A 57,671-nucleotide genomic window follows, 5' to 3' on the forward strand; every position below is an offset into this window, starting at 1 on the left:
CGTCGATGCCGAAGGGAAGATCCAACGTATGCCGGATTTCTTGAGCGAGCAATCGTAAGGCGTGTCGTCAAATACGTGACTAAAGAGTTCAGGGTGGCCGCGATAGCTCTGCTATCGGGGCGGGCGCAGCCCGCAAGAAGCCGCAATTTCCGCGCTCTGAAACGAGCAGAATCTTGTTGGCGGGGAGAGCTGAAACTGCTGCTTCTTGTGCCTGCGGCACACCGATTGCCGTTGGCAATCGCTGCCACCCGATGGGTTTTCTCCACGAGCAAATATCGTTTGTTGCTCTGAGGAAAAGGCCGGAGTGAGGTGTTTGCGGAGTTGAAGATTTCAACTCACCAAACCTACCGCTCAATTGACAAAGTCAGCATCATGGCTATGCGCAGCTCATACTTGATAGACGCCGGTGCGGAATGGTTCGTCGTTGGCGTGGCGGGTGGCGATTGCTAGTGACTGAATGAGGACCGCTCGCGTGTCGGCCGGTTCGATGATTTCATCCACCCAACCCCGCGCTGCTGCGTAACGGATGTCGGTTTGCTCTTCGTAGGAATCGACGATCTGCTGCCGCAAGCTTTCCATTTCGTCGGCATCGGGGATTTGTCCTTGCCGTTTGAGGGCGGCAATATTGACTTGCAAAATCGTCGAAGCTGCTTGTCCGGCCCCCATCACGGCGTAATGCGCCGTTGGCCAGGCAAAAATAAATCGCGGGTCAAACGCCTTGCCACACAACGCATAATTCCCCGCACCATAACTGCCGCCCAGCACGACGGTTAGCTTGGGAACGCGACTGTTAGAAATGGCGCTGACCAATTTAGCGCCCGCACGGATGATGCCCGCTTGCTCCGAATCGCGGCCCACCATAAACCCATAGACGTCCTGCAAAAAGACAATGGGCAACCAGGTTTGGTTGCAGTCCATCACAAACCGTGCGGCTTTGTCCGCGCTTTCGTGATAAACCACGCCGCCGAATTGTAGACCCGACTTCTCTGTTTTTTCCGGATGATGTTGGTTGGAGACGATCCCGACGTTCTGCCCCCCAATGCGCGCATAACCACATACCATCGTCTTGCCGTACTCGGCTTTGTATTCCTGAAAACTGCCGGCATCGACAATGCAGTCGATCACGTCGCGAATCTCATATTGCCGCTGCGGATCGGGCGTGACGATCTCGGTCAGCTCCGCAGGATCGCGGGCGGGGGGCACCGGGTCTTGCCGCGTGAACTTGTCGCTCACCGCATCGTGTGGGAGCGTCGCCGCTAACGCGCGCAGGCGGGCGAGACAACTTTCATCGTCCGGTTCACGGAAATCGATCGTGCCGCTGATCGCCGCATGCATCTCCGCGCCGCCTAACTCCTCGTGCGAAGCAGCCTGACCGATCGAACTTTGTACGAGCGCCGGACCGGCTAAATATAATCCCGAGCCTTCGGTCATGACCAACTTGTCGCACAGCACCGGCAAGTATCCACCGCCGGCAACACAGTTGCCCATAATGGCGGCCAACTGCGAGATGCCCATGGCGGACAGGACCGCGTTGTTGCGGAAGATGCGGCCGAAGTCGTCTTCGTCAGGGAAAATTTCATCCTGCATCGGCAACAAGACACCGGAGGAGTCGACCAGATAAATCAACGGAAGTCGATTGGTCATCGCGATGCGTTGTGCGCGCAACACTTTTTTTGCCGTCATGGGATAAAAGGCGCCTGCTTTGACGGTGGCGTCGTTGGCAATCACCATAAACGACCGTCCTTCAACGCGTCCCAGTCCGCAAATCACGCTCGCGGCCGGCGCCGGGCCCCACTGTTCATACATACCCCACGCCGCCCAGCGACCGATTTCCAGAAACTCGCTGCCGGGATCAATCAGTCCGGCAATCCGTTCGCGGGCCGTCAGGCGGCCTTTTTCGTGTTGCCGCACAATGGCTGCTTCGCCGCCCCCTTGCGCGATCTCCTCGCGCTGCGCACGATGTTCGCCCAACAATTCCTGCCATGCGTTTGCCGAGGACTCGTCATTCATGGAATTTTGTTTTTTCTGTTTAGATTCGGATTCAAAACCCGGTCGCGCTTGTTTCGGCAAGTTATAGATCAATCTCTGCCGGACGCGGCGGAGCGTTTTGAAACGACCAGTCGCCGGGTCAGCGATGCGAACGTGCTGGTGCGGGTAGCCTGTCCATGGTTCTCGCTGTTAGAATAGTAAATACTATAATCGAAAACGGCGCCTGAAGCGTGTCATACCGTTTGAAATCCCCACTGTAAATCGCGACCGGAAAATCGCGACCGGAGTCGATTGAATGCCCCGCCCGTTGATGTGCCTGCTCTGTCTCCTGATGCTCGGACTATTCGTCGCACCGGTTGTGGCGGTGGAAGAAGACGAAGAGGATGCGGATTATCTGCCCGGACTGTCCGCCGTCTATTCGTCCGGTAAAAAAACAATTCGCCGGATCGATCCAGACATTGAGTTTGTCTGGGGAACCGCCAGCCCCGATCCGCGCTTGCCAGCGGGCCCCTTTCAAGCCAAGTGGCAAGGGCGATTGCTGTTGCAGGAGCCGAGCACTTACCGGTTCTACGCTTACGTCCAAGGTCAAGTGACGATCACGCTGGACGGAAAAGAAGTGCTTTCTGGAAAGCCGCAACAGCCGGGGTGGATCAAAGGTCCGCCGTTGGAATTCGATTTCGGTGAGTTTGAACTGGATGTGCAGTACAAAAAAACGGGAAAGGCCGGTCAGCTCAAACTGTTTTGGTCCGCGGACCGCTTCGACCGCGAACCATTGCCGGCACGGTTTCTGTACCGCAATGACATTGCCGCCGACCTGAAACAAATTGAACGGGGGCAAAGGGCTTTCGCTGCCCACCGCTGCAATCGCTGCCATCGTGGAGAACAGGAACAACTCAGCGCCCCGGCTCCCAGTTTAGTACATGCTGCCGGCGGGTTGTCGCGTGCTTGGATCGTCGATCAATTGTCCGGCGCTGCAGCTGACGATCCGCATGCCAACATGCCGCAATTTGGTTTCGATCGCAAACAAGCTGAGACCATCGCCGCATTTTTACTACAAGGCGATCCGGTCGCCACCACGGATATGCCCGCAGCTAAAGATGAAACCGTCGCGCGTCGGGAAGGCGAAATTCTGTTGCGCTCCGTCGGGTGCCTCGCCTGCCATACTCATGGTGAGTACGGAACGACTTCAGAATATACCGGTGGGGACCTAAGCCAGATTGGCAAAAAGCGAAGCCGCGATTGGATCTACACCTGGTTGGCCCACCCGGAGAAATTGAATCGTGACCACCGCATGCCGGTGGTCAAATTGACGAAAGAAGAACGCGCGCAATTGGCGCTCTATTTAACGCCGACTGAGCAATCGGCTGATCCAGGCAAATCACAACAAGACTCGGCGGAAAAAATCGAAGCCGGTCGCGCATTAGTCCTCACGGCCCGCTGCGCCAACTGTCACCGCATTCCGGGTGTTGATGAAAACCTCGCCAACATTCCGAAGTTGTCCGCCGCGACAATGAAATCGGCGCAGTCTTGTTTGTCCGCACTACCCGCGGACCAACATTCCCGCCCAGTTTATCCGCACGTCGATTCAGCAGACATTGCCGCTTATGTCGCGGCGCATGATGAACTGCTGACTCCCATTGGAGAATTTGAACAGGGGCGGCAACTGTTGGTGCAGCGGAATTGCTTGAACTGCCATGAACGCGACCTGGGCAAAGGAATCGTGGCCATTGCCGGAAAGATGTCGCGGGTCGATGAAACCTTGCAGGGACAAAGCGAAGCACTCATTCCGCCGGCGCTGACAGCGGTTGGCGATAAGTTGAAAGATGACGCGCTGTCCGAGGCCGTCAGCGGTGAACAAAAGAAACCGCGGCTGCCTTGGCTCAAAGTCCGCATGCCGCGATTTCAGCATACCGATGCCGAAAAACAAGCCTTGACGAAATACCTAATCGGCCATGATCGCATCCCGAGTTTTAATACTGACCCGCCCGCCAAAGTCACGGAGACCGAGCGCAGGCAAGCCTTGATTGCCGGACATGAACTTGTCGGTGGCAAAGGGTTTAGTTGCGTTGCTTGCCATGCCTTTGGCAAGTTCGAACCGCGCAACGTCGCACTGGGCACCCGTGGTTCTGATCTGCTGATGTTGGGCCAGCGCATGCGGCGGGAGTATTTCCTGCGGTGGACACGTTCGCCCTTGCGGATTGTGCCGGGTATGGAGATGCCTTCGTTCGACAAACCGGTTCCAAAAATTCTGGCCGGCAATCATGATCGGCAATTGGCGGCGATCTGGGATGGCCTCAACGATCCCAACTTCACCGTGCCGACCAATCCTTCGGTAGTCGAACAATATTTGGTCGTCCGCCCCGATGAACCCCCGCGCATCGTGCGCGACGTGTTCACGAATCACAAAGCAGATGGTGGTTATACGCCGCGCTCATTCGCCGTAGGACTACCGAATCGGCACAATGTGTTTTACGACCTCGATACGTTTTCGCTACGCCAATGGTGGCTGGGCGATTTTGCCCGCCAACGCACGCAAGGCAAAAGTTGGTTTTGGGACGCGGCCGGTGTGACCATTGCCGTGGGAACACCCAACGCCCCCGACATCGCACTCCACGCCGACGGTACCGCAGCCGATGCGTTGTTGATTCCTACCCGCGACCAAGGCACACACGGCCGCTTGGTCGGTTATCATACTGACAGCAACGGTGTGCAGCTTGAATATGTCTTGAATTTCCCCAACGACCGGCAACTGCACGTCACTGAAACGATCGGTCCGGTCATGGACCCGGACCGTCCTCAACTGACAGGTTGGACGCGCCGTATTTCCGTGAGCGGCATCCCGGAGGGATTCCAGGCGGTTTTATTACATCGCACGCCCGAGGTCGCGTTTGGCAATCCCCTGGTCGAAGCCATAGACGAATCGGCCACACCGTGGGAGTCCGTTTCGGCCGATGGCAAAACTCAAGGCAGCGTGATTGACAAAACGGGTGATACGGCCTTGGGAGCATTTCGCTACCTGTGCGAACTGAAACCGGAGGAACTCGGCAAGAATCCCGCAACGCCTTCGAAATTCCCCATCGAAAAAATCACCTCGGTGCCGGGATATGACGGAATCCGTCTGCCATTGTCACGATCGATTATGCCGACAGCGATCGCCTGGACGCATGACGGAAAGATGGTGTTCACCTCCCTCAAAGGGCATGTTTACATCGCCGAGGATACCGATGGCGATGGCATTGAGGATGAATTGAAGCTCTTCGAAGAAGGACTCGCCGCTGCTTACGGTGTGATCGCCGACGGAGCGGATTTGATCGTGGCCCACAAACCGGAATTGCTACGACTGCGCGACACCGACGGCGATGGCCGCGCGGATGTGCGAGAAGTCGTCGCTACTGGCTGGGGTTTCAACGACAATTACCACGACTGGACGACCGGCATCGTGCGGGACTCAGCCGGCAATATGTACGTGGGACTGGGCAGTGACTATGCACAAAAAAAACGGCGGGCCGAACACACACGTTGGCGCGGTAAAGTGCTGCGGATCGATCCGTCGGGCAAGATCGAACCGTTAGGGCACGACCTGCGTTACCCTACCGGGCTGGCGATCGATCAAGAGGATCGTGTCTACATGTCCGATCAACAAGGAGTGCAGAACACCTTCAATGAGATCAACCATCTCGTGCCGGGACGGGGTTACGGCGTGACCAGTCCGCATCGTGACTCACCCGATTCGCCTCCCATGTGGCCGGCAGTGCAACTGCCGCACCCCTGGACGCGGAGCGTGAACGGCATCTTCTTTTTGAACTCTGAACGTGACAATAAAAACCAAGTCTTCGGCCCCTTCGCCGGTCATGGCATTGGCTGTGAATACGACACACGGGCGCTGATTCGCTTCACGACGCAACAAGTCGGTGACGTTCTGCAAGGCGCCGCCTATCGACTCAGCCGCACGGACATCGAAGACGCCACCGCCAATTTCACCGGCGCGCTCAGCGGTGCTGTCAGCCCCGATGGCGACATCTACATCGGCAGCATTCACGATAGCGGATGGTTGGGCGGACACAATCTCGGCGACATCGTGCGGTTGCGACCCAATGGCAAATTGCCGCTCGGCATTCGCGAACTCCGCGCGAATCCGCAAGGCTTCACGTTGACCTTCACTGCCCCGGTGAATCGCGAAGCTGCCGCCGATCCGAAAAACTACACCATCTCCGCCTACACACGCATCTGGGAGGGTGGCTACGCAACTCCCGAATCGGGCCGCCACAAAGTGACCGTCACCGGCGCCCAAGTTTCTGAAGATGGCCGTGAAGTTATCTTGACTGTCGACGCGCTGCAGGAGAAATTTGTCTACGAAGTCAGCTGCGGCCGCATCGGCCCGGACCCCAACCAACCCCTTTGGCCGTCAATCGGCTACTACACCATGACCGTCGTCCCGAAAAAGTAGGGTGCGTCGCGACGCACCTTTCTAGGTAGGACAAATGATCCTCCTCATACATCAATGCGCTGCACACGTTTTGACGCAAGTTTTTTAGCCGCAGAGGATTTCTCAATGGGGCCTCAATTGATTAAGCGACAGCGATAAGTCGAGTTGTAAATTGGGAGTGACCAACCGAACAAGCCAGCGAAGTCGAGTCAATCAAACCGTTCAACCGAAAACACTACAATCAAACAACCGTTCCAGGCCGTTCGCCACTTCAATTCTCTGTGACCTCTGTGTTCTCTGTGGCAAATAATTGCGAGCGCAAACGGTCGGTTTGGGATTTTGAGAGTCCCGCCTGAAAATCCGTGTTTCATCCGTGTTCAATCTGTGGCTAAGAAAATAACGGTCCGATTTGGTTGCGGCTCAGCCGCGCTCAGCGATTTGCAACCTGCCGATATTTTCCGCTGACAGTCGTAACCTTCTTGAACGCTGCGAGCGGCCTTCCTAGAATCCATAGCACGCCCCGCGCTGGCGGCCGCGATATTCCTCCGGGTCATCTACTCCCAACAAGCAGCGATCACTCATGGCAAAAGAACCCCGCGACTTCGGCGAGTTTTTGGAAAAGTTCAAACGTCATCGCGATGTGATGCACGAAGAACTGCATAAAGTGATCATCGGCCAGGACGAGGTCATTGAGCAGATCTTTGCCGCCATCTTCACCGGCGGGCATTGCCTGCTGGTTGGTGTTCCTGGTTTGGCGAAGACGCTCCTCGTCAGCACGATATCGCAAATCCTCGACGTCCGCTTCAAACGGATTCAATTCACACCCGACCTGATGCCCTCGGACATCACCGGGACCAACGTGTTGGACGAACAAGAATCGGGCCGCCGTGACTTTCGCTTTGTCGAAGGTCCGGTCTTTACCAATATTCTGCTGGCGGACGAAATCAACCGGACGCCTCCCAAAACTCAGGCAGCGCTGTTGCAGGCGATGCAGGAACATGAAGTCACCATCGGGCAAACCACCTATCCGCTGCCCGATCCGTTTTTTGTGATCGCCACACAAAACCCGATCGAACAGGAAGGGACGTATCCGCTGCCCGAAGCGCAGTTGGACCGCTTTATGTTCAACATCATCGTCGATTACCCCACCGTCGAAGAAGAAGAACAAATCCTCGACAGCACCACCGGCGCCGAACAACCCGAGATCCGCAAAGTCCTCTCCGCTCGTTCGATTCAATATCTGCAAAAGCAGATCAAGATGATCGAAGTCGCGCCGCTCACGATCAGTTACGTCGCCAAGTTAGTTCGCTCCAGTCGTCCGCAAGATGACTCCGCCCCCAAGTTCGTTCAAGAATTGGTCGATTGGGGAGCCGGTCCGCGTGCGGGGCAAAACTTGATTGCCGGTGGGCGAGCGATGGCCGCTATGGACGGACGCCCGAGCGTCTCGTTGGATGACATCCGCAAAGTGGCTGTCCCCGTCCTGCGACACCGCATTTCGACGAACTTCCAAGCTCAGGCGGAAGGGATGTCCACCGACGACATCATCCGCCGCTTGCTCGCCGAAACCCCTGAACCGACCGTGCCAAAATACGAAAAGGCGTAATCATAGCCCTCTATGTCATCGACTGAAAAATACCTCAAGCCCGAAGTCATCCGCACCGTTTCCCGGTTGGACTTGCGCGCGCGATTCATCGTCGAGGGATTTTTCAACGGGTTGCACGCCAGCCCGTACCACGGATTCAGCGTCGAATTCAGCGAACATCGCCGCTACACACAAGGGGACGACCTCAAGGATATCGACTGGCTGGTCTTCGCGAAGACTGATCGGTACTACGTCAAAAAATATCAGGCTGAAACCAACCTCACCGGTTATCTGGTGATGGATCTCTCGGAAAGTATGGCCTACACCTACCGGCAGGAACTGACCAAGTTCGACTACAGTATCTGTCTGTCAGCGGCGCTGGCGTACTTGATGATCCACCAACAGGATCCGGTGGGCTTAATTACGTTCGACGAAAAAATCCGCCATTCGATTCCCGCCAAAAGCAAACGGACGCAATTGGGCAACATCTTGGCGCTGTTGTCCAAACTACAGCCGACGGGGCAGACGGAGATTTCAAAAAACCTGCAACGGATCGCCGCGATGCTGCGGCATCGCAGTTTGGTGATGATTTTTTCTGATCTGCTGGCCGATTCTGGACCGGTTATCGACGCGCTGCACATGTTGCGACATGCCGGACATGATGTGATTTTGTTTCACATCATGGACGAAGCGGAAGTGAATTTTCCGTTTGACGGGATGGTCGATTTTCGCGATCCGGAAACCGGTGAAACGATGCTGGTCGACGCTGCCGGCATTCGCGGGGATTATCTCGACAGCGTGGGTGCTCTGCGGGAAAACTACCGCAAGGAATGCTTGTCCGCCGGCGTGGATTATGTCGCGCTCGACACCAGTATTCCCTTTGACCGAGCGCTGGTGGAGTACCTGTCCCAGCGCAAAGCCCGGTTTTAGGCCACCGGGGTGCATTGCCCAGTAATAGCCATCTATTAGCATCCGCACTTCCTCGCTCTTATTGGGAGCAGAGGCTCATTGGCAGGGAGAGCTGAAATTGCTGCTTCTTGTGCCTGCGGCACACCGATTGCCTTTGGCAATCGCTGCCACCCTGAGGGGGGTCCCGTGGTGAAATGCTATTTTTTACCGTGGGAGCGGGGAGGATTACGGGGTGGTCGGTAGTGCGACATCCAACTCCGTGGCGGTTTTTACCAATCGTTGCCAGTTGCCGTCGTCGAAGGGAATGCCATCCTGCAGACGTTGTTCGCGGACCTCGCGGCTACGGTCGCCGGGTAAGCGAATTCGCTCGACGTTTACTTGGCGGCGGCTGTTGCGTATCGAAGCGATCAGTTGGTCGGCTTGCGCCAGAAAATGTTCTGTCCCGGCGAATTGTTGTGGCTGCCAGACGATTGCCAACACATTGTTGCAACTATCCGCATCCTCTTGTGGGGGGCAGAATCCGCCCGACAGGCCGCCGATGAGAATATCCAGTATCAGCCCCAAGCCAAATCCCTTATAACCTGCCTGCGCCCCGCCCAGCGGTTGGATTGTGCCAGGGGGATCAGCGCGGCGAACTTCTGGGTCGTTGGTCGGTTCCCCAGCGCCATCCAACAACCAGCCGTCAGGGCAGGGGACCCCTTCGGCGAGGGCCAAACGAATTTTGCCGTTGGCGACGGCTGAGGTGGAAATATCCAACACCAGTGGACCGTCGCTGGTGGGTACGCCAATTGCCAGCGGATTGGTACTGATCTGTGGTTCGGTTCCCCCCGGTGGGGCCACAACCCGCAGCGAGCCGTTGTCATTGACCGCCACCAGCGCTGCGAAACCTGCTTCGGCGGCTAACTCGACCCATTCTCCTAAGCGCCCAATGTGCCCGCACCGCATGAGTGTTCCGCTGGCAATGCCCAGGGAACCTGCTTTGTCCATCAATCGCTGGATCAAACGGCGGGCTTGGACTTGTCCGAAACCAAACTGTGCATCAGCCGCCAACATCGCCGCTGTCTCCGAGTGAACAGCCAACTCGACACCCGGCACCAGTTCGCCGATGCGCAATTGCCGCACATAGTCGCGAATTCGCATCACCCCATGCGAATCATGTCCCCGCAGATTCGCCTCGACGAGGCTAGCAGCCACAATCGCAGCTTCCTCGCTGGGGACACCCGCAGCTTGGAATAGTTGTGTGGCAAATTGTTGTAGTGTGGTCGCGGAATAATTGGGCATGGTCGATGATTTGTTTTAGCTTAAGGAAGCAGCCTCATGGAAAGACGTGCTGGCTCGCTACTTGGGAGTGCAGCTGTTTTGTCTTCCAATTCTGGCGACTTGAAGAGGTATGGTGGATTCATTGGGGGCGAGATCGCTGGTTTGCGAAAACCCTCACCCCGGTCCTCTCCCAGAGGGAGAGGGAGTAAAGATATTCCCCGCCGTACGATGCTTGGCGAGGCCATTGGCTAGACACAGATTTCGACCTCTAGGAATTTGTGGGGATCCTTTTGGTACTGTGCGGCGAGTTGTTTGAGGGTCTCCCAACGGGTGCTGTGACGGGGGGACTCGAATTGCGGGATCTCCTCGGGAAGTTTTTGTAGTAATGCTTTTTTAACAAGCATCGCCCGGATTTTTCGCGTGCGCATGTCACCGGCGCATTCACTGGTTAGGCAGATCAGGTACCGTTCCACCTTCACATCGAGGTGCATATCGCGTTTGAGCGTGCCGGTCGCGAATTTCTCGGCGACCTCGTTGAGTACCGCATTCAAGTAGTACCAATGGTCTTCTTTTTCCAGCGGAATGATGGCGTCCTGCTCGCTGGTGTTTCTTGCTGCGGCATTGATTGTGTCGACGGCGACCGCATTGAGAAAGACATCGGCGCAATTTTTTTCGATCACCGTGCGAATATAAAGCTTGCCGTCATGGATCGTGTTGAGCGACACATTGATGCGGTCGAAGAATTCCTTTTTGGCCCAATCCGCTTTGGCTTTGCGTTTGCCAAAGAACCAACCAACCGCCATAAAGCCGGCGGCTGTTAGGAATTTGATCCAGTGTTCCTGAAATTGCTCAACGACAGCATCGAGAAATTCTTGCATGGCGGATTCCGTCCATCCTCCGGCAGGCTTGTGTTGTTTCCTCACCTAAACAGACAAGAATTCTACCGAAGTTGTTCGCAAAAAACGACGCGGCCGAAGCGTTGCTTCAAATGTCGATTCGCAAATCAATGGAGAAGTTTGCATGCGATTCGTCGCGATCGATCAACTCCATCGGCGTGATGCTGTAGTAGCCTCCCAGTTTGGGGCCGCCGGCATAACTTTCGCGGCGCGGATCCTGATTCACGACCCGACGAAAACCGTACTGTTGTGTCATAAAGTGCGTGAGCCGCAATGGGTTTCCCGTGGTGCCCACAAAAGTGATCCGTCGTAAACGTTGCCGCGTATCGAAATAGTACGTTAGGCTTCCAGCCAGATCCGTGTCATCGATTCCCGTCACTAGCGGCACGCGATAACCTTGCAGATCCAAATGCCGCAGGCTGGCGGAGACTTGTTGCCATTTATTCATCACGTGGTTGGGCGTCAAATCGAAGCGAAAGATCTCGGAAAAATCTTGAACTTGAGGGCCGGAAACTGCGACGACCTCGTCACCAGCTTCCGCCAATGTCTCGCTGACGATTTCGGGGTCGACCAGAATTTCATCGTCAGCGAACAGTCCCGTTATCCCATCCTCACCGGCCGGAGCGGTTTTGTATTGCATGTAGCCGAAACCGGCCGCCGTGAAAATCATTGCTGAAATGAGCAGTCGCATGACCAACTTCCCCCTGCGGGAAATGAGGAGTGCACCGGATGAACAACAGACGTTTTATGGACGGATCTCTCCCCGCCCGGTGCGCAGGGGGCCGCCTTAATTAAATTATCGACCACCGACCGGCCCCAACATCGGATGTCGAATCTGCAAAGGTAGAGGCTACGGGACCACACAAACCGATAGCTGCCGTAGAACATGCAACATCCGCATCGCCGCTGCACCATACGATTGACACGGGCACCTACAAACCTGACAACTAGGATGTCTTAACCCCGATCCTGCCTATCCAGACTGGTGGTGAACCATGCTGAAAATTTTGAATGCAACGGCGATGTTGATCCTGTGGGGTGCTGCCTGCCAACTCTTCGCCGCCGAACAGCGCCCACCCAATGTGATCATTATTCTGGCCGACGACATGGGGTACGGTGATGCGGGATGCTACGGCAGTGAGACGTTAAAAACCCCACACTTGGATCGGTTGGCGGCTGAGGGGATGCGGTTCACGGACTTTCATTCCAGCGGTGCCGTCTGTAGCCCGACCCGCGCCGGTCTCATGACCGGCCGCTATCAACAACGTGCTGGTATTCCCGGCGTTGTGTTTGCCGATCCTAAGCGCAATCGACACCACGGTCTGCAGACCACTGAAATCGTGCTTCCAAAATTACTCCGCCAAGCGGGTTATGCGACCGCTTTGTTCGGAAAGTGGCATCTTGGGTATCGCAAGCAGTTCAATCCCATCCACCACGGCTTCGATCGATTTCGGGGATTTGTGAGCGGCAATGTCGATTATATTTCACACATCGACGGCACGGGCGTTGCCGATTGGTGGCACGACGATCAACTCACACCCGAAGAGGGCTACACAACGCGGCTGATCAATCGCAATGCGGTGGAATTCATTGAGCAACATCGTGATCGGCCGTTCTTTCTATATTTGGCGCACGAGGCAGTGCATTCCCCTTACCAGGCGGCGGATGATGTTCCGGTTCGCGCGGTGGGTCGCAAGCGGATTCCTGGCACAGCTCGCAGGGACATTGCCCGCGCCTATCAACAAATGATGACCGAAATGGACAACGGTATCGGTGAGGTGTTGAACACGCTCCAGCGGTTGGAGTTGGACCGGGAGACGTTGGTCTTCTTTTTCTCCGACAACGGACCGACGAAAAACGGTTCCAACGGAGGCTTACGGGGGTTCAAGGGGAGTCTGTGGGAAGGGGGACATCGCGTGCCCGCCGTGGCGCGCTGGACAGGGCACATTCCACCGGGAACCGTCAACGGCACAACGTGTATCAGCCTCGACCTGATGCCCACGATTTTGGCCATCGCCGATGTTGAGGTACCGGAAGGCCATCATCTCGACGGGGCCGATCTTTCGTCAGTCTTGGCCGGGGAAGAAAACCGTCTCACGCGGCCACTCTTTTGGAGCTATCGCAACAGTTCAGCGATGCGCGACGGGAATTGGAAGCTAATCGTCGACCGGAACAATGCGGATCCGCAGCTTTTCAATCTAGCCGACGACCCCCAAGAAGAGACGAACCTGGCCGACCAGCAACCGGCACGCGTTGAGGCGATGCTCAAATCGCTTGCGGCATGGAAGGCGGATGTCCTCAGCGGAGCCACCAAACAGCCGGAGAGATAGCGGTGTCTGCGTGAAGTTTGCTGATTAGGCAGCCGTTTTGTACTCGTCCGCGCTGACGCGTTTCACCGATTGATAGGCGATGATTAAGCCCAAGGTGAGCGTTAAGACCCCTTGGAGCAGACCAACCGAGGTGAAGCTGTCACTGAGCCCGACGTTGAGTAGTCCATCAATAATGGCAACGCCGGCACTGAGTTGCATGCGAAACATAAGGAGGTTCTCCGTTCGGTGCCCGCGATTGGATCCGCAGGATGTAAGTTGAATTCCAACAATGTTTTGCTGAATTCATCCAGTGGGTGAATTTCCTTCCCGAAAATTATCAGGATTCGCCATCAACGTCAATTTCTCTTCCAGACAGCGGAAGCCCGTACCACGTAACATGCTGTAGTGAAACAGATTACACACATTTGCTTTGCAACCACAGTGAACCTCGGAGTCGAATCTATTGGTCTGTGGTGGTGCAGTTCATTGACGGGCCAGTGTTCGGGAGTTACCGTATTTTTTTATTCCTTTATCACTCAACAGCTTTGGGCGGTTACGGACGTTATTGAATCGTCATCGATGTGCCGACCGATGCTGGTCAAGCCGCTGCTTCAATGGCCCCCAACAGTGATGCCAGGACCCGGTTCCGTCCTGTCATTCTCCTCTATAACGACCAGCATCGTTGCGCTGGAATGCAGGCCATTGCGGGCGAAGTATTGGTTGGATTCAGTCGTCATTCGACGTCATCGCCGATTACGGACATCTTCGCTGTCGTTTTCTATGGATTAACAATTCATTCCTATGTTTGGCAAGCTTGGTAAACTGATCAGCGGCCGATGGAAGACCGTCTTCATCGGGTGGTTGATATTCTTTGCCTTCATCCAATGGGTGTCGCCCCATTGGAAAGAAGTGGCGCTGGATGGCGAATTCGATCATCTGCCCAAAGAAATGGACAGCATCCAAGGAGAAAAACGGTTCGCCGAAGCGTTTCCCGACGATCTGTTGGCCAGCAGCATTGTGGTGATCGTGCGCCGCGAAAACGGCGAATTGAACGACAACGACATGGCCTTCATCGAGGAGGAATTACGAACTCGGCTGGAAACCATTTTGGCCGACATCGATGATGTGGTCATCAACGAACAACTGGCCGTTGCTGAAGCAAATTTAGGCAAAGAAGAATTTGCCCGCCGGAAATCATCGCTGGAAGCCGAACTAGTCCGTCGCCTCGAAATCGGTCCGATTCCAGAGAGCGATATCACACAGATCACGTCGATCCGTTCCCCTACGGATGATTTGATTGGCGAAATGTTGATCAGTGAGGACCGGCAAGCGGCGCTCGTCATTGTGGGGCTGTCCGAGAAATTTCTCGAATATGGCAACCGCGATACGATACAGCGGATTGAGACATTGATCGCCAGACCGGGAGGCGAACTGTTCGAAGAAGAACTGATTCCCGATGGTCTCGACTTGCAACTCAGCGGTACGGCAACGGTCGGACGCGATATGCTCGAAGCGCGTGATGAGAGCGCCGCTGCCACGGAGACATGGACCGTTGGCCTAGTGATCCTGCTGCTGATCTTGATCTATCGCGCGCCGCTCTTGGCGCTGATTCCGCTGATTACGGTGGGGATTGCCAACCAAGTCTCGTTGTCGTTGGCCGCCTTGCTATCGCAATTTAATGCCAATGACGCCAATATTTTGTTTGGCTTTCGCACCTTTGTGGAAATGCACGTCTATATGACGGTCATTCTTTATGGGGCGGGCGTCGATTATTGCCTGTTTTTAATTGCTCGTTACAAAGAAGAACTGGACGCCGGCGCCGATATTGACCAGGCGGTCTCAGAAGCAGTCGGAAAAGTCGGGTCGGCACTGACCGCCAGCGCGCTCACCACGGCGTTCGGCATCGGCATGATGGTGCTGGCCGCCTTCGGTAAATTTCGCGACGCCGGCATCGGCATTGCGCTGAGTCTGATCGTTGTTTTGGTCGCTTCGCTGACCTTGACTCCCACTCTGTTGCGATTGTTTGGCCGATTTGCATTTTGGCCACATATTCGTAGTGAACGGATCACCGCGACCGCCGGATGGATTTCCGGCAGCACGCTGATGTCGATGCTGATCGAACTGAATCCTCTCAGTAATGGCTGGGAAAAGGTCGGACAGGCAGTGCTCAATCATCCGCGGAGGCTGTGGGGTTGGACGATGGCGCTCATGATCCCTTTTGCTGCGGTCGGGGTGCTTTCGTGGAATCATCTTAGCTATGGGCTGATGTCAGAATTGCCGTCGGACGATGCTAGCGTTGTGGGTGCCAAAGCCATACAGGGGCATTTTCCGGAAGGGACGGCGGGACCGCTGACGGTGTTGTTGGCAAACGATCAGATGAATTTCAATAGCAGCGATGCCAAGGAAAAAATCGCTGAGTTGACCGCAATACTGCGAGGAAAAAGCGATGAGTTGAATATCGCCGACGTTCGCAGTCTCTCTTCCCCGTTTGGTAGTCATGAACCGAGTTGGGAGGGACTTTCAGGCATTCCACTTGCTTTAAAACGGCAAGCGGTCAATGAGAAGACCAAGGAGTATTACGTCACGCAAGTTGAGGGCTTGAGCGGCGACACCACGCGATTGGATGTGATCTTCAACGAAGATCCATTTTCCAAAAACAGCATCGCGCGGCTGGATGGCGTGGAAAAAGTCATCCGCGATTTTTTTTCCAAACAAGACGAACCGCTCAAAGCGACCCATATGAATTTCATCGGGTCCACGGCGAACATCCGCGATTTAAAGACGACCACGGACCGCGATCGAATTGTGATCGATGTCGCCGTGTTGTCCGTCGTGTTGGTGATTCTCTGGATTTTGCTCCGCCGGTTCTCGATCTCGTTGTATTTGATTCTGACGGTGTTCTTCAGCTACTTCGTCACCATCGGTTTCACGTATGTGCTGTTTTGGTTCTTGGAGTCGACTGGGGAGTTCGCGGGTCTGGATTGGAAAGTGCCGATCTTCCTGTTCACGTTCCTGATCGCCGTTGGCGAAGACTACAACATCTACTTGATGACGCGTATCGATGAGGAACAACAGCGGCGTGGACCGATTGAGGGGATTCGCGTCGCCTTGCTGCGCACGGGCGGCATCATTTCCAGTTGCGGCATCATCATGGCGGGCACATTTTCGTCGCTCGTGCTGGGCGGAACGCTCAAAGGCATGCAGCAGTTGGGGTTTGCGCTGATGTTCGGCGTGTTGTTGGACACGTTCGTCGTCCGGCCGATCCTCGTCCCCGCCTATCTGGTCATGCTACACCGTGGCGATTTTGGCAAATGGACCTGGCTGCTGGGCGGAGGGACGGTCCCGACTGTCGCTGAGCCGAAATCACCGGCAACGGATCTCGAAACGCCCGTCGACAACCAACTTCAAAACGGCTAGCCCGTTCAGAGGTGAACCGAGTGGTCATGTCGGGCAATGGCCACGATGCGTCAGATCACCGGCAGCATGAGTTCGGCGAGCGCCGCAGACCGCGTTCCTGGCAGAGGTCGGTTTTCTGTCGGGCGGAATGTGAACACCACCGAGAATTTTGATTCGTCCGTCGTGTTGTTTCCCGCTGCATGAAATGTGCGGCTGTGGAAAAAGAGAACGTCGCCTGGTGAAAGTTTTACGTCCACGCGGCGGTCAATCAGTTCTTGGTTTTGCGGCTGGGTTGGATCTAAGAAACAACCCTCGTCGAACCGATCGGGTGCAAACTGCATCGCGTGCGTGCCGGGAATCACGCTCAGGCAGCCGTTTTCCGGCGTCTCATTCCCTAACGCCAACCACAAGCTGACCAGATTGGGCTGCTCGAACGACCAAAAACGGATGTCCTGATGCCAATGCGTCTGACTGCTGTATTGCGGCTGTTTGGTCATGATGCAATTGTGATGGGTCAAGGGCATCACGACGGGAGCGGCCAACAATTGTGACAGCCGCCCGGCAACCCCTGGACTGCAGATCCACTGTGTGAACACCGGATGCCGCGCATGGGCCATCAACAGCCGCCGCACCGTTCGACCTCCCGCAGCAGACCGTGAGGGAGGGGCACCGGGGTAGTGCACATCGGCCTCAAGCTCCACAGGTTCGATGGGTTGTTCCAGATGCGTGCGGGTGACCGACAACATCGTTTCCACAGTCGACGCATGCCCCATTCCCGGGACGATGATAAAGCCGTCACGGTGAAATTGTTCGATTTCGTCCGCCGAAAAACAATCCGGCAGCAATGGCGATGAACGTTTCGAGGGAGATGAGATTTCAGTGGGCATCGTCGGACTGTGAAATTTAGGGAGTGAACTCGGCCAACGGACTTGGATCGCGATCCGCAGCCATCGTGTATGGGGTAATCGTCGTAGCCTTCACCCGAAAGGTCAAGCGGTCCTGGCATTTTTGCGATCAGTGGGGCAAATTGGTATCGCTGCGCGGATTTCCTAACATGAGAACAGGTTTCATTTTGCGAAAACGGAAAGGGTGGGTAATCCCAGTTTGTGAAATCGCGGATGTTGCCGATAGACCTTGGCGGGTCTGCTGTCTATGATTGAATGTGACAATGATCGTGGATCCTCGGTTCGCCGATTTTCCCAAAGCTCGATGTCTGTACAAGTAGTTTCAAAACCCTCGGACGCGTCACGCAAACACTTGTATTATAGATTCCTGAACAGGCGCAACCGGGTTTTGAAACTGGTTCTAGACAATGGGGCGGTTGAGTGGATATGGCGGACGAAAAAAAACCAATGACGCGCGGCTGGCTGCGAGTTGTCATTACGATTGTCTGTTGCATCCTCGCCTTGCTGGGCGGGGGCATGATCTTTCAAGCGCTGGCTAGCCTGAAGGAAAAACCCCAACAAAGCGAAGTCGAGGAAAAGGTCTACAAGGTCGACGTTTTCGAGACGGAGCAAATCCCGCTGGGAGAAGTGATCTCGGGTTTTGGAACGTCGCGGGCTTATCGAGAAGTCGTTCTATCCGCTGAGGTCGGCGGACGGGTCGTTGAGAAGCATCCCTCCTTGAAACCAGGGGCAAACGTCGTTGCCTCGCAGGTCGAGGTCGACAGCCAAGGCCGCACGCGGCCGACTCCCCAGTCGTTGCCGTTGGTCCGTATCGACCCGGAGACCTACAAACAACGCGTGGCGCAGGCATCGGGCCGCATCGCTGAGATCGACGCGGAACTCAAAGTGCTGGCCGAGCAGGAAGCCAATAACGAACGCTTGATCAAAAAAGCCGCTGCCGATGTCGAAGTTTACCAAAGCGAATATCAACGCATTGAGGATCTGGGAAAACGGGGCGTGATCTCCAAAACGGAACTGACGACCGCCCGATTGGAATTGGAGCGGTACAAGCAATCCGTTTTGAATCTGGATAACGAAACCCGGTTGTTTCCCGTCCGTCGACTCCAACTTGAGCGCAAACGGGCGACGGCGGTCTCGGATTTGGAAACAGCGCAGCTCGACCTTGCCCGCACAGAAATCCGGCCACCCTTTAGCGGTGCTCTGAGCGAAGTCATGGTCGAAGTCGGCCAAAACCTGCGTCCCGGCGATCCGTTGGTCAAATTGCTGGACCTGGACGTGATCGAAGTTCCCGTCCCGTTGGCGCTGGGGGACTATGAAAAAGTAGCTGCGTTGTTAAAGGCGGGGGACAACCCCACTGTGAGATTGGCCCGAAATACGACTTCCCCCGCGCAATGGACGGGAATCATCGAACGGGTTTCGCCTCAAGCGGATGAGTCGACGCGAACAGTCGAGGTTTACATTCGCGTGGAAAACGCCGACCAGCCGATCCCCTTGCTTCCCGGCACGTTCGTCAACGCCAGAATCCAGGGACCGGTGATCCCCAGCGCCATCGCCATTCCGCGGGATTGCATCACAGACGGGACGGTCTATGTCGCCGACGACGGCCGCGCTGTGAAACGTCGCATCGAACGCGGCCACACCTTGCAATCGTTAGTATTGATCGACGAAGGGCTGGAAGCGGGCGATCAAGTCATCCTGACCAACCTCGACATCCTCGATGATCGCGCCAAAGTCGACGTCCAACAAGTCCGCAGGTTGGCCGATGAATTGGAATTGATGGAAGTCCCGTTGGTCGTGCCGAAAGTCGCCGAACAAGAACGGGCGTCCGAGGACGGTGCGAGCCAATAGGGGGCGGAGACGCCACGGTTATTTCACCGAGTTGCAGTTCAATCCCAAACCGATGGCTTTGCCGTCGTTCAGGGCGTCCCACGCCTTACGCCTAGCGCCTGGTTTTTGTGTCGCCCTTTCAGGGCTATTTCTCTACACTGGACCACATCCCAGGGCGGCACTGCGTTCGCTCCGCTCACGCGAGCTTGCCCTGGGCTAACATGTTTATGCCCCGTTGGGGCAAACCAACGGCCCCAAAGGCTCGAACGGCCCCGTTGGGGCCAGTGTTTAGCCCCGACAGGGGCGATAACATGTCAGCCCAGGGCAAAGCGCAGCGCCGCCCTGGGTTACAGAATGCCCGCAACACAAAACAGCCCTGAAAGGGCGGCACAATCGCTCGAGGTCGCCATGCCCCAATCCCTGGTCAAGAACCTCATTCACCTCGTCTATAGCACGAAACATCGTCGACCGTGGATACATGAAAACATACGCGACCGTTTGTTCGCCTACCAAGCGGGAATATTCCTGCATTGGGAAAGCCCTGCGATCGTGATTGGGGGTGCCGACGATCATGTGCATGCATTGTTCGCACTGTCAAAAAATCACCCGCTTAAAAAAATCGTCGAAGAGGTTAAGAAAGGGAGTTCGAAATGGATGAAGGGTGAGGGCGTGACGGATTTCTATTGGCAGAATGGCTACGCAGGTTTTTCGGTGAGTGAATCGAACGTTGCGGATGTCAAGAAATACATTGAAAACCAAGCAGAGCATCATCGCCGAATGACATTTCAGGACGAATTGAAGTTGTTATTGCAGCGACATCGAATCGAATTTGATGAACGGTATCTTTGGGATTGAGACTTGTGTCGCCCTTTCAGGGCGAACTCTCTACACTGGACCGCATCCCAGGGCGGCACTGCGTTCGCTGCGCTCACGCGAGCTTGCCCTGGGCTAAATTGTTTATGCCCCTGTCGGGGCAAACCAACGACCCGAACGACCCCAACGGCCGGACGACCCAAACGGGCCCCAACGGGGCCTTCACATGTCAGCCCAGGGCAAGCGCAGCGCCGCCCTGGGTTACGTGTATGCCCGCACCACAATTAGCCCTGAAAGGGCGGCACAACTCACCCCCCGGGAGACTCGACGTTGAGTGTTCTTGATCGCAAATTGAGCCGCGATCTGTATGCGGTCAAGGGGCTGTTGATTGCCATCGTGGCGATTCTCACCGTGGGGATTGCCGGGTTCGTTTTGTACCTGTCGCTGTACTACAACCTGGAACTCTCGCGCCGCAGTTATTACGCACAAAGCCGGATGGCCGATTTTTGGATTGACATCGAAAAAATCCCCCAGCTCGAATTACAGCGCCTGCGGGAAATCCGTGGCATCTCCGATTTTCGACCGCGGATTAACTTCAGCGTCTCGGTCGATCTGGAGGGAGTGGATCGGCCGCTGTCGGGGGAGGTGATTTCCCTGCCCGCTGAGCCGACACCGGTGATCAATAATATTGTGATTCGCAGCGGGGGATACTTCACCAATCTCCGCAGCGAAGAGGTCATCGTCAGCGACGCCTTTGCTCGAGCGCGGGGAATCAAACCGGGCGATACGATTCACCTGTTACTCAACAACCGCCGTCAAGAATTGTTCGTCGTCGGAACGGCTGTAAGTCCCGAGTACGTCTATACGATGTCGCAAGGGGGAATTTTTCCCGATGCGAATAACTACGGCATTTTCTTTGTCAAGCATTCGTTTGCAGAAGAGGTGTTCGATTTCCAAGGAGCGGCCAATCAAGTGGTTGGCCTGCTGGCTCCCGAAGTCCGAGAGCGACCGCAGCGCGTGCTCGATCAAATCGAAACGGTGCTGGCGCCCTATGGGAAACCAACAGCGACGGCGCTGGCCAAACAATCCTCGAACCAGATGGTGGTCGACCAACTGGAGAAGATCAAAATTGAGTCGATGATTTTGCCGCCGATTTTTATGGTGGTCGCCATCTCGATTCTCAACGTGTTGATGATGCGGATTGCCGAGCAACAACGGACGATCGTGGGCACGCTGAAAGCGATCGGTGTCAGTAACTGGACCATCTTCGGTCATTACCTAAATTTTGGTGTGATTATTGGACTGATCGGTGGGATCCTCGGCGTGGGATTGGGTTATTGGTTGGCCGGCATCGTCACAGAAATGCAGGCTCAGTTTTTTGAATTCCCGCGACTGATCAATCGTCCCTATCCGTACATCTTGGGTGTCGGTTTGTTGTTGAGCGTTTTGTTCTCGGTCTTGGGGACGCTCCGAGGCGTGCGGGCGGTGATGCGGCTCAAGCCGGCTGAGGCGATGCGACCCAAGCCGCCGGTCGTGGGACGACGGACGTTTTTAGAACGTGGAAGTTTTTTCTGGCGGCGGCTCGATTTCCGCTGGCAGCTCGTGATCCGCAGCATCTTCCGCCAGCGCGTACGTACTGCCACGGGACTATTCGCTGCGATGACGGGGGCCTCCCTGGTGTTTGTCACCATGCACATGATGGACTCGTTCCAGGAGATCATCACGTTTCAGTTCGATAAAATGATGCTCAGCGATTACGAAATCTCACTGAAAGGGGAGCACGATTTTAGTGTGGTTTATGAGGCACAACGGTTGTCCGGTGTGGATCTTGTCGAACCAGTGTTTGGAGTTGGCTGCACATTTCACAACGGCCTGCACAAGAAAAAAGGGGGCATCACAGGAATCGTCCCGACCGCACGACTGACGGTTCCCCGCGACGCAGAGGGAATCCCCGTTCCCATTCCCCAGACCGGTGTGATGCTGAATCGCCAACTGGCAAACATGCTGCATGTCTCCGCCGGCGATCAATTGACCATTGTTCCGCTCAAAGGGGAGACACGAGAAATCACGATCCCGGTGACGCGTGTTTATGAATCGCTGATGGGCATCTCCGCGTTCGCCAATCTCGAATACTTAAACCATCTCGTGGGAGAAGAGACGTCGGTGACGTCACTCCAATTGAAAGTCCAGCCGGGGGAAGAGGCGCGGCAGCAGTTGTTCCGGGAATTGAAACAGTTCCCCGCTTTGCAGGGCGTCGGCTCGGCGCGCGAGCAAAAGATGTTGTTGGAAGAATTGATCTTGGGTCCCACGATCGCCGTAGTAGCCATCATGGTTCTGTTCGCAGGTTTGATTTTTTGTGGCAGCGTATTGACTGCTTCGCTAATATCCTTAGCCGAACGGCAGCAGGAGATCGCTACGCTGCGGGTGTTGGGATATACGCCGCACGAAGTGGGGGCGATCTTCTTTCGCGAAAGTTTTTTGATCAACATGCTGGGAACAGCCATCGGGTTGCCGTTGGGCTATTGGCTCAGCTACGTGATCGACGAAGCCTCGAGTACTGAAATGTTGCGGATGCCGTTTGTCATCGAGCCGCGTAGTTTTTGGATCACTATTGTCACCGGTGTGGTCTTCACGTTCATCGCGCACTTCCCGGTCCAATGGGCGGTCCGTAAAATGGATTGGCAACGGGCATTGAACGTGAAGGAATGAGACGTCAGTGGCCGGTGGCCGGTGGCCAGATAGAATGTGGAGGGGCGTTACAGGTAGAAATGGTGATTAGTGTTTCTTATCCACTATCGATATACATCAGCCAACCCTCAAGCCTGTCCCCTCAAGCCCCAAGCCTAACCAAAGGAAAACCATGTTACGTTGGATCTGGGTTGTGCTCATCCTGGGAGTTGTTGCCGGGGGTGTGGTGTTTTTCCGCTCGCCGTTGGAAGTTCCGGTCGATGTGGCGATAGCTCACAAGGGGGACATTCGTGTTTACGTCGAGGAGCGGGCGAAAACGCGTGTGCCGGAGACGTATCGTATTTCCATGCCGCTCGCCGGGCGGGTGTTGCCGATTTCGCTTAAAGCGGGGGACCGTGTTACTAAAGGAGAGGTCGTTGCCAGGCTCGATCCGGCGGATCTGGATCGCGATGTCTCGCAAGAATCGATTCGTGTGCTCGGTTTTGATCGCATGATTGAAACGCTGGGGAATAGTATCAAAAGTTCGCAGCAGCAGTTGCTGGCCCGCGAGGCGAAGCTCAAGTATGCCGAAGAGGAACACCGGCGGATCTCACAATTGTTCGAACGCAAGGCGGTTCCCGAGGCTGAAAAGAGCGAAGCGGAATTATTAGAGATTGAAAGCCGTGCGGAACTACGCAAAGACGAGTTGACGCATCTGAACTACAAAATTGCGCTAGCGCTCACGCAGTTGTTTCGGCAGGACCAAATTGAAACGCAAGCCGCAACGCAGCGTGATCGCAAGCGGGCGGAGATTCATAGTCCCGTTGACGGCGTGGTATTGGAAAAAATGGAATCCAACGAACGCGTACTCCCGTCGGGCGAAGTACTGTTGGAAATCGGCCAACCTGAAAAATTGGAGGTCGAAGCGGAAATCTTGGCCCAGGATGCGGTGACCATTCAGGTCGGCTTTCCGGTGGAAATCAGCGGCGCCGCCATTGGCCCCGAACCAATCACCGGCAAGGTGACGCGGATTTATCCGCGCGGTTTCACCAAGGTCTCGTCGCTGGGCGTGGAACAACAACGGGTACAGGTCGTGATCGCGTTTGATCCAGCGGGGCTTGAGCAACTCAAAAAAGCGGGGCGGAAATTGGGTATCGATTATCGTGTCCGCGTCAAGATCTTCACGCAGCAAAAACAAGACGCGCTGATCATTCCCCGCTCAGCGATCTTTCGCAGCACCGCTGGGAATTGGCAAGCGATGGTGGTTCGCGATGGGAAGGCGCAGTTGGTGGACCTCATGATTGGACTGGCCAACGACTTCGAGGTCGAGGTCCTCTCGGGCGCCAACGAAAACGAACCGGTGATCCTCGCCCCCGACTCGTCTCTCGTCGACGGCCAACCGGTCGAAGCGATACTCCCGACCGAGTCAGAATGAGCTGGTCGTCTGCCAGTCGCACGTTTCCACAAAAAAACCGCCGAACAGGGTGACCCATTCGGCGGTTCTTGTTTGAATTCAAAACTTGGAAGTCACGATTTCTTGTCCGCTTTTTTCTGTTTGTTCTTTTTGCGTTTCTCGACAATTTGCGGGACCTTCTTGGCGAACTTTTTGGGATTCGCTTCAAAGGCCGCCGGGCACTTCGGACAACAGAAGTAGACGTTTAATCCTCTGAACGAGACTTTTTGGTCAGCCACAATCGGTGCGCCGGAGACAGGGCAGGTGGTTTGCAGTGTGAAACCTTTGTCGAAATCAGCAAAGACCAATGCGATCGCATCGTCGCCCGCCTTTTCGGCTTTGGCTTGGCAATTGCCGCAGCAGAAACCAACTTTGGTTCCAGCGATATCGACGGTCTTTTCTTCATTGATCGGTTTGCCGGTCAGCGGACAAGCGACCTCGGTGATTTGTTTGGTGTATAGCAACTGGTGGTTGGCTTTGGCCAGGAATTTGTCCGGATCGGCCTTATAAGCTTTCGGGCAATTCTCACAGCAGAAGAAAAGCTTCTTGCCGCGATAGTCCACGAAGGAGGCCTCTTTAGCCGGAGCGCCGGAGACGATGCATTTGGCGTCGAATTTTTTCTCGGCGGTCTTTTCTTCTTCAGCACTATTGGCGCTGATGGTGAATCCGAGTGCGACACAGGCGCAGACTACGGTGAGGAAGCGTTTGGACATGCGGTTGCCCTTTCGTGAGATGGTGCGATTGTCGGATCGTCAGCAGAAAACGTAGTTCTATGATCCGTGATATCTGTCGTGGAAAATGTAATCTAGCACACACTTGTGGTGCGAATTCAGACATATTACCAATATGGCAATCGCTTAGCCTACCATCAATTCGCAGGTTTCCTCAACTGCAATTCCCGCATTCGTACCACGTTTCAGTGAGGAATCCAGAGATCAATCACCACGGCGTGGGCGGACGGGCCCCTCAAGATTTCACGATTGCGATGGCGGCGTCTCGTTAAAACCGTCGAAGCGGAACATCTCCATGTCGCCTTTGCCTTTGACGGTAATCGCTCCCAGCGGCGTGCCGTGGCTGTCGTTTTCGATACGGCTCCAGGCTTCACGGCTGAGGACGACTGAGCCTTTGATGCCGTGACTTTCCATGCGTGCGGCGGTGTTCACCGTGTCGCCCCACAGGTCAAACAGGTATTGCCGGCGACCGAGCACACCGCCGACGACCGACCCGGTGTGGATGCCGATGCGGACGTTCCAGCCAATGGGCAAATCAAGCGTGGCTTGGATCATTTCCAATCCACAGCGGACACAGTTCAGCACCGGTTCGTCACTGTCCCCAAACAGCCCGCAGGCCGCCATAAACGCATCGCCGATGGTTTTGACTTTTTGCACGCCGTGCCGTAGGGCAATTTCTTCCCAGATGACGACGAGTTTTTGCAAATTGGAAACAACATCTTCGGGGGAGTGCTGATCACAATAGGGAGTAAAATTGACGATATCGGCGAATAAGACGGCGACATTATCGTAGCGGCGGGGCACAACCTCGTTGGTGGTCTTGAGTTCCGAAACGATATCGGCCGGCAGAATCACGTGCAGCAACTCGTCGGCACGCTGTTTTTCTTGCTCGATGCGATTCAGGTAGGAGATTTCGCGTTGCCGGAACCGCCGTTTTTCTAAACAGGCGCCGACCCGTGCTTTGAGAACGACGGGGTTAAAGGGTTTGGGGAGATAGTCTTCGGCACCCAATTCGATACAGCGGGCGACGATTTCCATTTCCTCTAGTGCGGAAATCATGATGATCGGTGTTTCTCGTAACCGCGGATCGCTTTTCGTCCGTGCGAGGACTTCGAAACCGTTGATGCCGGGCATGACGATATCCAGGAGCATCAAATCGAAGTCGCCATCGTTGAGCAATTCCAACGCTTCGTTGCCGTCCCGCGCGGTGGCGACCGTGTGTCCTTGGATTTCTAAATGCCGACTGAGAATGTCGCGATTGATGTCGTTATCGTCGACGACCAACACATGTCCCTGTTCCGTGGCGATGGCGGCATCCTTTTTGTAGTCGAAAATCGCGTGCAGGTGATCCAAGTCTCCCAGGTCGGGGGCCACGACGGACGCATCGATATCCCAAGCGGCCAAAATTTTGTCGACCAGTTCGGCCGAACGCAATCCCGCGTTATGAATCAGCCGCAGTTCGGGAATGAAGCCGGACAGAAATTGCTCCTCGGCATCTTCCAGCCACATCTCTGAATAGTTGATGACCGGGTTGAGTTCGTTGAGCATATCGTGCCGCAGTCGCGAACGGACCGACTCGTCATCGACGGTCGGTTCTCCCGGCGCCGCCGGGGCCAGGATTTGATGCACCAAAGCTGTGAGCGACTCGCCGGCGGATTGAATTTTGAGGATGTCCCCGGAGAAGCCGGGCTGATCCATGTCGCGGGCGACTGTGAGAATGTGACCGCTGACGTCGCTGATCACGCGGACCGGTGTCAGCAATTCGTCCCGTTTGGTGGCCAAGAACGCCCGTCGGACGCGGTCGGTCACATGTGTGGTGGTGGTGGCGGGAAGGTCAGGCTGTGCGTCATCGTGACGACGCTGTTGGCCACCCGTCCGAGGCGTGTATGTCATGGGGTGGACCGTTTTTCCAACAGGGTTTGGATGGTTTCGAGCAATTGAGAAAAATTGATCGGCTTGGCTTCGTAGTCGTCGCAACCGGCGGCCAAAGCTTTTTCGCGATCGCCCGCCATGGCATGTGCGGTCAGGCCAATGATGGGGATGTCGCAAGTTTCGGCCGCCTTTTTGATCGTCCGCGTCGCTTCGTAGCCATCCATCACGGGCATCTGCATGTCCATCAAGACCAAGTCGGGCGCTTCGGAGTTGGCCTTTTCGCAGGCATCGACGCCGTTGACAGCGCCCACGACATCAAAACCTCGCTTTTGAAGACGGCGCGTCAGCATGTCGCGATTGTCTTCGGTGTCGTCAACAAGCAAAATCTTCGGCATCCGCCGCGTCCTTTCGAGTTTTGAGGATGTCGTCCGTCATCGCGAATCTTCACCTGTCTCCGCCCCCCAAGACAGAGATCACAAGATCGTACAAAAACCGGACACCGTACGGGCAAAGGTTTCGTGAATCGCGCCAAACTGAGGGCACGAGGTATCGATGAGCGCGATTACAACTATTGTTCCATCTCAAAACCCCGGACGCAACGCGGAATTTTGAATGCGGAAACTTCAATCAGCAGTCACAGCCAGGCCCGCGGCATAGCAACTTGCTTCTCATGGGGCTCCCCAATCGGACTAGGATTACGACTCCTCTTCGGTGCCTGTTTGTCTGATCCCGCTCGCCGAGTGCATCATGGCGCGGACCTCGTTCAGTAAATCGTCTCGCGAACAGTGTCCTTTTTGCAAGATTCGCGTCACACCGCCATTGAGACGCTTGCGGTCTTCGGCGTCAAGTTCTTTGGCAGTCACCACAATCACGGGGATGCTCCGCCATTGCGGCGCCTTGCGAATTTCGGCCAAAAACTCGAACCCGTCCATTTCGGGCATCATCAAATCCAGCAGAATCAGCGAGGGTCGGACTTTAGCAACTTCATCCAATGCGATTCGACCGTTGGCGGCTTCGGCGATCGTCCAATCCGAATTCTGCAACATCCGTCTGAGCAATTCCCGTGTGGCTTCGTCGTCTTCCACAATCAACACCGCGTCCTGAGACGGCGCGCCGTCGCGGTGTTTGTTGACCAACGACATCAGCCGGTCACGGTCGACCGGCTTGGTCAAATAGTCGGTCGCCCCCAACGCGTAACCTAGGTTTTCGTCATCGACCATCGTGATCATGATCACCGGCACGTCGCACAGCTGCGGATCGGATTTGAGGTCGGACAAAACGGCCCAGCCGTCGACCTCGGGCATCATCACGTCGAGGGTAATGAAGGCGGGTTTGGTTTGTCGTGCGATCCGCAAACCTTCATGTCCGCCATCGGCCGTGACGACGTGGAACCCTTCCTTCTCCAAAAAACGTCGCAGCAAATCACGCGATGCCGGGTCGTCGTCGATCACCAACACGTCGGTCGACTCCCCTGGACGCGGTTTGAGGAGGGGCGTTTCGGGCACGACGGGAGTTTCCGGTTCCTCAACAGGGGCCGACGCAACCACCTCAGCTGGAATCCGGACGGTAAACGTTGAGCCTTTCCCGGGGTGGCTTTCTACCGTAACGCCCCCGCCCATCAATTCGCAGAATCTGCGGCTGATCGATAACCCCAGTCCCGTACCGCCGTATTTGCGCGTGGTGGAACTGTCGGCCTGTGTGAATGTCTGAAACAGTTTGCCCAAATGTTCCGGCGTCATGCCGATGCCGGTATCTTTGACCTGAAATTGAATGTACGGCGCGTCCTCTACATCGATCCGCTGTACGTTGAGATCGATCTGTCCGTTTTCGGTGAATTTGCAAGCATTGCTCAGAAGGTTCAATAAAACTTGCCGTACGCGTGTATGATCGGCGTACATCTCGCCAACGTCATCGTTGCTCTGCAGCGCGAGTGTATTGCCGTTCTTTTTGACCAACGGATCGACCGTGTCGACAACGCTCTCCACGAGTTGCTGGATGTTGAACCGCTCCAGGTGCAACTCCATTTTCCCCGCATCGATTTTGGAGAGATCGAGAATATCGTTGATCAACGTGAGCAGATGCCGCCCGGCTTCGATGATTTTATTCAGATCCTCGATCAACGACTGGTTACCATCGTCCTCGGCATCTTCGATCAAAAGTTCGCCATAGCCGATAATCGCATTCAACGGCGTCCGCAGTTCGTGGCTCATTTGCGCAAGAAATGCGCTCTTGGCGCGATTGGCGTCTTCGGCTTCGTCGCGAGCAGTGGAGAGATCAGCGTTGGTTTGTTGTAGCTTCAACGTCCGTTCGCGGACGCGGTTCTCCAAATGCACCTTGGCTTCTTTGAGGTGTTCATTGAGGCTACGGATCTCACGTTCAGTTTCTTTTTGCTCCGTCACATCCCGCGCAATGGCTGTGAAGAGTCGCCGCTCGCCAATACGGACTTCACTGACCGAGATCTCCATAGGAAACTTGGTGCCATCCTTGCGTTGGCCAATTGTTTCGCTGGCGAGTTCCACAATATCGCTGAAGCGGGTCAAAGTGGGCGCTGAATCCGAAGCGCTGCCAGTGGGGAGTGGCGGGGTATGCCCTTCACGGCCCAGTAACCGGCTAAAACTGGTGCCGATTGCTTCTTCGGCCGTATAGCCAAAAATCTCCTCGGCCGCTTGGTTATAAGATTCCACCATTCCCAGCCCGTTGCAGATGATGATGCCTTCGGCGGCTGTGCTGACAATGGCGCTCATGCGGGCTTCTCGATCAGCCAGATCGGCGTTGCGCTCTTGCAACTGTTTGACCATATCGGAGAACGACCGGGCGAGCACGCCGATTTCGCTTTTGTCTTTGACTGGCAGTGAGACGTCGAAGTTCCCGTCGGCCAATTGAGTCGTCGCTGCATTGATGCGTTGTAAAGGACGCGTCATCACGCCCGAGACTAGAAAGGCCAACAAGGCCCCGATCAGGATCAACATTCCGACGACCAGCAGCGCATAATTCCGGACCGCCGCTCCTTCGGCGAGAAACTCTTCATAGGAGGCGGCAATCACCATGCCCAGGTACCGATCAGGGTTACCGGGATCGAAGTACAAGCGGCGAAAGTGCAATGCGAACGTATCCATGCGGACGTTCGTATCACGTGTGAGTTTGCCGGGAAAGCGTCGTTCCAAATCGCGAGCAACCCGTTCGAGCACCTCAGGGTCGTTGCCACGTACCCGAATGATACTCACATCTGGAAACACATCGCGAAAGAACGGCACCGAAGATTCTTCGTCTTGGATTTCCCGCAATCGTTGATTGAGCTCGTCGACACCTTCAGGAGCTGCCGCGCTATCGACGTGCATCGTCAGCATATACAGCGGGCGCTTGTCGATTTTTGACTCATCTCGCAAGTCGAGCCGCTCCTTATCGACCGAGATACCGCGGCGCTGAAGATCTTCGGAATTGGGAAGGTCATAGACGTGGTTGAGTTCGGCAAACCCCTCCTGGTCTTGCAAGCGATAGTGCTTCCCCAATTCATTGTGATCAGCGGCCCACTCATTGACATCAACCGCATCGAAAACGAATTGTTTGTCTTCATCGGGATGGATCAAAAAGTCGCCGCGATCGTTTGTTAGATAGACAAACAGTCGCGATGATTGAATGGTGCGTGCGAGTTTTTGAAAATCGAGATTGATCACGGCGATCCCAATGAAATCCCCCTCGTCGTTCAATATCTGCACGGCGGCCCGCAGCACCGGTAAAAACGGTTGTTCAACAACCCCCTCTTCATCGCGGTTTAAGTTAATCTCAGATAAGTAAACCTGTTGCGGCAACAGTTTTTCAGTTTCGGTGAAATACAATTCTTCACCGTTGCGGGCCTCGGGATATAAGTGCTCGTGCACCTCTCCGTCTTTGACGTCAATCCGGATCAACTCACGCCCACCGTCCGCTTCACCGATCAACCGCACTTGATCGTACGGCTTATTTTTCATCGCTTTTTGAAACGCGATCGACAGAGCCTTGCGGAGTTCTTGTTCTGTTTGACCGCCAATCGGATCGATGCCATCGGGGGAGTTTTGCGCGCGAACAAGCTCTCTGACCTCCGGCAGCCCCGACAAGGCCAGGACATCTTCGCGGAGCGTCGCTATCGACGACAGCATCTGCAGGCCGAGGCTGTATCCTTCGTCGCGAAAGTCGGTCAGTTCATGCTCGGTGAGAATTCTCTCCGACTCATTGATCATCAACAGACCAATGGTCCCCGCCGTCAAAATGACCAACCCGGTGGCCAGCGCACCGATTTTGAATGCAATCCCGAACTTCATAAATGCTGCCGGCTTGGAGAAATGGTTCTTGATGAAAACAAACGGGATTGGGCGACTTTCGCGCTCATTCACCAGCCTACTTGCGGGGACGCCCGAACGCAAGATGTTATTAGGCTCGGGGCTTGAGCAGACTGGCAGGAAGATAGAGACCGCCTCGCCTATACCGATTGCCCTGACCTGGACGGGATGTTCGCCGTAAAGAACGGTCTAAACCTCAAGATTTGGTTGACAGGAACATTTGCCCCACACCGGACTATCGTTGTGTTTTATTCCCCGCCTCGGTTACCATAGAACGTGATAAATAAACGTAATATTTGGCAACAGTCGAAGTCTCGGCGACTGCCGCCAACGGAGTCTCACCACGAATTTTTACTGCTTAAACCGGGCACAAAACATGTCGGATCAACATGACATTGTCGAACTGATTTCACTCAATCGGAAACTGTTAGCAGCCATCGATGGAAAAGACTGGGGCACGTATGTCGATCTGTGCGACGCCGACCTCACCGCCTTCGAACCGGAAGCTGTCGGCCATTTGGTGAAAGGTTTGGAATTTCACCGCTTCTATTTCGATCTGGAAAAAGAAGGCCCGCGGCAAAGCACGATCAGCTCTCCTCATGTTAGGTTGGTCGGGGATGTTGCCGTTGTGACTTATACACGTTTGACGCAGTTTATTGGCATTGATGGGGAGCCGCAAACAGCGACCGCCGAAGAAACCAGAATCTGGCATCACACCGATGGCAGTTGGCGGCACATTCACTTTCACCGATCGACCAATTGACAATACCAGCAATCCTACACCTATTGACTCGAAGCTATGACGATGAATCATTCCCCCCTCGCGACGAACTTGGCCGACCAATGTACCGGACACAATCGCCGGCAGTTTCTCAAGACCGCCGCAGCGGCCGGGTTATCGATCACGGCTATGACCGGTGGACTGCAAGCGGCAGCTCCCCAAGAACTGCCCCCCACACGGACAATCACGCGGGGACCAAAATTCCATTGGTTCGGCTACTATGACAAATTGGAATTCGATCCCAGCGGGCGGTATGTCTTGGGGATGGAGGTCGACTTCGAACACCGCTCGCCGCGGGCGGATGATGAAATCAAAATCGGTATGGTCGATCTGCAGGACAACGACCGTTGGATTGAATTGGGCAGCAGCACGGCATGGGGTTGGCAGCAGGGATGCATGTTGCAATGGCGGCCTGGTTCGGACCGCGAGATCGTGTGGAACGATCGTGAAGACGGCCGGTATGTTTGTCGCATCATGGATGTCTTCTCGCGCAAGCAGCGAACCATCGACCAAGCGATCTATGCACTCAGCCCCGATGGACGCACGGCGGTGGGCTTAGATTTTGCTCGTGTCAACGACGTACGCCCCGGATATGGCTATGTGGGGATTCCGGACAGCAACTCGGATGAGTTGGCGCCGGCCGACTCGGGGATCTATCGCGTCGATCTCGAGACGGGCGAATCCCAGACCATTATTCCCATTGCCGAGGCACTCAAAACCGTCGACAAAAAGGAATGGAATTCGGAGTGCAAACATTATTTTAACCATTTGCTCGTGAATCCCGACGGCACGCGGTTCATCATGTTGCATCGTTGGCAATATCCCGATGGCCACCGCCGCACGCGGATGTTAACGGCGAACACCGACGGCAAGGACTTGCGGATCGTCGACGACAACGGCTTGACCTCGCATTTTATCTGGCGCGACCCGAACACCATTCTGGCCTACTCCGAGCAGCAACCGCACGGGCGGGGGTTCTTTTTGTTTCAGGACGAGACCGGCGGCGAAGCCGAGTTTATTGGAAAAGGAATCCTCAAACGCGACGGACATTGCTCGTATCTACCGGGTGACGAGTGGATCCTCAACGACACCTATCCCGACTCGAACCGCAACCAAATGCCGCATTTGTTTCATATCGCGACCGGCAAAGTGGTGCCGCTGGGTTATTTTCGATCCGCGCCGGAATACAAAGGCGAGTGGCGCTGCGACACGCATCCACGGTTCAGTCCCGATGGGACCAAAGTCGTGGTCGATACCCCTCATGGCGGACACGGACGACAATTGCATCTCATCGACATCAGCGGCATTGTCAGTTAACGGGCGTCTTACGCTGTGGATGCTACGACTGCTCCGCGGCAGTCTCTCCTGATTTCGAATCAACGACAAGCGTGGGATAGCGGTGCAGGTAATCGCGACGATCGACTGGTGGACCATCGGAGGATACGGCATAGCGATCGTGTTATGCGCGGTCCTCATTGTGCCGATCTTGCTGGGGATTTTCTATACCAAAGAATTCCAACGGCTCTTTGAAAGCGCGCTGCCGTTGCAAGCAGAGCTCGTAGAGCCCGCTCCGGATGACGATCCGGTCGAGTTGACCACCTCAACTGGTCGCCGACTTGTGGGAAGTTTGTTCCGGCATCGCGGCGGTGAGCGCCACGGGCTGATCATCTTTTGCCACGAATTCACCGGCAATCGCTGGATGTTTCAGCCCTACGTCGACTTCATGCGCGACGATGGTTTCGACGTGTTTTCGTTCGACTTTTCGAACCACGGGCAAAGCGACGCGATCGACGGCTACCAGCCGCTGCAATGGGTCACCGAGCACGAAGTGGCCGATGTCGAAACGGCGATCGAATATGTCACGTCACGGCAAATTGCTGCGTACGATGAAATTGGATTATTTGGAGTCTCCAAGGGAGGCGGTGCAGCCATTGTCGCAGCTGCGCGCAATCCCCGGATTCAGGCAGTGATCACCGATGGCGCCTTCCCCACGCATTCCATCGTCACCATCTACGTCGAGCGCTGGGTGCACTTGGTCGTCGCCTTTGGCGGATTTCTGCGGATGCTCCCGCAATGGGTGCACGCGGGTATCACGCGTATGGAGTTGTTGCGAATACAGCGACGCCGACATTGTCGCTATCCCCATGTGGAGTCATCGTTTAGGGTGCTTACTCGGCGTCCGTGGTTTCTGATTCACGGCAATCGGGACAATTACGTTCGCACGGAGGTCATCGAGGCGATTTTTAATGGAAATGGCCAACCGGAGCAATTTTGGAAAGTCAGTGGGGCAAAGCACAACCAGAGCATTCAAGTGGCACAGCAGGAATACCACGACAAGGTACGTTCATTTTTCCTAACGCACTTAAATCCTAGCAACTCGTGAACCCATAAGCTTTGCGTTATGCGAACATTCTGCATTGGGAGAGCGCTGTTCTCCCCTTATTCGTTTGCGATTTTCCAGATAGATCCTTACCATGAGCAGTTAAGAGTCTGTGTAAACTACACAGAGTTGTGCGTTTCCGTCGGTATGGTGAATTGGGACTTCATCATTTTTGCGGCCGTTTCAATTCTGCAGTTACACACGAATGGAAACTATCGTTGGGTCCCCCCGCGATCGCATCTCCCAGGGCTGGGAACAATCGGTCACGGCAGTGAGTTGATAGTTTTCCCCAGAAATGTGCAAATAGAGTCTATCTGCCCTGGTCCGGTCGTAAGATCAATCGTGGTAACTCGGATAACCAATTCGCAAAATCCCCAGTGAGGGTTCGCATCGTGTAAGCGATGCCAAATTGTGTCGTATGCACCAGTCGGCAGTCGATGAGGAATTAGGTTCGGTTGGGAAATCCTCCTATTGCGCCGTCTGATTTAAACCGCATTGTATCGATTGGCAACCAAGGAAATTGATGTCGGTAGGCGTACGCAAAACAACTGACGAGACCGCTGAAACGGTCAAAGCCCACTCCACGGCCGACCCGGTCGCTTGGCTTTTCCCCGGACTGGGCTCGCGGTTTGTCGGCATGGGAGCCGATATCATCGGCAAATCCCCCGTAGCCGACAAATTGATTGCACTCGCTGCTGAGAAACTAGGCTACGACATTCTTGAGGTGTGCCTCTCCGGCAGCGGCCGGAAAATTGTGCCGCCGCGTATTGAGGCACAAGTCATTTACGTCATCAACTGTGCCTACGTAGATGTCTTGCGCAGCTTGGACCGCCAACCGCAGTTCGTCTGCGGACACAGCCTGGGAAGTTGGGCCGCTGCTTACGCCTCCGGAGCAATCGATTTCGCATCCGGTTTAGAAATGGTCACCACCGTCGAAGATCTGTTGGAACAACGGATCGCAGACGGTGAACAAGCAATGGGTGTAATCATCGGACTAGGCGAGGAAACCGTAACAGGGATCTGCGCTGACCAACAAGATGTTTACCTTGCCAACAGCAACTCCCCGGAACAATTTGTGATTGCCGGCCGCGCCGCCGGTGTCGATGCGGCCTTGGAAAAAGCTGGAGAGCTGGCGGCAAAGAAATCCCAACGCATTGCCGGCTCACGGGCCATGCACACTCCCTTGCTGGCCGATGTGAACGGCGAACTCCAAACAGCGCTGGCGAAGATTACGATCAACGAGCCGACCATTCCTCAAATGAACTGCGACACGGCGTGCCCCATGCACACGGCGGAGTATGTTCGCCGACATTTAGGCCAATTCCTCCAACAACCTGTGCGTTGGGAGGCTTCCATGCACGCGTTAAAAGCTTTGGGCGTCGCACAGTTTGTTGAAGTCGGCGCCGCAGCAGTTCTGACTGGGATGATGCCGTTCATTGATCCCTCTGCGAAAATTGAAACGGTCTCCGATTTGCTCGCACAAGATGAAACGGCCAATGCCATTGACCTGACAAGTCCTGTTTTGACGGACCGGTAGTTCATGACGAACCCTTTGCAACCACTATTACTTTCGGGCAACCAAGCGATCGCACGCGGCGCCTACGAAAGCGGCGTACGTGTCGCCACCGGCTACCCGGGAACTCCCGCTACGGAAATCGTGGAGAGCGCCTCGACCTACGGCTCGTTGGAAGCCATGTGGTCGGTGAACGAGAAGGTCGCGCTGGAGACCGCGCTGGGAGCCGCATTTGCCGGCGTCCGCTCGATGGTCTCCATGAAACACGTTGGGCTGAACGTGGCAGCCGATCCGCTGTTCTCCGCTTCGTACACAGGCATCAACGGCGGCATGCTGGTCATTGTCGGCGATGACCCTTCGGCGCACAGTTCACAAAACGAGCAAGACAGTCGGCATTACGCCCGCGCCGCTAAACTCCCCATGCTCGAGCCCTCCAACAGCCAGGAGGCGAAGGACTTTGTCGGGATCGCTTTGCACTTGAGCGAAAAATACGACACGCCCGTTATGATGCGGCTTACCACGCGGGTGTGTCATACGCAAAGTCGCGTCACGCTGGGCTCCCCCGATCCGTCACGCAATGGAGCCACAGGGTTTCAACCCGATTTCGACAAATACGTCCTGCTGCCTCGCCAAGCCATCAGCCGGCACATGGTGATCGAAGATCGCATGCTGCACATGGCCGACTTGGCTGAACGACTCGACATCAACCAGACGGAATTCCGCGACACCAAATTAGGCATCGTCACCTCCGGGATGTGTTATGCCTATGTCCGCGAAGCTTTTCCGGAAGCGTCGGTCTTGAAATTGGGCATGACCTATCCGCTGCCGGCCGAATTGATTCGTGATTTTGCGTCAAAGGTCGACCGGTTGTTGGTCATCGAAGAACTCGACCCGTTTCTCGAAGAGCATATTCGCGCACTGGGAATCGAAGTCGAAGGCAAGAGTTGGGTCCCCCGCGTCGGCGAGTTGACACCGCAGCGGATTTTGGCAAGTTTTGCCGCCGGTGTTCCGCAACCGATCGAAAACGGCGACCCCGAGGTTCCCGGCCGCGCCCCGCGCATCTGCCCCGGTTGCCAATACCTGGGCATCTTTTCAGTCGTCTCCAAGTTGAACGTGACGGTTGCCGGCGACATTGGCTGCTACACGCTCGGATCGTTCGCCCCCTGGAATGGCATCGACACGGTTGTCTGCATGGGGGCCAGCATCGGCACCGCCTTGGGCATGGAAAAGGCGCTGAAGAACAAAGGCCAGGGCCGGATTTTGGCGGTCATTGGTGACGGCACGTTATTGCACTCCGGCATTCCCGCGCTGATGGACGTGGTCTACAACAAGGGGCAGATCACGATCCTCATTCTGGACAACTCCACCACTGCCATGACCGGACTGCAAGGGCATCCCGGCAACGGCCAAGGCCTGCAGGGCCGGGAGTCGCAGGGCATCGACATCGAAAAGCTGTGCGAAGCGATCGGCATCGAGTGGATCCGCGTCGCCAATCCATACGACATGGATGAGACCGAGGATATCCTCCGTGACGCACTGGAGCATCCCGGACCCGCTGTCGTCATCAGCCGCGCGCCCTGTCTGCTCATCGAACGCAAAGCGCCCGTGCAACAAGCGTTCGTCACCGCCGAAGCCTGTACGGGATGTGGCGAGTGCATGAAAGTTGGTTGCCTGGCCGTCGAAAAGCACGTGCTGGACGAAAATTGGGTGGCGCGGATCAACGAGGATCTGTGCATCGGTTGCACATTGTGCGTCCAAGCCTGTCCCGAAGATGCGATCGCGCCGCGCTCATTAACGGCCACCCCCAACTTGATTGAGTTGCAACCCTCATGAGATCAGCAACGCTTACGAGCCAGTCGTCCGTGATGTTCACCGGCGTCGGCGGGCAGGGAATCCTGCTGGCGGGCGATGTGTTGGCGGCCGTCGCCCTGCAAGCGGGGTTGGACGTCAAGAAAAGTGAAATCCGCGGATTGAGCCGCCGCTTCGGCAGCGTCTGGTGCCAAGTCCGTATGGCCGAAGAAGTCCACTCGCCCGTCTGCGGCGAAGGGGCGATTGATTTCTTAGTTTCGCTGGAGATGCAAGAAGGCCTGCGACGCTTGCCGTATCTCAACAACAACGGCACCGCACTGATCAACCGCTTGTGGATTGACAGCAACGGTACCTCCCGCTCCGAACCGCCGCCGGAGTTTGATGAACTGAAATATTCCAACTGCCTGTGGCTGGACGGCACCGAAACCACCCACAACGCCGAGCAAACGCGGAGCCTGAATTTCTATATGCTCGGCGCGCTGTCCGGCATCTTGCCCTTCGACGAGTCGACCTGGAAGGCCGCCATCGAATCGGTCGTACAACCACGGTTCCTCCCCGCCAACCTCGAAATGTTCGCCGCCGGCAGCGACGCCGTCCTCATGCACCCCGCCACCCCACGCAAACCCAAATAGCGCAAAGCGTAGGGTGCGTCGCGACGCACCTTTCTAAGTAGTCCGGTGGATCATCCCAACCAACCCATACGCCGCACACGTATGGACAACAGGATTTAGCCACAGAGGACACCGAGAGCACAGAGAAAAGATTGGCAACCCGCTCTTTTAACTTGCCAGCGCAACCTTCTCCCCAAAGATTCTCAGTGGTCAATCTTCCCAGGCAGTCTACCTCACATCGCACCGATCGAGGTAGGACGAAAGATTCCTCGCCCCTTATCGTCGCCACCAATGCGTCTCAGCGATGATACTTTCCAGCAAGCTGATACTTACCTCTCGTCGAAAAAACCTTGCTGTCGGCCGCCAAAACGCGTATGACAAGGGACCGGTACGAACACGTTATCATCCCATCGAGGCACAAACCTATGCCCGGAATTATCAATGGTGGCGCGGGGAGGTATGCGGACAGCTTACAAACCGAGTTTGACGAAAAGATGCAGCAACTCGAGCAGCAACTCCAGTCAGCAGCCAGCCTACCAGCCCAAGAAGACTTGAAGCGGCAAATCGCCGAGACCGAAGCTCGCCACCGGGAAACGCTCAAGTCGCTTTGTTACAATCTATACTAAGCCTCGCCGCTCGAATTGTTCTACTTCGCCTGGTCGGTCACGCCCATGCCACATCAACAAACCATTGATACGATCGTCCGCATACTTCGCAAAAGCCGGAGCATTCTGTTCGTGACTGGAGCGGGAATGTCAGCGGACTCTGGGGTCCCGACGTATCGCGGCATTGGGGGGCTCTATGAGGTTGAATCCACGGAAGACGGGTTGCCGATTGAAGCCATCCTTTCCGGAACGATGATTCGCACAAATCCGCTACTGACTTGGAAGTACCTCGCCGCTATTGCCGCCGCAGCGGAGGGGGCGACTATCAACCGGGGGCATTCTGTCATCGCGGAAATGGAACGCCATTTCCCCCGTGTCTGGACTTTGACTCAAAATGTCGATGGCTTTCATCGTGCAGCGGGTTCACAGAACGTGATTGAAATACACGGCAATATGCGGTCACTCTCCTGTATGGGGTGTACTTATCGCCGGAACCTAGATGAGACGGCTGGTTTACAAATCCCGCCTCGTTGTCCTGCTTGTGACGACATCCTCCGACCGGACGTCGTGCTTTTCGAGGAGGCCTTGCCCGAAGACTCGCTGCGGAGTCTGCAACGTCAACTGGAAACCGGTTTCAGTGTCGTTTTCAGCATCGGGACCAGCGGGCTGTTTCCTTATATCCAAGAACCCATAGCGGCTGCCCGTCGGCGTGGTGTGCCGACAATTGAAATCAATCCTGATGAAACCATCATTTCGTCCATGGTCGATTATCAGCTACAGTTGGGTGCCGCTGACGCGCTGCAGCAGATATGGCAGCGATATTCGTTGGCCAACTGATGTCGGCCGAGGAATGATGAAATTGAATAGCTGCGTCTTGAACAACCGTGGAATGAATTCAGAAGCCTGCCTCGCCGCTCGAATTGTGAATGGGATTGAAACGCAACCATGGACACGCTCTTTAATAAGCCAGCTTCCCCGGTGGCCGAACAAGCTCCACCGAAATCGTTGTTAGAAATCGCCAAGATCATTTTTTTGTCGTGGGAAAAACTACGCATCGGCTATTTGGCGATACTCATCCTGATAACGCTCGTGCCGTCGTTGCTCGCCCCCAGCGAAGTGTGGTATTCCGTTCGCTTTTGGGTCCGGCTTGCCGAAGGGGCAGTGCTCGCCAATATTTGCTATTTCGCCGGGCCGATCATAGAAACGTACTGGACCTGGTTGGGCTTCCGCGGTTCATGGCTGCGGATTGTCTTGTTCATCGTCGGCACGTTGTTCGCTTGCCTGCTTGCGTTAGGAGTCATGGCAACACTGTTGCTGCACGGCATGGATCATTTAGATTGACCTTCGCAGCGTGCCTGAAATACACAATGCCGTAGGGCAGGCTCCCGCCTGCCTGAGTTATGAAGAGCGACACCACCAATCAAATCCACGGCAGGCGGGAGCCTGCCCTACGACTTTTTAGCGCTCGGTAACCAACATGATCGAACCGCATTTGCCGCAACAGAGCGAGACGACTGCCGTGATCCGCGACGCGCTGGCGGCGGCGGTTCAGCAGGGGGCTTCTGACTTGCATGTGGTTGTCGGGCATCCGCTCACGTTGCGGTTGAACGGCCGATTGCAGGAATTGCCTGGGCCGGTTTTGACCGATGGGATTGTCGCCCCGGCATTGCGCGATCTGTGTCCGCCGGAACGTTGGCAATTGTTCCAGGCAGAGCACAATCTCGATTTCGCGTTGGAGTTGGACATCAACGGGCAACCGGGCCGATTTCGCGTGAACTATTTTGTGAACGGCGAGCACAGCGGCGGTTGTTTTCGCGTGATCCCCGCTGCCATTCCCAGTTTTCAATGGGCCGGTTTTCCGGTCGAAGTTGCAGACCGATTGACGCAAATCCGCAACGGGTTAGTGCTCTTTTCCGGCGTAACCGGAGCGGGCAAGACGACCTCGTTGGCGATGATCATCAATCTGTTGATGCAAGGCAGCGGGCTGCGGATCATCACCGTCGAAGAGCCGATCGAATACGTCTTTCCCATGCGGAGCGGGTCGTTGATCACGCAGCGCGAAGTCGGCCGCGATGTCCAGTCGTTTGCCGATGGTTTGAAGTACGGCTTGCGGCAGGATCCCGACGTGATTTTGGTTGGCGAAATCCGCGATAAACAGACTGCTCAAATGGCACTCAGCGCCGCTGAGACGGGGCACCTGGTGTTTTCCACACTGCACACCCGCGATGCCAAGGGGGCCATTTCACGGTACACCGATTTCTTTCCGCAAAACGTGCAAAACGAAATCCGCGGGCAACTCTCGCAAAGCCTGCAAGCAGTGATCTGCCAGCACCTACTCCCCAGCTTCGACGGAGAAAAGCGCGAGTTGGCCCTGGAGATCCTCTACCGCAACTCCCCCATCGCCAGCGCCATCCGCTCCGGCAAAACCGACAGCATCGACCGCAACATCCTCACCGGCCGCGCCGACGGGATGATCACCTTTGACGAATCGATCAAGCGTCTGTTGCAAGCGGGAAAGATCGATCGCGAAACGGCAGAGCGGTTCGTGACCGACACAGGGATGTTAGCCCGGTGATGTCCCATACTTTTTGTAGAGACCGAAGGAACCCACGATGCCGTATGTAAATATCCAAATTACCCGCGGCGCCACCCGCGAGCAGAAAGCGGAGCTGGTCAAAGACACGACCGCTTCGCTCGTCCGCGTGCTGGGGAAGCAACCGGAACATATCCACGTCGTGATTCAGGAAATCGCCGAAGAAGACTGGGGCTATGCGGGCCTGTTGACGGATGAGTGGAAGCAGCAGCAATCGAAATAGAAACGTGACCAGCATCCTTTTTCGTGTATTTCGTGCCTTTCGTGGTTGTAATAAATGAACCACGAAATTGACGAAAGACACGAAAAGTCGGCCGGTGAAACCAGGCATCCGGTAGCGAGGCCATACGAACGATGAATCTTATCGAGTCACATATGTTTCACTATGCAAGCGGAGAACCTGTCGAGATCGGTGATAAAGTTGATTATTTATACGCCAACGGCTGGCATCGCCACGTCGTCGTCTCAATCTTCGCGCCGATGACGGCGGAGGCAGAAGGATTTGATTGTCGCGAAACTGGAGGCGTCTTCCTGGCCGACGATACAAGTGCAACCGCTGGAATGTTGTTGATGCCGCCGGATCGAGATGACTGGGATGAGGTAAAGTTTATCGGTCGCGCGCAGTCGTAATATCTGTCGTACCGCCCAGTGGCCCGCCTATTGGTGATCATGAAAGACGCGATAGCGCATTGTGAATTTGGCGGTCTCCAGTGCGTCGTGTGATCTCGCCATTAAGTAGAGAGGCCGTATTCTTTTTTCGTGTATTTCGTGCCTTTCGTGGTTGTAATCAATAAACCACGGAATTGACGAAAGACACGAAAAGTCGGTTCGTGAAAGGTGAGAATTCATTCAGAGCAGCATGTAGATCTTTCGGTAGGTAAACAACCAAACAAAGGAACGACTTCACGATGCCGCGCCCTCAATTTACGAAACAAGAGCAGGTCCTCATTGACTGGGTGAAAGTATCCTCGGGTGACAGCAGTTCTTATATGTGGACGTATCTGGTGACAACGGCAATCATCGCTGGATTTGCTGTTTATTTTGAAAGTATTGTGATGCTGGTATGCGCGTTTGTGATCGTCGGTTTCTTTCGTATCAAGGAGGAGCACGCCCAAAAAAGATGGGCTCCGATTTGGACGTCGATCCTCACGAAGTACGAAGAGGCATTAGCAGATGGTGACGTGTCCCCCGAGCAAGAGGGCGAGACTTAGTTCTGACGAACGACAGCTGTACCAAGTATTGTGGAAATTAGACCATTGAATCTAGAAATCGTCGACGGTGACTTGCTCGATCAAGATGTGGACGTGATCGTCAATGCGTGGAACCGCAATATCATTCCCTGGTGGCTGCTGTTGCCGCAAGGCGTCTCGGGAGCGATCAAAAAGCGGGGCGGTTATGCGCCGTTCCGGGAGTTGGGCAAGCTCGGCCCGATTCCACTGGGAGGGGCCGTGGTCACGGGTGCGGGCCAGCTTCCGTACAAAGCGATCATCCACGTCGCCGGCATCAGCATGTGGTGGCGGTCCTCAGAACGCTCGATCCGCGATTCCACCCGCAATGCCCTGGTTGTTGCCACAGAGCAAGGCTTTCAATCCATCGCCTACCCACTCATCGGCGCCGGCACCGGCGGCGGATCACCGGACGACGTCCTGGCGATCATGCAGGATGAGCTCGCGAAATGCGACTATGACGGTTTAGTGCGCCTCGTGCGATTTCGTCGTTGAAACCAACCCTATATAACCACGGTGCAAACATGAGATGGTTTTATGCCGTTTTGATGACGGCCATGATATTCATCACAGGATGTGGAGGGTCTGCCGGAGGCGTTCATGTTTGGGACGCTGTTGAACAAAACGATGCGGCGGGTATCAAAACCTATTCCAATGCGGAGGGTGACCTTGACATCCGTAACTTCGGTGGAGAGACACCATTGTTCCTCGCACTCTCCCTGAAACATTTCGAGAGCTACAAAGCGCTTTTGGAGTGCGGAGCAGATCCCAATATCATTATGAGCAAGCAGCGCGTTGTCACACATTGGGCGGCCATGGAAGGCGATGCAAAATGGCTCAAGTTAGCCTTGGAGCATGGAGCAGATCCTAACTTAGTCAATATTGGTTCTGGACCTCCCCCTGAAGGAACTCCACTTCATTTCGCCATCGGTAGGCACATCGACAATATCAAGCTCCTAATTCAATACGGTGCTGACATCGATAAACCGGACTACTTAAACTGTTCTCCCATTACACAAGCTGCTATGCAAAACGAATTTGAAGTAGTTATTCTCCTCCTCGAAAGTGGTGCGGATTACAAAAGCGCGCGTTGTGGAGGAAGGACGTTTCAGGAGATCATGGATGAAAGAAAACTGATCAAGGGCAAGTATTTTGATCGGCCTGAAGTTCAAGACCAATTGCGCGCTATTGAAACCTGGCTAGAAGAGCACAAATAACCGCCCCGGGGTGGCTCACAAAGATTCTTTGTGGGCCGACGAAGTCGGCAGGCGTTGCTTCAACTTTCACGGCGCTGCGGCGCAAATGCTCCTGCGGCTGCGCCGCCCCGAAAGAGAATCTTTCGGGGCCACCCGGCGTTGCTTGCCATTTCATTTTTTTCAATTTTTTCGTGTATTTCGTGCTTTTCGTGGTTGTAATAAATGAACCACGATAATTCGGCCGGTACAACCGCCCACACGTCCTCATCCCAACAACCCGTTGTGCCGCAACAGCGCCTCGGTGCTGGGTTGGCGGCCGCGGAAGTCTTCGAAGACTTCCATGGGGTGACGGCTGCCGCCTTGGGAGAGGATGGTGTTGCGGAAGCGGCGACCGGTGTCGGCGACGGCGGCTTCGTCCTCCAAGCCGGCATCCTCGAAGGCAGAGAAGGCGTCGGCGCTGAGGACTTCGGCCCATTTGTAGCTGTAATACCCCGCCGCATAACCGCCGGCGAAAATGTGGCTGAAGGCGCACAGGAAACGGTCTTCGGGCAACAGCGGCAAGACGGAGGTGGTTTCCGCCACGCGGCGCTGCACGTCGAAAATGGTTTCTGTCCCGTCGGGATCGAAGTTGCTGTGCAGTTCCAGATCGGTGATGCCAAACGACAATTGCCGTAGCATCATCGAACCAGCGCGGAAGTTGCGCGCCGCACAGATTTTTTCGAACAGTTCATCCGGCAACGGTTCGCCCGTTTCGACATGCGACGTCATGCCGATCAGCGTCGGTTTGTGGTAGCACCAGTTTTCCATGAACTGGCTGGGCAATTCGACCGCATCCCATTCGACACCGTTGATCCCCGACGCGTCCGCTTCATTCACCGTGGTGAGCATGTGTTGCAAACCGTGGCCGAATTCGTGGAACAAGGTTTCGACTTCGCGGAAGGTCATCAACGACGGTTTGTCCCCCACCGGCGGCGTGCTGTTGCAGACCAGATGCGCGACCGGCAATTGCACTTCACCATCCAACATCCGCCGGCTGAGGCAATCATCCATCCATGCGCCGCCCCGTTTGTTTTCCGGACGGGAATAGGGATCGAGATAAAACGCCGCCAACGGTGTGCCGTCTTCATCGGCAATCTTGAAGTAACGCACATCCTTTTGCCAAACCGGGGCTTCGCCATCCGCAGCTGTGACCACGATACCAAACAACCGCCGCACCAAACCGAACATCCCTTCCAGCACGTTGGGCAAGGCAAAGTACGGTCGCAATTCTTCGTCGGTGTAATCAAACTTCTGTTCGCGCAGCCGCTCGGCCCAGAAGGCGACATCCCAATGCAATAGTTCCTCGGTTTGTCCCGAAGCGGCGGCGAGCTCTTTGAGGTCTTCCAAATCCTGCTGTGCATTGTCGTACGATGCAGCCCGCAATTCTTCGGAGAGTGTGAGCACCGCTTCGACGCTCGGCGCCATTTTTTTGGCCAGGCTCAGTTGCGCGAAGTTTTGATATCCCAACAGCGCCGCCTTTTGTTGGCGGAGTTGCAGCGTGCGTGTGATGATGTCGGTGTTGTCCCATTCCCCGGACGAAGCACGCGTGAGGTAAGCCCGAAACACCTGTTCGCGCTGCCCGCGATTGCGGCTGTGCTGTAAAAACGGCTGCACGACTGGGCCGTCCAAAGTGACTCGCCACGGCCCGGCCTCGGGTGTGGCTGCGGGTTCGTCTTCGTCTTTGGCTTGGTTGTAAGACTGCGCGGTGAGTTGTTTGAGACTTTCCGGCCAGCCTTCGACATCGGCCGCAGCGGTGACGGTCAGCGACCAAGCTTTGGTGGCATCGAGCACGTGATTGGAAAAATCGGTGCTCAGTTTCGAAAGATCGCGCGCGATTTGGTTGAACCGTTCGAGCGCCTCTCCTTCCAAGCCAACACCAGCCAATTCGGCGTTGAGCAATTTGTCGTCGACGATACGCCGCTGCGTTTCTGATAACGTCGCCCAGACATCCCCGTCTTTGATCGCTTTAAGCGCCTTGTAGATCGGTTGGCTTTGCCCAACGCGGAGTCCGAAATTCACGACATCCTGCAGCACGGTTTCATGGGCTTCACGGATTTCCGGCGAGTTTTGCACGCTCAGCAGATGCCCCACCGGCCCCCAGGCTTGTTCGAAGGGTTGATCCAACTCTTCGAGCGGCTGCATGATGCCGTCCCAGGTGGGAGTGGCATTTTGTTCGATGTCGGCCAACTGTTTTTCAGCTTCGGCAATGCAATGTTTGACCGCCGGCACCACGTGCTCAGGTTGGATCGCGTTAAACAGCGGCAGCCCCGCATGTTGCAGTAGCGGATTGTATTCCAAGGTGTCCGTGTTGGATGTCATTAGTTGAGTCCCTTCGGTGTTGATATTTTCGTGAGTCTGCCCTGGTTCCCAAACTCTGTTTGGGAACCAGTATTGGCGAAGCTCTGCTTCGCGCGGTCGGGTGAATCGGTTTGATTTCGTTTGTGGTTATTTATCGTTGGCGAAGCAGAGCTTCGCTTGAGTGCGTTCCCAAACAGAGTTTGGGAACGAGTTATTGTCTTTTCTAACTTTGCGAACTTTGCGGCTTTGCGTGAGGTCTTTTTTCAGTAGGGCTATCAGTCGCCCTCTGCGAGAAAGGTGCGTCGCGACGCACCCTACATTTCGTTATTTTTGCTTTTCGATGTGGTTGCGGATGAATTGTTTGAATTCGTCTTTGATGTCTTGCGGGGCGGCGTGGCCCATGGCGGGGCGCTCAACGGTTTGTTTTTCGCCGCGGAGTTGATTGTAGGCGGCAAAGTTTGTCGTGGGCGGGCAGACGGCATCGATGAAGCCGATGCTTAGAATCGCGTCCGCATCGGTTCGGGCAGCGAAGTTCACCGCATCGAAATACCGCGACGCCTCTAAAGCCGCTGCTTCGGGTTGGCCGGCATCGTCGATCGGCACCAGTTTGGGCCAACCGTTGATGCGATTGATCACGCGTCCGGAGTGATCGCACATCGCGGGGACGCCGACAGCAATGGCGGTCACGCGCGGTTCTAATCCCGCAGCCACCAGGGATTGTCCGCCCCCTTGGCTATGTCCGCTGACGATCAAAATCTTGCCATCCCATTCCGGTTGCGCGGTCAAAAAGTCCATTGCTCGCATCAGCCGCAGATACATGCCGAGAAAGTAACTCGTATCGCGCGAGTCGCGTCCATCGTGACGGTAGGTTTTTAACTTACCGGTCGCCAAGTCGCGATAGAATTTCGCCGGACGGCCGTTGGGGATGCCATGGGCGTTGATGTCGAGCGCCAACAATCCCATCCGCGCCCCCTCGACGGCATTGCCCAACGAAGAACTTCGCACCCCAGAGCCATGCACATAGAGTAACGCGGGCAAACTTTTGGGCGCTGCGTTTTTGGGCCGCGCCAAATACCCCGACACAGGTGTGGGGCCGAGACAATTGACCTGCACGTCAAATGTCTCAATCTCCTCATCCGGTGACTTGACCGGCGTGACTTCAGCCGTCGCAGGCACAGCGGCGAGCCGCTCCTTTTGCATCGCCCAGAACTCGTCGAAATCCTCCGGAGCCGGCAAGCTGGGTTGGATCATTTCGGGACTGACCGCCGCTGCGGCGATGGCCGTTAAGGGGCGACCGGCTTTGGGCGTGACCTTCACGACGCAGCGCAAAAACCCTGGTTCGGGCATCACACCGCGAACGTGGATCGGTTTCCCTTGTAGTTCCGCTCGCCCAACGGTCAATGCCGTCAGGCCATCCTTGGTCAATGTATAGTTCACCCGGCCCGACGTCGCTGGTTGGCCATATTTGAGTACGTCGATTTGAAAATCAACCGGTTCGGCGGTTTCATAACGCGCGTTTTCGCGATCGGTCGAAACACTCACATCGTAAGGTTGCACCTCCCGTACGCGATGACTGAGGGTATCGCCAATGAAGATTTCATCGCTGGGACTCACGCAGATCCCGTGCGGACGCGCCAACCCTGCTGTGAGTGCCGGACGATTGTCGCCGTTATACTTTGCGACATCCGGTCCAGCTCCGGCCACGGTGGCGATCATGCCGGTCTGTGGATCGATTTTGCGAATGACTTGGTTCTCGGTGTCGCAAACGAATACGTCACCGTTGCTCCCCACAGCAATGCCCTTGGGGCCGTTGAACGTCGCTTCGAGCGCGGGGCCGTTGTCACCGGAAAATCCTTTTTTACCCGTTCCGGCAATATGTTGAATTTTGCCGCTGGCCAGATCCAATTTCCAAATACTGTGTCCTTCGCGCAGTGCAATCCACATGGTTTGGCCGTCGATATCCAAGGCGCGCGGCCCAAGAATGGGTTGGCCTTTTACCGCTGCACCGTCGGTTGGCAAAGTTTTTTCGCCGTTGCCAGCAATCGAGTCGACGATACCTGTCTTGAGATCGATACGACGGATGCGGTGATTGCCGATGTCGGCCACGTACAATCCGCCATTGTCATCCAAGGCAATACTGTGTGGTCTGGAAAACTGAGCTTTAATCGCCGGTCCGCCGTCACCGGCATAACCTTGCTGGCCCGTTCCCGCTACAGTGGAAATGATTCCCGTTTTCGCATCGACGCGGCGGATGAGGTGATTTTGCATTTCGACGAAGAACATATTTCCGTCGGCATCAAAACGAACTTCGTACGGTTCGTTGAGCATCGCTTCGGTCGCCGGGCCGCCGTCGCCGGAGTACCCTTTTTGGCCATTACCCGCAACTACGGTCAATTTTTTGGTTTTTCGATCCAATCGCCACACGCGGTGATTGAGCACCTCAGTGATGTAGAGTGCCCCATCGGGTCCAAGCTCCACGCCGAACGGCTGTCCGATATTCACGCCATCGCTGCGGCCTTGGCTGACGTTGTTGTCCGGTTTGCCGGTTCCCGCTACAGTCGATATCTTTCCGGCGAGGGCAAATTCCGTCACGCCTAAGGCGACAGCCAATACGGTGACGAATGCGAGCAGATGACGTTGTCTCATGATGAACGGCCTTAGAATGATTGCGGCAATGATTGATCGTTGGGAGAGCGACTCGTAGTTTATCGCGGAACCGGTTGGAATTCCAAGGCGCGTGTCGTAATGCGCGTGGCCGCTGCAGGTACAAACCACTACCATAACAATGGCTATTTCGTCCTCCCAGCCTCCGGCTCCGCCGAGGGGTATTGCACAGCAGTAGATAAAAATGACGACCAACCATCCCGATCCCCGCTCCCTCACCCGCGAAGAAATCCGCAAAATCCAGTCCGAGCGGCTGGTTGAAATGTTGGCGGAGATCATTCCCCAAAACTCGTTTTGGACGACTCGTTTCGAAGAGGCGGGAATTGATCCAGCCACGATCAGGAGCGTCGACGACCTGCCGCGATTACCAACGGTGACCAAAGCCGAGATTCTCGCCGACCAAGCGGCACATCCGCCGTACGGGTCCAACTTGACCTACCACGTCGATATGTACAGCCGTTTGCACCAAACCTCAGGCACGACCGGAGCGCCGATGCGTTGGATGGACACGCCGACCTGTTGGAATTGGCTGATGCGTTGCTGGTCCCAGATCTATCAAATCATTCGTCTCACGCCGCAAGACCGGTTGGTGTTCCCGTTTTCATTCGGGCCGTTTCTAGGATTCTGGGCCGGGTTTGAAGGAGCGGTCCGGTTGGGAAATATGTGTCTACCGGGTGGAGGCATGAGCAGCCAGGCGCGACTGGAATTGATCGAGCAACACGGCGCCACGTTTGTCTGTTGCACGCCGACTTATGCGCTGCGGCTAGCCGAAATCGCGCGCGAACAGGGCATCGATCTGGCCGGCAACTCGGTCCGCATTATCTTGGTAGCCGGCGAACCGGGCGGAAATATCCCCGCAACGCGACGCGCCATCGAAACGGCCTGGGGCGCGCGGGTCATCGATCATTGGGGAATGACTGAGGTCGGCGCGCTGGCCGTGGAAAGTATCGACCGCCCCGGCAGCTTGTACATGCTGGAAACCGAGTGTATCGCCGAGATCATCGACCCCGCGACGGGACAACCGGTGGCCGTAGGCGAAGAAGGGGAGCTGGTCGTCACAAATCTCGGCCGTCACGGCAGCCCGCTCATCCGTTACCGAACGGGGGATCGAGTCCGCGCCGCTATCCCGGCAGCCGACGACGACTTACAAATGCTCAGTTTGGACGGCGGAATTCTGGGCCGCACGGACGACATGATCACCATTCGCGGCAACAACGTTTATCCTTCCAAGTTAGAAGGGATTTTGCGAGAGTTCGACGACATCGTCGAGTACCGCATCGAAGTCAGCACGCGCAAATCGATGCATCACGTAAAAATCGAAATCGAGCCGCAGCCGCACATTCAAGACTCGGAAGCCAAATTTCAGTTGGCGTCGAAATTGGCTGAGGCGATCAAAGACCGTCAAAATTTCCACGCAGAGATCAGCATCGTCCCCAGCGGCAGCCTCCCCCGCTTCGAGTTAAAAGGCCGCCGTTTTTTCCGTGTGGAGTAACTATGGTCACAATTCGTTCTCCCCGGGAGGGCAAAGCTCCTGCTGAGCCGCGCGCAACGAAACGGCTCACAGGGCTGTTTGGCGCGCAACATTGCCAGCGACCTTAAGCTTGCCTATTGATTTTTTCTGATGCTTCGCGGTGTGCCCTCGCATGAGGCATGCGCGGCTCGGCGGGAGCCTCGCCCTCCCTGATCGCTGGGATGAATTCGCGAACAGCGGGCAGCGCGCAAAGTTGCCAACCGTCATCCTGTAACCGCGGCAACAATTCCGCCATCGCCGCTGGCGTCACAGCGCGGGACTTGGGGTTATCGTGCAAGCAAACAATGCTGCCCGGGCGAATGCGGTTGTGTGTCCATTGTGCGACATGCGCTGCCGTCGCGGTCGGTGTGAAATCGCCCGGCAGGACGTCCCACATGACTAACTTTTGACCAGCATGTTTGCACCAGGTCAATGTGGCCGGCGTGATGCGTCCAAACGGGGGGCGCATCCAACGGATTGGCTCACCAGTCAATTGCTGCAGGATGTCGGTCGCACGTTCCAATTCCGCTTTGTATTCGTCGCTGGACACCTTCCAGGCGTTGGCGTGCGAATAGGTGTGATTGCCAATGGCATGCCCTGCGGAGAGCATGTCCCGCACCATTTGCGGCCGCTGCTCGGCATGATCGCCTCTTAGAAAAAACGTGGCGCTGGCCTGATGGCGGTCTAAGATCTCCAACAGCTGCGGCGTGGCGACCTCATCTGGTCCGTCATCGAACGTCAAATACAGATTTTTCCCCTGGGAGGGCATTTTCCAAAGCGGATCCCAGATGACATGGCGAAGCATGCGGGGCAAATAAGTGCCGATGACGTGAACCATAGACCATTCCTACAGGCAAGATTGTCGATGTGCCGAATTTGAGGCGGCGAAAGTTTAGCCAAATTCGGCGATCTTGTTGAGAGCGAATGTGGTGTGAAGTGATACGATTTGAGACCAACCACTCACAACGATGAAATTGACCTCTTGGTGGGGATTGACGCCCAAGCAGCGGTCTGCGACAAATAAAGTCCACGACATTTTCTATCCACAATTCCAGCCGTCGATTTTCAACGCTCTCAAAGTTTTGGAAAATACGATTACGGTTCTCTTTGCCGCGATTGCGGCCAAAATTCAGGACGTTATGCAAACCACATTTGGCCGTTGCTACCAAGTCATCGATGATTCGGTCTCTGAAATGGATGCCGAATTGACGGAACTCAGGCGATTTTTACACGCTCATCCCGAACCGAGCGGCGAAGAGGTGCAGACCACGCGGTTGGTGCTGGGCCGCTTGGAGGAGGCGGGACTGGAACCGCATATCTGTCACGGCGGATTGGGGCTGATCGCTGACCTTGAACTGGGGCACCCTGCTGCCGATGCACCGCGCATCGCCGTGCGAGCCGATATGGACGCGCTGCGGTTGGTGGATGAAAAGGACGTCCCCTACGCTTCGCAAAACCATGGCGTCACGCACGCCTGTGGTCACGATGCTCATACAACCATCACCTACGCCGCTGCCAAAACAGCGATACAACTTCGCGCCGCCATGGCTGAGTGTGAGCCGGGGGTGGGGGTCAAGATGCGTTTCATTTTTCAACCGGCGGAAGAAACCTGTGAAGGGGCGAAATCGCTGGTGGAGCAGGGGGTGCTCAAAGGGGTGGACGCCATCCTCGCCTTGCATCTCGACCCCGAACGGCCCGTTGGCGATGCCGGCGTACGGGACGGATTTCTGACGGCCAATTGCGATGAAATCGATTTCTTCATCCAAGGCCGGGGAGGACATGCCGCTCGGCCACATCACTCGATCGATCCTATCGCTGCCGCGTCGCAATTGGTCGGGGCGTTGTACCAGTATATCCCCCGGTCTGTGGATTCACGCGACCCCGCGGTCTTCACCGTCGGCAAAATCTTGGGGGGTTACGCCGCGAATGTCATTCCCGAAAGCGTGGAACTGCTCGGCACGCTCCGCACTATCGGCCGCGACACACGTTCGCGCATCATTCAACGTATCCGCGAGATCACGCATGGCGTGAGTGAATCGAGTGGCGTAAAAATCACCGTCGAATTCCGCAACCCACTGGCATCGGTCGACAACGATAAAAACATCAATCGCCTGCTCACCCAGGCCGCTCGTGACGTGCTGGGCGACTCGCATGTCAAACAGATTGATAAACCGAGCATGGGCTCAGAAGATTTCGGCGTCTATTTGGAACATGTACCGGGCGCTATGTACCGGCTGGGCTGTGCTGCTCCCAATTGTCCAGCGCACTTTTTGCATTCGCCAAAATTCGACATCGACGAGCGAGTGCTCCAACTCGGGCCGCGTATTTTTCTACGAGCGGCGCTACTGATTTCTCAAGAACTGAAAGCCGTTTCCGAGGGGTGAGTGACTGATGACGATGCCGTCTTTAGAGTTTAAACGTAACGATTATCCCACTGTCGGCGTGGAAATCGAATTACAACTCGTCGACGCCGAAACCATGGCCTTGTCGAATTCGATTTCTGATATCCTGGCGGAACTTCCCGCGGAAATTGAAGCGCGGGTCAAACCGGAGCTGATGCAGTCGTATTTAGAAATCAACACCGGCATCTGCAATACCGTCAACGACGTCGAACGCGACCTCCGTTCGGTCCTGCAACAGGTCGAAGCGATTACCGACAACTTAAACCTGAAGCTCTTTTGGGGAGCGACGCATCCCTTTTCTTCCTGGCGGGATCAAAAAATCACCGTCAACGATCGCTATTATCGCCTCGTGGAATTGATGCAAGACGTCGCCCGACGACTGGTGACATTTGGGTTGCACGTTCATGTCGGCGTCGACACGGGCGACAAGGCGATCATGATTTGCGATCGCATGATGCGACACCTGCCGCTGTTTTTAGCCTTGTCGGCCAACTCCCCCTTTTGGGAAGGCCGCAACACGGGGCTGCACTCCAATCGCTCTAAAATCATGGAAGGCCTCCCAACGGCGGGACTCCCCAGTCAAATGCGCAACTACAGCGAATACGTTTGGCTGGTACGTCACTTGGAAGAAACCGGGTTTATCAACTCCGTCCGCGAAATCTGGTGGGATGTGCGACCGCACAACAATTTTGGCACAGTAGAGATCCGCATGTGCGACATGCCCGCCCGACTCGATCAGGTGCTCGCCTTGACCGCCTTAACACAATGCTTGGTGGTGGCACTCTCGCGCGAAATTGACAACGGCACCTACCAATCGGAGTACCATCCCATGATGGTCGAGCAAAACAAATGGCGGGCCACCCGTTTCGGTTCCGATGCCCGCTTGGTCAACAGCGACGACTATAAGACGTACTCAGTCCAAGAAACGACCGACAACTTGGTCGACTTGCTACTCCCCATCGCCAAGGACCTGGATTGCCTCGAACGACTCGAATCCGTCCGCGACCTCCCCAAGCAAACCGGCGCTGACCAACAACTAGAAATCTTCGCCGAAACCAACAGCCGCAAAGAAGTCGTCCAACAAATGCTAGCCGCCAATCACTGGGCGAAGTAGGCTTGAGGCGTGAGGGAACAGGCGTGAGGGTTGGCCGATTCAAACCGAATCGCACTTGCCAAACTCGCAGACCATGTAAGGATTACAGGAGTCTCCGCATTTTTGGCCACTGGTCACTCTATCAGGCTGTAGACTTTAGACCGTAGACCATAGGGACCGTTGGCCTGAGGCTTGAGGGAACAGGCGTGAGGGCTGGCCGATTCAAGCAGGAATGCACCTAACGTACTCATATAGAATGTAAGGTTAACACAAGCCCCCACTTTTTTTCTGGCCACTGGCCACTCTATCAGGCTGTAGACTTTAGACCGTAGACTATAGGGACCGTTGGCCTGAGGCTTGAGGCGACAGGCGTGAGGGCTGGCCGATTCAAATCGAATCACCCTTGCTAAACTCACATACCATGTAAGGATTGCAGCACCCCCTTTTTTTCTGGCCACTGGCCACTCGCCACCGGCCACTCTTTTCTGCCTACTGCCTACTAAAAAATGACCACCCCCACCAAACCAACCCCTCCAGATCCCCGTGAAAAGGTTCGCACCTTTCCCACAACGCCGGGGGTCTATCTGATGAAGGATGGGCAGGGGCGGGTGATTTATGTTGGTAAGGCGGTCAATCTGCGGAGTCGGGCTTCGAGTTATTTTACGGAGGCGGCTGCTATTGAGCGCCGTACGGCGGAATTGGTGACGCAAATCCGTGATATTGATTTCCTGGAAGCGGATAGCGAAGTCGATGCGTTGTTGATGGAAGCGCGGTTGATTAAGGACATTCAGCCGACCTTCAATCAGGAATTGAAGGACGACAAAACGTTTCCCTATTTGGAGATTTTCATTCGCGAAGATTTCCCCCGCGTAGAATTTACCCGCACACCACAAAATCGCGGGACGAAGTTATACGGGCCCTTCACCAATGCCAAGAAGTTGCGAGGCACGATTGCCGTCTTGCAAAAGATCTTTCGCTTCCGCACTTGTACACTCGATATCGAAGATGGCGACGAGCGCTGGCGGTGGTTTCGGCCCTGTTTGCTCCACAGCATCAATCAATGCACGGCGCCCTGTAATTTGCGAATCAGTAAGGAAGATTATCGCCGCGACATTGCCCGCTTGCGAATGTTTCTCGACGGCAAAAAGGCGCGATTGCTCACCGACATGCGGAAGGAAATGGAACAGGCGTCCGCGTCACTGCAATTTGAAAAAGCAGTGCGGCTGCGCGATCAATTGCATTTGCTGGAGAGCATGAACCTCCGCGGCGATTTGGAGGAGCACGTGCAACCGGAAGTGTTTTATATCGATCCCAAAAAAGGAGTCGCTGGGCTGAAGCAGATTTTCAAATTGGAGCACCCGCCCCGCCGTATCGAAGGGGTCGACATTGCCCATCTGGGAGGGGGCGAAACGGTGGCGAGCTTAGTGCAATTTATCGACGGTATGCCATTCAAAAGCGGCTATAAACGTTACAAGATTCGCACGGTTGCAGGCGTCGATGATTTTGCCGCCATTCACGAAGTCGTCGCCCGGCGATTGGACCGCCTGCGCAATGAAGGCGAGTCGTTTCCCGATATACTGCTGATCGACGGCGGCAAGGGCCAACTCAGTTCCGCAATGGCGGCCATGCGCGCCCTGGAGATCGACCCGCCGTTTACGATTTCGCTCGCCAAACGTGAGGAAGAAGTCTACGTCCCCGGCGAAGAAGAACCCCGCCGCCTGAGCCGACATTCCTACGGTCTGCGGCTGTTGCAATACGTCCGCGACGAAGCCCACCGTTTCGCACAGCACTACCACCACATCCTGCGCAGCAAATCAACGCTGGGCGAATAACCGAGTGCTCCCAAATGGGTGGCACTGACGGCTTGTCCGCCAGTGCAAAGGTGCGTCGGATTATTGCACTGCTGGACAAGCCAGCAGTGGCACCCAACGTCCGGCACTGCTTTAGGCCGCTGGTGCGGCGACCTTGGCGTCGCTGAATTTCTCGTTCCCTTTGGCCATCTCTCGCAATTTGGCACAAGGAGTCATCCGTACCATCTTCTCGGCAAACTTGTCGAGCGTTTCGCAGACATGCTGGATGCCCACAGAGTCGGCATATTGCAATGGGCCGCCGCGAAACGGGGCGAAGCCGGTTCCCAGGACCATCGCCAAGTCAATATCATCCGGCTTTGAGGCGATGCCTTCTTCCAGGCAGCGGGCTGCTTCGTTGATCATGGGATAGATCAACCGTTGGATGATCACCTCACGCGATAACGTGGCACTAATTCCCGACGGACCGCTCCGCCGCATTTGCTCAATGGCTTCTGTCACGTCCGGGGCGAGTTGTTTCTTCTTGCCGGTTCCTTGGATCAGGCGTTTGCCGCCGCCCGATTTGGCGCGCATCTCACCCAACTTGGTCCACAGCGTGGCCGATTTCATGCGGTCGCCATAAGCGGCGTGCATGTTGGCGGCGACGTGGGCGGCGATATCTAAGCCGACCAGATCGGCCATTTTGATCGGCCCCATCACCATTCCAAACTCGGTTGCCGCACGGTCGATTTCCAACGGTTCAGCGACTTCCTCGAGCAAATAGCCGACTTCGTTCATATAGGGCGCTAGAATGCGATTCACCAAAAAGCCGGCGCAATCCCCGACAACGATCCCTGTCTTGCCGAGTTTTTGCACCGTGGCAAATGCAGTGGCGATCGCCGCATCGTTGGTGTAGGGCGTGCGAATGATCTCCACCAGTTTCATTTGTTGCGGAGGATTGAAAAAATGCAGGCCCACAATCCGCTGCGGACGGGACATGCCTTCAGCGATATCGGAAACGGTCAGCGAACTCGTATTGGTCGCCAACACCGTATCCGGACCGGTTGCTTCAGCCAGGTCGCGAAAGACTTCGCGTTTGATCTCGAGGTTTTCAACGATCGCCTCAATGACGATGTCCGTGCGCTTCAATCCACTGTAGTCGGTGATCGGCCGCAAATGATCCAACGTACGCGTTCGTTCAAGTGGCGTAATCCGCTTACGTGCGAGATCTTTATTTAGCAACCCATTGATTGTCTGCAGACCTGCGGAAACCGCTTTGGCGTTGATGTCCTTCAGCCGCGTCCAGACATTCTTACGGGCCAGCAATAGCGCGATTCCAGCCCCCATCGCTCCGGCGCCCAAAACAGCCGCATCGGTCACGGCGCTTGCGTCCGGTTTAACGGTCAAATCTTCAGGCGGCTTTTTGGCCGCTTCGCTGAGAAAGAATAGCCGCATCAATTCTCGTGTGACCGGACTTTGCCCAAGCTGCGCGATCGCATTCGCTTCGACATCAAAGCCGCTATCGGTTCCGGAGGCGATTTGTTCGCGGAGTGATTCAATCACTTTCAGCGGTGCGGGATAATGACCCCGTGTTTGACGTTGGACCTGTTGTTCGGCTTTATTGAGGATGTATTTTTTTATGGGGCCAAAATTATTGGCGATACGTTTCCACAACGGGGGCTTGCGCTTAGATATTTTCGGCAAGCCCGATTTCAACACTTGAATACCGGCGCGTTCTAACCCTTCGTTGGGGAGCACATCATGCACCAATCCCTTGGAGCGTGCTTGAAAGCCGTTGAGCATTTTTCCGGTG

43 protein-coding genes (2 of these 43 cut by a window edge) are annotated in these 57,671 nt (G+C 55.6%); 29 read left to right on the plus strand and 14 right to left on the minus strand.

Annotation, left to right across the window (positions count from 1 at the left end; genetic code table 11):
* A protein-coding gene (locus Mal52_RS25995; protein WP_145379523.1) for an acyl-CoA thioesterase crosses the window boundary here: on the plus strand, positions 1 to 58 show its 3' end. Its footprint begins 332 nt before the window's first position; 58 of the gene's 390 nt are visible here — the last part of the coding sequence; its start codon lies off the left edge, out of view; it ends in the stop codon at positions 56 to 58.
* A gap of 329 nt (positions 59 to 387) precedes the next feature.
* Here Mal52_RS25995 and Mal52_RS26000 read toward each other — a convergent pair whose 3' ends face one another.
* Positions 388 to 2,010: an acyl-CoA carboxylase subunit beta gene (locus tag Mal52_RS26000; protein ID WP_145379524.1), complete on the minus strand. Its 1,623-nt coding sequence runs from the start codon at positions 2,008 to 2,010 to the stop codon at positions 388 to 390.
* Positions 2,011 to 2,284: 274 nt separating this feature from the next.
* On the opposite strand from Mal52_RS26000, the gene Mal52_RS26005 reads away from it, so the two are divergent.
* The 3 genes from Mal52_RS26005 (at position 2,285) to Mal52_RS26015 (ending at position 8,927) form a co-directional block, all read left to right on the plus strand.
* A complete protein-coding gene (locus tag Mal52_RS26005; RefSeq protein WP_145379525.1) occupies positions 2,285 to 6,436 on the plus strand; it encodes a DUF7133 domain-containing protein in 4,152 nt (1,383 codons plus the stop codon).
* 559 nt (positions 6,437 to 6,995) lie between these two features.
* Complete coding sequence (locus tag Mal52_RS26010) at positions 6,996 to 8,018, plus strand: AAA family ATPase (protein ID WP_145379526.1); 1,023 nt, start codon at positions 6,996 to 6,998, stop codon at positions 8,016 to 8,018.
* A 12-nt stretch (positions 8,019 to 8,030) separates the two neighbouring features.
* Positions 8,031 to 8,927 carry a DUF58 domain-containing protein gene (locus Mal52_RS26015; protein WP_145379527.1) on the plus strand — a complete coding sequence of 299 codons (897 nt, stop codon included), beginning with the start codon at positions 8,031 to 8,033 and terminating at the stop codon, positions 8,925 to 8,927.
* A 204-nt stretch (positions 8,928 to 9,131) separates the two neighbouring features.
* Here Mal52_RS26015 and Mal52_RS26020 read toward each other — a convergent pair whose 3' ends face one another.
* The 3 genes from Mal52_RS26020 to Mal52_RS26030 all read right to left on the minus strand — a co-directional run bounded on the left by Mal52_RS26020 (position 9,132) and on the right by Mal52_RS26030 (position 11,753).
* The gene (locus Mal52_RS26020; RefSeq protein ID WP_145379528.1) at positions 9,132 to 10,187 is read right to left on the minus strand and encodes an Ldh family oxidoreductase; all 1,056 of its coding nucleotides are present in this window, start codon (positions 10,185 to 10,187) and stop codon (positions 9,132 to 9,134) included.
* Between the two features lie 227 nt (positions 10,188 to 10,414).
* A complete protein-coding gene (locus Mal52_RS26025; RefSeq protein ID WP_145379529.1) occupies positions 10,415 to 11,044 on the minus strand; it encodes a hypothetical protein in 630 nt (209 codons plus the stop codon).
* Positions 11,045 to 11,150: 106 nt separating this feature from the next.
* Positions 11,151 to 11,753, minus strand: a complete 603-nt coding sequence (locus Mal52_RS26030; RefSeq protein WP_145379530.1) for a DUF6690 family protein — start codon at positions 11,751 to 11,753, stop codon at positions 11,151 to 11,153.
* A gap of 304 nt (positions 11,754 to 12,057) precedes the next feature.
* On the opposite strand from Mal52_RS26030, the gene Mal52_RS26035 reads away from it, so the two are divergent.
* Entirely contained in the window at positions 12,058 to 13,392 is a 1,335-nt protein-coding gene (locus Mal52_RS26035; protein WP_231962446.1) for a sulfatase-like hydrolase/transferase, read from the plus strand.
* Positions 13,393 to 13,416: 24 nt separating this feature from the next.
* Here the strand turns inward: Mal52_RS26035 and Mal52_RS26040 are convergent, their stop codons facing one another.
* Positions 13,417 to 13,599, minus strand: a complete 183-nt coding sequence (locus tag Mal52_RS26040) for a hypothetical protein (RefSeq protein ID WP_145379531.1) — start codon at positions 13,597 to 13,599, stop codon at positions 13,417 to 13,419.
* Between the two features lie 573 nt (positions 13,600 to 14,172).
* Between Mal52_RS26040 and Mal52_RS26045 the strand changes: the two genes are divergently transcribed.
* Positions 14,173 to 16,788: an MMPL family transporter gene (locus Mal52_RS26045; RefSeq protein ID WP_145379532.1), complete on the plus strand. Its 2,616-nt coding sequence runs from the start codon at positions 14,173 to 14,175 to the stop codon at positions 16,786 to 16,788.
* Between the two features lie 50 nt (positions 16,789 to 16,838).
* Here the strand turns inward: Mal52_RS26045 and Mal52_RS26050 are convergent, their stop codons facing one another.
* Positions 16,839 to 17,654, minus strand: coding sequence for a phytanoyl-CoA dioxygenase family protein (locus tag Mal52_RS26050; protein ID WP_145379533.1), 816 nt, complete (start codon positions 17,652 to 17,654; stop codon positions 16,839 to 16,841).
* 444 nt (positions 17,655 to 18,098) lie between these two features.
* On the opposite strand from Mal52_RS26050, the gene Mal52_RS26055 reads away from it, so the two are divergent.
* From Mal52_RS26055 to Mal52_RS26070, 4 genes are all read left to right on the plus strand, one after another.
* Positions 18,099 to 19,520 carry an efflux RND transporter periplasmic adaptor subunit gene (locus Mal52_RS26055; RefSeq protein WP_145379534.1) on the plus strand — a complete coding sequence of 474 codons (1,422 nt, stop codon included), beginning with the start codon at positions 18,099 to 18,101 and terminating at the stop codon, positions 19,518 to 19,520.
* 387 nt (positions 19,521 to 19,907) lie between these two features.
* On the plus strand, positions 19,908 to 20,354 hold the full coding sequence (locus Mal52_RS26060; protein WP_145379535.1) for a transposase: 447 nt from the start codon (positions 19,908 to 19,910) through the stop codon (positions 20,352 to 20,354).
* A 288-nt stretch (positions 20,355 to 20,642) separates the two neighbouring features.
* On the plus strand, positions 20,643 to 23,021 hold the full coding sequence (locus tag Mal52_RS26065; protein ID WP_145379536.1) for an ABC transporter permease: 2,379 nt from the start codon (positions 20,643 to 20,645) through the stop codon (positions 23,019 to 23,021).
* Positions 23,022 to 23,172: 151 nt separating this feature from the next.
* The gene (locus Mal52_RS26070) at positions 23,173 to 24,414 is read left to right on the plus strand and encodes an efflux RND transporter periplasmic adaptor subunit (RefSeq protein WP_145379537.1); all 1,242 of its coding nucleotides are present in this window, start codon (positions 23,173 to 23,175) and stop codon (positions 24,412 to 24,414) included.
* Positions 24,415 to 24,506: 92 nt separating this feature from the next.
* Here Mal52_RS26070 and Mal52_RS26075 read toward each other — a convergent pair whose 3' ends face one another.
* The 4 genes from Mal52_RS26075 to Mal52_RS26090 all read right to left on the minus strand — a co-directional run bounded on the left by Mal52_RS26075 (position 24,507) and on the right by Mal52_RS26090 (position 31,333).
* Positions 24,507 to 25,145: a hypothetical protein gene (locus Mal52_RS26075; protein WP_145379538.1), complete on the minus strand. Its 639-nt coding sequence runs from the start codon at positions 25,143 to 25,145 to the stop codon at positions 24,507 to 24,509.
* A 261-nt stretch (positions 25,146 to 25,406) separates the two neighbouring features.
* Complete coding sequence (locus Mal52_RS26080) at positions 25,407 to 27,056, minus strand: adenylate/guanylate cyclase domain-containing protein (RefSeq protein ID WP_145379540.1); 1,650 nt, start codon at positions 27,054 to 27,056, stop codon at positions 25,407 to 25,409.
* Positions 27,053 to 27,430 (minus strand): response regulator, encoded by a 378-nt coding sequence (locus tag Mal52_RS26085; protein WP_145379542.1) that lies wholly within the window; start codon positions 27,428 to 27,430, stop codon positions 27,053 to 27,055. The genes Mal52_RS26080 and Mal52_RS26085 overlap by 4 nt, the downstream gene beginning before the upstream one ends.
* 300 nt (positions 27,431 to 27,730) lie before the next feature.
* Positions 27,731 to 31,333, minus strand: coding sequence for a response regulator (locus Mal52_RS26090; RefSeq protein ID WP_145379544.1), 3,603 nt, complete (start codon positions 31,331 to 31,333; stop codon positions 27,731 to 27,733).
* A gap of 394 nt (positions 31,334 to 31,727) precedes the next feature.
* Here Mal52_RS26090 and Mal52_RS26095 point away from each other — a divergent pair, with 394 nt between their 5' ends.
* The 15 genes from Mal52_RS26095 (at position 31,728) to Mal52_RS26165 (ending at position 44,086) form a co-directional block, all read left to right on the plus strand.
* A complete protein-coding gene (locus tag Mal52_RS26095; RefSeq protein WP_145379546.1) occupies positions 31,728 to 32,114 on the plus strand; it encodes a DUF4440 domain-containing protein in 387 nt (128 codons plus the stop codon).
* A gap of 42 nt (positions 32,115 to 32,156) precedes the next feature.
* Complete coding sequence (locus Mal52_RS26100) at positions 32,157 to 33,449, plus strand: twin-arginine translocation signal domain-containing protein (protein ID WP_145379547.1); 1,293 nt, start codon at positions 32,157 to 32,159, stop codon at positions 33,447 to 33,449.
* A gap of 82 nt (positions 33,450 to 33,531) precedes the next feature.
* The gene (locus tag Mal52_RS26105) at positions 33,532 to 34,515 is read left to right on the plus strand and encodes an alpha/beta hydrolase (protein ID WP_197533488.1); all 984 of its coding nucleotides are present in this window, start codon (positions 33,532 to 33,534) and stop codon (positions 34,513 to 34,515) included.
* A gap of 520 nt (positions 34,516 to 35,035) precedes the next feature.
* A complete protein-coding gene (locus Mal52_RS26110; protein WP_145379551.1) occupies positions 35,036 to 36,049 on the plus strand; it encodes an ACP S-malonyltransferase in 1,014 nt (337 codons plus the stop codon).
* A gap of 3 nt (positions 36,050 to 36,052) precedes the next feature.
* Positions 36,053 to 37,858: an indolepyruvate ferredoxin oxidoreductase subunit alpha gene (gene iorA, locus Mal52_RS26115; protein WP_145379553.1), complete on the plus strand. Its 1,806-nt coding sequence runs from the start codon at positions 36,053 to 36,055 to the stop codon at positions 37,856 to 37,858.
* Positions 37,855 to 38,466 carry an indolepyruvate oxidoreductase subunit beta gene (locus tag Mal52_RS26120; RefSeq protein WP_145379555.1) on the plus strand — a complete coding sequence of 204 codons (612 nt, stop codon included), beginning with the start codon at positions 37,855 to 37,857 and terminating at the stop codon, positions 38,464 to 38,466. The genes iorA and Mal52_RS26120 overlap by 4 nt, the downstream gene beginning before the upstream one ends.
* Before the next feature lie 404 nt (positions 38,467 to 38,870).
* On the plus strand, positions 38,871 to 39,071 hold the full coding sequence (locus tag Mal52_RS26125) for a hypothetical protein (RefSeq protein WP_145379557.1): 201 nt from the start codon (positions 38,871 to 38,873) through the stop codon (positions 39,069 to 39,071).
* A gap of 45 nt (positions 39,072 to 39,116) precedes the next feature.
* Positions 39,117 to 39,887: an NAD-dependent protein deacylase gene (locus Mal52_RS26130; RefSeq protein WP_145379558.1), complete on the plus strand. Its 771-nt coding sequence runs from the start codon at positions 39,117 to 39,119 to the stop codon at positions 39,885 to 39,887.
* A 108-nt stretch (positions 39,888 to 39,995) separates the two neighbouring features.
* Positions 39,996 to 40,391, plus strand: coding sequence for a hypothetical protein (locus Mal52_RS26135; RefSeq protein WP_145379560.1), 396 nt, complete (start codon positions 39,996 to 39,998; stop codon positions 40,389 to 40,391).
* Between the two features lie 136 nt (positions 40,392 to 40,527).
* On the plus strand, positions 40,528 to 41,625 hold the full coding sequence (locus Mal52_RS26140) for a type IV pilus twitching motility protein PilT (RefSeq protein WP_145379562.1): 1,098 nt from the start codon (positions 40,528 to 40,530) through the stop codon (positions 41,623 to 41,625).
* Between the two features lie 37 nt (positions 41,626 to 41,662).
* Positions 41,663 to 41,866 (plus strand): tautomerase family protein, encoded by a 204-nt coding sequence (locus Mal52_RS26145; RefSeq protein WP_145379564.1) that lies wholly within the window; start codon positions 41,663 to 41,665, stop codon positions 41,864 to 41,866.
* Positions 41,867 to 42,018: 152 nt separating this feature from the next.
* Positions 42,019 to 42,273, plus strand: a complete 255-nt coding sequence (locus tag Mal52_RS26150; RefSeq protein WP_145379566.1) for a hypothetical protein — start codon at positions 42,019 to 42,021, stop codon at positions 42,271 to 42,273.
* Between the two features lie 278 nt (positions 42,274 to 42,551).
* Positions 42,552 to 42,854 (plus strand): hypothetical protein, encoded by a 303-nt coding sequence (locus Mal52_RS26155; protein WP_145379568.1) that lies wholly within the window; start codon positions 42,552 to 42,554, stop codon positions 42,852 to 42,854.
* A gap of 45 nt (positions 42,855 to 42,899) precedes the next feature.
* Positions 42,900 to 43,364, plus strand: coding sequence for a macro domain-containing protein (locus Mal52_RS26160; RefSeq protein ID WP_145379569.1), 465 nt, complete (start codon positions 42,900 to 42,902; stop codon positions 43,362 to 43,364).
* Between the two features lie 29 nt (positions 43,365 to 43,393).
* A complete protein-coding gene (locus Mal52_RS26165) occupies positions 43,394 to 44,086 on the plus strand; it encodes an ankyrin repeat domain-containing protein (RefSeq protein ID WP_145379571.1) in 693 nt (230 codons plus the stop codon).
* Between the two features lie 243 nt (positions 44,087 to 44,329).
* Here the strand turns inward: Mal52_RS26165 and Mal52_RS26170 are convergent, their stop codons facing one another.
* Entirely contained in the window at positions 44,330 to 46,423 is a 2,094-nt protein-coding gene (locus tag Mal52_RS26170; protein ID WP_145379573.1) for a M3 family metallopeptidase, read from the minus strand.
* Positions 46,424 to 46,726: 303 nt separating this feature from the next.
* On the minus strand, positions 46,727 to 49,048 hold the full coding sequence (locus Mal52_RS26175; protein ID WP_145379576.1) for an acetylxylan esterase: 2,322 nt from the start codon (positions 49,046 to 49,048) through the stop codon (positions 46,727 to 46,729).
* Positions 49,049 to 49,250: 202 nt separating this feature from the next.
* Here Mal52_RS26175 and Mal52_RS26180 point away from each other — a divergent pair, with 202 nt between their 5' ends.
* On the plus strand, positions 49,251 to 50,558 hold the full coding sequence (locus Mal52_RS26180) for a phenylacetate--CoA ligase family protein (protein WP_145379578.1): 1,308 nt from the start codon (positions 49,251 to 49,253) through the stop codon (positions 50,556 to 50,558).
* Between the two features lie 103 nt (positions 50,559 to 50,661).
* On the opposite strand, the gene Mal52_RS26185 is transcribed toward Mal52_RS26180, so the two are convergent.
* On the minus strand, positions 50,662 to 51,414 hold the full coding sequence (locus Mal52_RS26185) for a polysaccharide deacetylase family protein (RefSeq protein WP_145379580.1): 753 nt from the start codon (positions 51,412 to 51,414) through the stop codon (positions 50,662 to 50,664).
* A gap of 130 nt (positions 51,415 to 51,544) precedes the next feature.
* Here Mal52_RS26185 and Mal52_RS26190 point away from each other — a divergent pair, with 130 nt between their 5' ends.
* From Mal52_RS26190 to Mal52_RS26200, 3 genes are all read left to right on the plus strand, one after another.
* Positions 51,545 to 52,960, plus strand: a complete 1,416-nt coding sequence (locus Mal52_RS26190; protein ID WP_145379582.1) for a M20 metallopeptidase family protein — start codon at positions 51,545 to 51,547, stop codon at positions 52,958 to 52,960.
* Positions 52,961 to 52,967: 7 nt separating this feature from the next.
* Positions 52,968 to 54,092 carry a carboxylate-amine ligase gene (locus tag Mal52_RS26195; protein WP_231962447.1) on the plus strand — a complete coding sequence of 375 codons (1,125 nt, stop codon included), beginning with the start codon at positions 52,968 to 52,970 and terminating at the stop codon, positions 54,090 to 54,092.
* 485 nt (positions 54,093 to 54,577) lie between these two features.
* Positions 54,578 to 55,903 (plus strand): excinuclease ABC subunit UvrC, encoded by a 1,326-nt coding sequence (locus tag Mal52_RS26200; RefSeq protein ID WP_145379584.1) that lies wholly within the window; start codon positions 54,578 to 54,580, stop codon positions 55,901 to 55,903.
* A gap of 111 nt (positions 55,904 to 56,014) precedes the next feature.
* Here the strand turns inward: Mal52_RS26200 and Mal52_RS26205 are convergent, their stop codons facing one another.
* A protein-coding gene (locus tag Mal52_RS26205; protein WP_145379586.1) for a 3-hydroxyacyl-CoA dehydrogenase NAD-binding domain-containing protein crosses the window boundary here: on the minus strand, positions 56,015 to 57,671 show its 3' portion. The gene runs 500 nt beyond the window's last position; 1,657 of the gene's 2,157 nt are visible here — the last part of the coding sequence; the start codon falls outside the window, past its right edge — the gene reads right to left on this strand; its stop codon occupies positions 56,015 to 56,017.

The organism is Symmachiella dynata (genome assembly GCF_007747995.1).
Classification (GTDB): domain Bacteria; phylum Planctomycetota; class Planctomycetia; order Planctomycetales; family Planctomycetaceae; genus Symmachiella; species Symmachiella dynata.

What these genes read in the sequence shown, in the direction of transcription:
- Mal52_RS26000 (WP_145379524.1), bottom strand. Translation starts at nt 2,010, where the DNA reads ATGAATGACGAGTCCTCGGCAAACGCATGGCAGGAATTGTTGGGCGAA.
- Mal52_RS26005 (WP_145379525.1), top strand. Translation starts at nt 2,285, where the DNA reads ATGCCCCGCCCGTTGATGTGCCTGCTCTGTCTCCTGATGCTCGGACTA.
- Mal52_RS26010 (WP_145379526.1), top strand. Translation starts at nt 6,996, where the DNA reads ATGGCAAAAGAACCCCGCGACTTCGGCGAGTTTTTGGAAAAGTTCAAA.
- Mal52_RS26015 (WP_145379527.1), top strand. Translation starts at nt 8,031, where the DNA reads ATGTCATCGACTGAAAAATACCTCAAGCCCGAAGTCATCCGCACCGTT.
- Mal52_RS26020 (WP_145379528.1), bottom strand. Translation starts at nt 10,187, where the DNA reads ATGCCCAATTATTCCGCGACCACACTACAACAATTTGCCACACAACTA.
- Mal52_RS26025 (WP_145379529.1), bottom strand. Translation starts at nt 11,044, where the DNA reads ATGCAAGAATTTCTCGATGCTGTCGTTGAGCAATTTCAGGAACACTGG.
- Mal52_RS26030 (WP_145379530.1), bottom strand. Translation starts at nt 11,753, where the DNA reads ATGCGACTGCTCATTTCAGCAATGATTTTCACGGCGGCCGGTTTCGGC.
- Mal52_RS26035 (WP_231962446.1), top strand. Translation starts at nt 12,058, where the DNA reads ATGCTGAAAATTTTGAATGCAACGGCGATGTTGATCCTGTGGGGTGCT.
- Mal52_RS26040 (WP_145379531.1), bottom strand. Translation starts at nt 13,599, where the DNA reads ATGTTTCGCATGCAACTCAGTGCCGGCGTTGCCATTATTGATGGACTA.
- Mal52_RS26045 (WP_145379532.1), top strand. Translation starts at nt 14,173, where the DNA reads ATGTTTGGCAAGCTTGGTAAACTGATCAGCGGCCGATGGAAGACCGTC.
- Mal52_RS26050 (WP_145379533.1), bottom strand. Translation starts at nt 17,654, where the DNA reads ATGCCCACTGAAATCTCATCTCCCTCGAAACGTTCATCGCCATTGCTG.
- Mal52_RS26055 (WP_145379534.1), top strand. Translation starts at nt 18,099, where the DNA reads ATGGCGGACGAAAAAAAACCAATGACGCGCGGCTGGCTGCGAGTTGTC.
- Mal52_RS26060 (WP_145379535.1), top strand. Translation starts at nt 19,908, where the DNA reads ATGCCCCAATCCCTGGTCAAGAACCTCATTCACCTCGTCTATAGCACG.
- Mal52_RS26070 (WP_145379537.1), top strand. Translation starts at nt 23,173, where the DNA reads ATGTTACGTTGGATCTGGGTTGTGCTCATCCTGGGAGTTGTTGCCGGG.
- Mal52_RS26075 (WP_145379538.1), bottom strand. Translation starts at nt 25,145, where the DNA reads ATGTCCAAACGCTTCCTCACCGTAGTCTGCGCCTGTGTCGCACTCGGA.
- Mal52_RS26080 (WP_145379540.1), bottom strand. Translation starts at nt 27,056, where the DNA reads ATGACATACACGCCTCGGACGGGTGGCCAACAGCGTCGTCACGATGAC.
- Mal52_RS26085 (WP_145379542.1), bottom strand. Translation starts at nt 27,430, where the DNA reads ATGCCGAAGATTTTGCTTGTTGACGACACCGAAGACAATCGCGACATG.
- Mal52_RS26090 (WP_145379544.1), bottom strand. Translation starts at nt 31,333, where the DNA reads ATGAAGTTCGGGATTGCATTCAAAATCGGTGCGCTGGCCACCGGGTTG.
- Mal52_RS26095 (WP_145379546.1), top strand. Translation starts at nt 31,728, where the DNA reads ATGTCGGATCAACATGACATTGTCGAACTGATTTCACTCAATCGGAAA.
- Mal52_RS26100 (WP_145379547.1), top strand. Translation starts at nt 32,157, where the DNA reads ATGAATCATTCCCCCCTCGCGACGAACTTGGCCGACCAATGTACCGGA.
- Mal52_RS26110 (WP_145379551.1), top strand. Translation starts at nt 35,036, where the DNA reads ATGTCGGTAGGCGTACGCAAAACAACTGACGAGACCGCTGAAACGGTC.
- iorA (WP_145379553.1), top strand. Translation starts at nt 36,053, where the DNA reads ATGACGAACCCTTTGCAACCACTATTACTTTCGGGCAACCAAGCGATC.
- Mal52_RS26120 (WP_145379555.1), top strand. Translation starts at nt 37,855, where the DNA reads ATGAGATCAGCAACGCTTACGAGCCAGTCGTCCGTGATGTTCACCGGC.
- Mal52_RS26125 (WP_145379557.1), top strand. Translation starts at nt 38,871, where the DNA reads ATGCCCGGAATTATCAATGGTGGCGCGGGGAGGTATGCGGACAGCTTA.
- Mal52_RS26130 (WP_145379558.1), top strand. Translation starts at nt 39,117, where the DNA reads ATGCCACATCAACAAACCATTGATACGATCGTCCGCATACTTCGCAAA.
- Mal52_RS26135 (WP_145379560.1), top strand. Translation starts at nt 39,996, where the DNA reads ATGGACACGCTCTTTAATAAGCCAGCTTCCCCGGTGGCCGAACAAGCT.
- Mal52_RS26140 (WP_145379562.1), top strand. Translation starts at nt 40,528, where the DNA reads ATGATCGAACCGCATTTGCCGCAACAGAGCGAGACGACTGCCGTGATC.
- Mal52_RS26145 (WP_145379564.1), top strand. Translation starts at nt 41,663, where the DNA reads ATGCCGTATGTAAATATCCAAATTACCCGCGGCGCCACCCGCGAGCAG.
- Mal52_RS26150 (WP_145379566.1), top strand. Translation starts at nt 42,019, where the DNA reads ATGTTTCACTATGCAAGCGGAGAACCTGTCGAGATCGGTGATAAAGTT.
- Mal52_RS26155 (WP_145379568.1), top strand. Translation starts at nt 42,552, where the DNA reads ATGCCGCGCCCTCAATTTACGAAACAAGAGCAGGTCCTCATTGACTGG.
- Mal52_RS26165 (WP_145379571.1), top strand. Translation starts at nt 43,394, where the DNA reads ATGAGATGGTTTTATGCCGTTTTGATGACGGCCATGATATTCATCACA.
- Mal52_RS26170 (WP_145379573.1), bottom strand. Translation starts at nt 46,423, where the DNA reads ATGACATCCAACACGGACACCTTGGAATACAATCCGCTACTGCAACAT.
- Mal52_RS26175 (WP_145379576.1), bottom strand. Translation starts at nt 49,048, where the DNA reads ATGAGACAACGTCATCTGCTCGCATTCGTCACCGTATTGGCTGTCGCC.
- Mal52_RS26180 (WP_145379578.1), top strand. Translation starts at nt 49,251, where the DNA reads ATGACGACCAACCATCCCGATCCCCGCTCCCTCACCCGCGAAGAAATC.
- Mal52_RS26185 (WP_145379580.1), bottom strand. Translation starts at nt 51,414, where the DNA reads ATGGTTCACGTCATCGGCACTTATTTGCCCCGCATGCTTCGCCATGTC.
- Mal52_RS26190 (WP_145379582.1), top strand. Translation starts at nt 51,545, where the DNA reads ATGAAATTGACCTCTTGGTGGGGATTGACGCCCAAGCAGCGGTCTGCG.
- Mal52_RS26195 (WP_231962447.1), top strand. Translation starts at nt 52,968, where the DNA reads ATGACGATGCCGTCTTTAGAGTTTAAACGTAACGATTATCCCACTGTC.
- Mal52_RS26200 (WP_145379584.1), top strand. Translation starts at nt 54,578, where the DNA reads ATGACCACCCCCACCAAACCAACCCCTCCAGATCCCCGTGAAAAGGTT.